Origin of the sequence: Clostridioides sp. GD02404 (assembly GCF_045898275.1) — a bacterium.
GTDB classification, from domain to species: domain Bacteria; phylum Bacillota; class Clostridia; order Peptostreptococcales; family Peptostreptococcaceae; genus Clostridioides; species Clostridioides difficile_A.
On sequence record NZ_JBJOCA010000024.1, the window covers coordinates 1 to 57,154 of the forward strand.

The 57,154-nt window shown below is 28.0% G+C and carries 79 protein-coding genes and 3 CRISPR repeat arrays (1 of these 82 cut by a window edge); of the genes, 7 read left to right on the forward strand and 72 right to left on the reverse strand.

Annotated features, from left to right (window positions below; translation table 11 throughout):
* Positions 1–145: 145 nt before the first annotated feature.
* From Q3287_RS14000 to Q3287_RS14335, 68 genes are all read right to left on the reverse strand, one after another.
* Entirely contained in the window at positions 146–508 is a 363-nt protein-coding gene (locus Q3287_RS14000) for a hypothetical protein (protein WP_407964256.1), read from the reverse strand.
* The gene (locus tag Q3287_RS14005; RefSeq protein WP_407964257.1) at positions 501–1,463 is read right to left on the reverse strand and encodes an XkdQ; all 963 of its coding nucleotides are present in this window, start codon (positions 1,461–1,463) and stop codon (positions 501–503) included. The genes Q3287_RS14000 and Q3287_RS14005 overlap by 8 nt, the downstream gene beginning before the upstream one ends.
* Positions 1,460–2,131, reverse strand: coding sequence for a LysM peptidoglycan-binding domain-containing protein (locus tag Q3287_RS14010; protein ID WP_407964258.1), 672 nt, complete (start codon positions 2,129–2,131; stop codon positions 1,460–1,462). The genes Q3287_RS14005 and Q3287_RS14010 overlap by 4 nt, the downstream gene beginning before the upstream one ends.
* A 295-nt stretch (positions 2,132–2,426) precedes the next feature.
* The gene (locus Q3287_RS14015; protein ID WP_054270855.1) at positions 2,427–2,585 is read right to left on the reverse strand and encodes a type I toxin-antitoxin system toxin; all 159 of its coding nucleotides are present in this window, start codon (positions 2,583–2,585) and stop codon (positions 2,427–2,429) included.
* 202 nt (positions 2,586–2,787) lie between these two features.
* A CRISPR array of direct repeats spans positions 2,788–3,608; the repeat unit is 29 nt; unit sequence ATTTACATTCCATATAGTTAATCTAAAAC.
* A 242-nt stretch (positions 3,609–3,850) separates the two neighbouring features.
* A complete protein-coding gene (locus tag Q3287_RS14020) occupies positions 3,851–4,027 on the reverse strand; it encodes a hypothetical protein (protein ID WP_407964259.1) in 177 nt (58 codons plus the stop codon).
* 63 nt (positions 4,028–4,090) lie between these two features.
* On the reverse strand, positions 4,091–4,975 hold the full coding sequence (locus Q3287_RS14025; protein WP_407964260.1) for a Bro-N domain-containing protein: 885 nt from the start codon (positions 4,973–4,975) through the stop codon (positions 4,091–4,093).
* Positions 4,976–5,096: 121 nt separating this feature from the next.
* Positions 5,097–5,285: a hypothetical protein gene (locus Q3287_RS14030; protein ID WP_227868329.1), complete on the reverse strand. Its 189-nt coding sequence runs from the start codon at positions 5,283–5,285 to the stop codon at positions 5,097–5,099.
* Between the two features lie 168 nt (positions 5,286–5,453).
* Positions 5,454–5,810 (reverse strand): hypothetical protein, encoded by a 357-nt coding sequence (locus Q3287_RS14035; protein ID WP_407964261.1) that lies wholly within the window; start codon positions 5,808–5,810, stop codon positions 5,454–5,456.
* Between the two features lie 127 nt (positions 5,811–5,937).
* Positions 5,938–6,690: direct repeats of the CRISPR family, unit length 29 nt; unit sequence ATTTACATTCCATATAGTTAATCTAAAAC.
* 101 nt (positions 6,691–6,791) lie between these two features.
* The gene (locus tag Q3287_RS14040; RefSeq protein WP_407964262.1) at positions 6,792–6,926 is read right to left on the reverse strand and encodes a hypothetical protein; all 135 of its coding nucleotides are present in this window, start codon (positions 6,924–6,926) and stop codon (positions 6,792–6,794) included.
* A gap of 6 nt (positions 6,927–6,932) precedes the next feature.
* The gene (locus tag Q3287_RS14045) at positions 6,933–7,109 is read right to left on the reverse strand and encodes a hypothetical protein (RefSeq protein ID WP_196424321.1); all 177 of its coding nucleotides are present in this window, start codon (positions 7,107–7,109) and stop codon (positions 6,933–6,935) included.
* Positions 7,110–7,167: 58 nt separating this feature from the next.
* Entirely contained in the window at positions 7,168–7,986 is an 819-nt protein-coding gene (locus tag Q3287_RS14050; protein WP_407964263.1) for a Bro-N domain-containing protein, read from the reverse strand.
* A 120-nt stretch (positions 7,987–8,106) separates the two neighbouring features.
* Positions 8,107–8,289, reverse strand: a complete 183-nt coding sequence (locus Q3287_RS14055; protein ID WP_021374885.1) for a hypothetical protein — start codon at positions 8,287–8,289, stop codon at positions 8,107–8,109.
* 162 nt (positions 8,290–8,451) lie between these two features.
* A CRISPR array of direct repeats spans positions 8,452–10,383; the repeat unit is 29 nt; unit sequence CTTTACATACCACATAGTTAATATAAAAC.
* A gap of 242 nt (positions 10,384–10,625) precedes the next feature.
* Positions 10,626–10,787, reverse strand: a complete 162-nt coding sequence (locus Q3287_RS14060) for a hypothetical protein (protein ID WP_231300619.1) — start codon at positions 10,785–10,787, stop codon at positions 10,626–10,628.
* Positions 10,788–10,846: 59 nt separating this feature from the next.
* Positions 10,847–11,689, reverse strand: a complete 843-nt coding sequence (locus Q3287_RS14065; protein WP_407964264.1) for a BRO family protein — start codon at positions 11,687–11,689, stop codon at positions 10,847–10,849.
* A gap of 126 nt (positions 11,690–11,815) precedes the next feature.
* A complete protein-coding gene (locus Q3287_RS14070) occupies positions 11,816–11,992 on the reverse strand; it encodes a ribbon-helix-helix protein, CopG family (RefSeq protein ID WP_021360954.1) in 177 nt (58 codons plus the stop codon).
* A gap of 649 nt (positions 11,993–12,641) precedes the next feature.
* Entirely contained in the window at positions 12,642–12,800 is a 159-nt protein-coding gene (locus Q3287_RS14075; RefSeq protein ID WP_407964265.1) for a type I toxin-antitoxin system toxin, read from the reverse strand.
* 848 nt (positions 12,801–13,648) lie between these two features.
* Positions 13,649–14,179, reverse strand: a complete 531-nt coding sequence (locus Q3287_RS14080) for an SHOCT domain-containing protein (protein WP_407964266.1) — start codon at positions 14,177–14,179, stop codon at positions 13,649–13,651.
* Positions 14,180–14,242: 63 nt separating this feature from the next.
* Entirely contained in the window at positions 14,243–17,500 is a 3,258-nt protein-coding gene (locus Q3287_RS14085; RefSeq protein ID WP_407964267.1) for a phage tail tape measure protein, read from the reverse strand.
* A 282-nt stretch (positions 17,501–17,782) separates the two neighbouring features.
* Positions 17,783–18,661: a hypothetical protein gene (locus Q3287_RS14090; protein WP_407964268.1), complete on the reverse strand. Its 879-nt coding sequence runs from the start codon at positions 18,659–18,661 to the stop codon at positions 17,783–17,785.
* Between the two features lie 164 nt (positions 18,662–18,825).
* Positions 18,826–19,863 carry a phage tail tape measure protein gene (locus tag Q3287_RS14095; RefSeq protein ID WP_407964269.1) on the reverse strand — a complete coding sequence of 346 codons (1,038 nt, stop codon included), beginning with the start codon at positions 19,861–19,863 and terminating at the stop codon, positions 18,826–18,828.
* Positions 19,864–20,032: 169 nt separating this feature from the next.
* Positions 20,033–20,605 (reverse strand): phage tail assembly chaperone, encoded by a 573-nt coding sequence (locus Q3287_RS14100; RefSeq protein WP_231300614.1) that lies wholly within the window; start codon positions 20,603–20,605, stop codon positions 20,033–20,035.
* A gap of 82 nt (positions 20,606–20,687) precedes the next feature.
* The gene (locus Q3287_RS14105) at positions 20,688–21,107 is read right to left on the reverse strand and encodes a phage tail tube protein (protein ID WP_139619438.1); all 420 of its coding nucleotides are present in this window, start codon (positions 21,105–21,107) and stop codon (positions 20,688–20,690) included.
* Between the two features lie 14 nt (positions 21,108–21,121).
* The gene (locus tag Q3287_RS14110; protein ID WP_407964270.1) at positions 21,122–22,543 is read right to left on the reverse strand and encodes a phage tail sheath subtilisin-like domain-containing protein; all 1,422 of its coding nucleotides are present in this window, start codon (positions 22,541–22,543) and stop codon (positions 21,122–21,124) included.
* 1 nt (position 22,544) lies between these two features.
* A complete protein-coding gene (locus tag Q3287_RS14115) occupies positions 22,545–22,748 on the reverse strand; it encodes a hypothetical protein (protein ID WP_407964271.1) in 204 nt (67 codons plus the stop codon).
* Between the two features lie 12 nt (positions 22,749–22,760).
* Positions 22,761–23,582: a hypothetical protein gene (locus Q3287_RS14120; protein WP_407964272.1), complete on the reverse strand. Its 822-nt coding sequence runs from the start codon at positions 23,580–23,582 to the stop codon at positions 22,761–22,763.
* The gene (locus tag Q3287_RS14125; RefSeq protein WP_227483862.1) at positions 23,583–23,858 is read right to left on the reverse strand and encodes a hypothetical protein; all 276 of its coding nucleotides are present in this window, start codon (positions 23,856–23,858) and stop codon (positions 23,583–23,585) included.
* A 2-nt stretch (positions 23,859–23,860) separates the two neighbouring features.
* Entirely contained in the window at positions 23,861–24,271 is a 411-nt protein-coding gene (locus Q3287_RS14130) for a hypothetical protein (RefSeq protein ID WP_407964273.1), read from the reverse strand.
* Between the two features lie 12 nt (positions 24,272–24,283).
* The gene (locus Q3287_RS14135) at positions 24,284–24,667 is read right to left on the reverse strand and encodes a hypothetical protein (protein WP_223195768.1); all 384 of its coding nucleotides are present in this window, start codon (positions 24,665–24,667) and stop codon (positions 24,284–24,286) included.
* Positions 24,664–24,981, reverse strand: coding sequence for a hypothetical protein (locus tag Q3287_RS14140; protein WP_407812353.1), 318 nt, complete (start codon positions 24,979–24,981; stop codon positions 24,664–24,666). The genes Q3287_RS14135 and Q3287_RS14140 overlap by 4 nt, the downstream gene beginning before the upstream one ends.
* Before the next feature lie 2 nt (positions 24,982–24,983).
* On the reverse strand, positions 24,984–25,184 hold the full coding sequence (locus Q3287_RS14145) for a hypothetical protein (RefSeq protein WP_054270867.1): 201 nt from the start codon (positions 25,182–25,184) through the stop codon (positions 24,984–24,986).
* A gap of 14 nt (positions 25,185–25,198) precedes the next feature.
* Entirely contained in the window at positions 25,199–26,251 is a 1,053-nt protein-coding gene (locus Q3287_RS14150) for a major capsid protein (protein WP_223195771.1), read from the reverse strand.
* Between the two features lie 7 nt (positions 26,252–26,258).
* Entirely contained in the window at positions 26,259–26,612 is a 354-nt protein-coding gene (locus Q3287_RS14155; protein ID WP_223195772.1) for a hypothetical protein, read from the reverse strand.
* 22 nt (positions 26,613–26,634) lie between these two features.
* Entirely contained in the window at positions 26,635–27,282 is a 648-nt protein-coding gene (locus Q3287_RS14160) for a phage scaffolding protein (RefSeq protein WP_407964274.1), read from the reverse strand.
* Between the two features lie 67 nt (positions 27,283–27,349).
* On the reverse strand, positions 27,350–27,502 hold the full coding sequence (locus Q3287_RS14165; protein WP_021370617.1) for a hypothetical protein: 153 nt from the start codon (positions 27,500–27,502) through the stop codon (positions 27,350–27,352).
* 1 nt (position 27,503) lies between these two features.
* Entirely contained in the window at positions 27,504–29,123 is a 1,620-nt protein-coding gene (locus Q3287_RS14170) for a hypothetical protein (RefSeq protein WP_407964275.1), read from the reverse strand.
* A gap of 12 nt (positions 29,124–29,135) precedes the next feature.
* Entirely contained in the window at positions 29,136–30,641 is a 1,506-nt protein-coding gene (locus tag Q3287_RS14175; RefSeq protein WP_407964276.1) for a phage portal protein, read from the reverse strand.
* Entirely contained in the window at positions 30,641–31,993 is a 1,353-nt protein-coding gene (locus Q3287_RS14180) for a PBSX family phage terminase large subunit (protein ID WP_407964277.1), read from the reverse strand. Before Q3287_RS14180 ends, Q3287_RS14175 begins: the two co-directional genes overlap by 1 nt.
* Positions 31,983–32,672: a phage terminase small subunit gene (terS, locus tag Q3287_RS14185; RefSeq protein ID WP_407964278.1), complete on the reverse strand. Its 690-nt coding sequence runs from the start codon at positions 32,670–32,672 to the stop codon at positions 31,983–31,985. The genes Q3287_RS14180 and terS overlap by 11 nt, the downstream gene beginning before the upstream one ends.
* A 45-nt stretch (positions 32,673–32,717) precedes the next feature.
* A complete protein-coding gene (locus tag Q3287_RS14190; RefSeq protein WP_407964279.1) occupies positions 32,718–33,602 on the reverse strand; it encodes a hypothetical protein in 885 nt (294 codons plus the stop codon).
* Positions 33,603–33,788: 186 nt separating this feature from the next.
* Complete coding sequence (locus Q3287_RS14195; protein WP_107587853.1) at positions 33,789–34,007, reverse strand: hypothetical protein; 219 nt, start codon at positions 34,005–34,007, stop codon at positions 33,789–33,791.
* A gap of 38 nt (positions 34,008–34,045) precedes the next feature.
* On the reverse strand, positions 34,046–34,231 hold the full coding sequence (locus Q3287_RS14200; RefSeq protein ID WP_021384869.1) for a DUF4177 domain-containing protein: 186 nt from the start codon (positions 34,229–34,231) through the stop codon (positions 34,046–34,048).
* 70 nt (positions 34,232–34,301) lie between these two features.
* The gene (locus tag Q3287_RS14205; protein ID WP_107587851.1) at positions 34,302–34,541 is read right to left on the reverse strand and encodes a hypothetical protein; all 240 of its coding nucleotides are present in this window, start codon (positions 34,539–34,541) and stop codon (positions 34,302–34,304) included.
* Positions 34,542–34,834: 293 nt separating this feature from the next.
* Positions 34,835–35,053, reverse strand: a complete 219-nt coding sequence (locus Q3287_RS14210; RefSeq protein WP_107578201.1) for a hypothetical protein — start codon at positions 35,051–35,053, stop codon at positions 34,835–34,837.
* Between the two features lie 442 nt (positions 35,054–35,495).
* Positions 35,496–35,627, reverse strand: a complete 132-nt coding sequence (locus tag Q3287_RS14215) for a hypothetical protein (RefSeq protein WP_407964280.1) — start codon at positions 35,625–35,627, stop codon at positions 35,496–35,498.
* 68 nt (positions 35,628–35,695) lie between these two features.
* The gene (locus Q3287_RS14220) at positions 35,696–36,844 is read right to left on the reverse strand and encodes a helix-turn-helix domain-containing protein (RefSeq protein ID WP_407964281.1); all 1,149 of its coding nucleotides are present in this window, start codon (positions 36,842–36,844) and stop codon (positions 35,696–35,698) included.
* 33 nt (positions 36,845–36,877) lie between these two features.
* Complete coding sequence (locus Q3287_RS14225; protein ID WP_407964282.1) at positions 36,878–37,633, reverse strand: DUF5986 family protein; 756 nt, start codon at positions 37,631–37,633, stop codon at positions 36,878–36,880.
* A 320-nt stretch (positions 37,634–37,953) separates the two neighbouring features.
* Entirely contained in the window at positions 37,954–38,442 is a 489-nt protein-coding gene (locus tag Q3287_RS14230; protein WP_407964283.1) for a hypothetical protein, read from the reverse strand.
* 97 nt (positions 38,443–38,539) lie between these two features.
* Complete coding sequence (locus Q3287_RS14235) at positions 38,540–38,836, reverse strand: hypothetical protein (protein ID WP_407964284.1); 297 nt, start codon at positions 38,834–38,836, stop codon at positions 38,540–38,542.
* A gap of 56 nt (positions 38,837–38,892) precedes the next feature.
* Positions 38,893–39,306 (reverse strand): DUF1064 domain-containing protein, encoded by a 414-nt coding sequence (locus Q3287_RS14240; protein ID WP_054270882.1) that lies wholly within the window; start codon positions 39,304–39,306, stop codon positions 38,893–38,895.
* A gap of 12 nt (positions 39,307–39,318) precedes the next feature.
* Positions 39,319–39,534, reverse strand: a complete 216-nt coding sequence (locus tag Q3287_RS14245; protein WP_407964285.1) for a DUF3850 domain-containing protein — start codon at positions 39,532–39,534, stop codon at positions 39,319–39,321.
* Positions 39,535–39,552: 18 nt separating this feature from the next.
* Positions 39,553–39,792, reverse strand: coding sequence for a hypothetical protein (locus tag Q3287_RS14250; RefSeq protein WP_407964286.1), 240 nt, complete (start codon positions 39,790–39,792; stop codon positions 39,553–39,555).
* A gap of 13 nt (positions 39,793–39,805) precedes the next feature.
* Positions 39,806–40,000: a hypothetical protein gene (locus Q3287_RS14255; protein ID WP_407964287.1), complete on the reverse strand. Its 195-nt coding sequence runs from the start codon at positions 39,998–40,000 to the stop codon at positions 39,806–39,808.
* 69 nt (positions 40,001–40,069) lie between these two features.
* Positions 40,070–40,243: a hypothetical protein gene (locus Q3287_RS14260; RefSeq protein WP_219674176.1), complete on the reverse strand. Its 174-nt coding sequence runs from the start codon at positions 40,241–40,243 to the stop codon at positions 40,070–40,072.
* Between the two features lie 4 nt (positions 40,244–40,247).
* A complete protein-coding gene (locus Q3287_RS14265; RefSeq protein ID WP_107578205.1) occupies positions 40,248–40,487 on the reverse strand; it encodes a hypothetical protein in 240 nt (79 codons plus the stop codon).
* Positions 40,488–40,595: 108 nt separating this feature from the next.
* Positions 40,596–40,928, reverse strand: a complete 333-nt coding sequence (locus Q3287_RS14270) for a hypothetical protein (protein ID WP_407964288.1) — start codon at positions 40,926–40,928, stop codon at positions 40,596–40,598.
* Entirely contained in the window at positions 40,912–41,046 is a 135-nt protein-coding gene (locus Q3287_RS14275) for a hypothetical protein (protein WP_407964289.1), read from the reverse strand. Before Q3287_RS14275 ends, Q3287_RS14270 begins: the two co-directional genes overlap by 17 nt.
* On the reverse strand, positions 41,046–41,411 hold the full coding sequence (locus Q3287_RS14280) for a hypothetical protein (protein WP_070441117.1): 366 nt from the start codon (positions 41,409–41,411) through the stop codon (positions 41,046–41,048). The genes Q3287_RS14275 and Q3287_RS14280 overlap by 1 nt, the downstream gene beginning before the upstream one ends.
* 13 nt (positions 41,412–41,424) lie before the next feature.
* Complete coding sequence (locus Q3287_RS14285) at positions 41,425–41,676, reverse strand: hypothetical protein (RefSeq protein WP_407964290.1); 252 nt, start codon at positions 41,674–41,676, stop codon at positions 41,425–41,427.
* A complete protein-coding gene (locus Q3287_RS14290; protein ID WP_021385624.1) occupies positions 41,663–42,076 on the reverse strand; it encodes a YopX family protein in 414 nt (137 codons plus the stop codon). The genes Q3287_RS14285 and Q3287_RS14290 overlap by 14 nt, the downstream gene beginning before the upstream one ends.
* A gap of 69 nt (positions 42,077–42,145) precedes the next feature.
* The gene (locus Q3287_RS14295) at positions 42,146–43,018 is read right to left on the reverse strand and encodes a hypothetical protein (protein ID WP_407964291.1); all 873 of its coding nucleotides are present in this window, start codon (positions 43,016–43,018) and stop codon (positions 42,146–42,148) included.
* Between the two features lie 14 nt (positions 43,019–43,032).
* A complete protein-coding gene (locus tag Q3287_RS14300; protein WP_407964292.1) occupies positions 43,033–43,659 on the reverse strand; it encodes an ERF family protein in 627 nt (208 codons plus the stop codon).
* Complete coding sequence (locus Q3287_RS14305) at positions 43,649–43,924, reverse strand: hypothetical protein (RefSeq protein WP_407964293.1); 276 nt, start codon at positions 43,922–43,924, stop codon at positions 43,649–43,651. The genes Q3287_RS14300 and Q3287_RS14305 overlap by 11 nt, the downstream gene beginning before the upstream one ends.
* Positions 43,925–44,001: 77 nt before the next feature.
* On the reverse strand, positions 44,002–44,247 hold the full coding sequence (locus Q3287_RS14310; RefSeq protein WP_077711462.1) for a hypothetical protein: 246 nt from the start codon (positions 44,245–44,247) through the stop codon (positions 44,002–44,004).
* On the reverse strand, positions 44,237–44,419 hold the full coding sequence (locus Q3287_RS14315; protein ID WP_095904208.1) for a hypothetical protein: 183 nt from the start codon (positions 44,417–44,419) through the stop codon (positions 44,237–44,239). The genes Q3287_RS14310 and Q3287_RS14315 overlap by 11 nt, the downstream gene beginning before the upstream one ends.
* A gap of 132 nt (positions 44,420–44,551) precedes the next feature.
* Entirely contained in the window at positions 44,552–44,995 is a 444-nt protein-coding gene (locus Q3287_RS14320) for a helix-turn-helix domain-containing protein (RefSeq protein WP_167640271.1), read from the reverse strand.
* 27 nt (positions 44,996–45,022) lie between these two features.
* Positions 45,023–45,277 (reverse strand): hypothetical protein, encoded by a 255-nt coding sequence (locus Q3287_RS14325; RefSeq protein ID WP_167640222.1) that lies wholly within the window; start codon positions 45,275–45,277, stop codon positions 45,023–45,025.
* Positions 45,278–45,312: 35 nt separating this feature from the next.
* Complete coding sequence (locus Q3287_RS14330) at positions 45,313–46,098, reverse strand: phage regulatory protein/antirepressor Ant (RefSeq protein ID WP_407964294.1); 786 nt, start codon at positions 46,096–46,098, stop codon at positions 45,313–45,315.
* A gap of 35 nt (positions 46,099–46,133) precedes the next feature.
* Positions 46,134–46,328 (reverse strand): helix-turn-helix transcriptional regulator, encoded by a 195-nt coding sequence (locus Q3287_RS14335; RefSeq protein ID WP_407964295.1) that lies wholly within the window; start codon positions 46,326–46,328, stop codon positions 46,134–46,136.
* Between the two features lie 186 nt (positions 46,329–46,514).
* Between Q3287_RS14335 and Q3287_RS14340 the strand changes: the two genes are divergently transcribed.
* On the forward strand, positions 46,515–46,907 hold the full coding sequence (locus Q3287_RS14340) for a helix-turn-helix domain-containing protein (RefSeq protein ID WP_407964296.1): 393 nt from the start codon (positions 46,515–46,517) through the stop codon (positions 46,905–46,907).
* Between the two features lie 35 nt (positions 46,908–46,942).
* On the opposite strand, the gene Q3287_RS14345 is transcribed toward Q3287_RS14340, so the two are convergent.
* Positions 46,943–47,080, reverse strand: coding sequence for a hypothetical protein (locus tag Q3287_RS14345; RefSeq protein WP_407964297.1), 138 nt, complete (start codon positions 47,078–47,080; stop codon positions 46,943–46,945).
* Between the two features lie 909 nt (positions 47,081–47,989).
* Here Q3287_RS14345 and Q3287_RS14350 point away from each other — a divergent pair.
* From Q3287_RS14350 to Q3287_RS14360, 3 genes are all read left to right on the forward strand, one after another.
* Positions 47,990–48,226 (forward strand): helix-turn-helix transcriptional regulator, encoded by a 237-nt coding sequence (locus Q3287_RS14350; RefSeq protein ID WP_332850899.1) that lies wholly within the window; start codon positions 47,990–47,992, stop codon positions 48,224–48,226.
* A 285-nt stretch (positions 48,227–48,511) separates the two neighbouring features.
* On the forward strand, positions 48,512–49,966 hold the full coding sequence (locus Q3287_RS14355; RefSeq protein WP_407964298.1) for an SAP domain-containing protein: 1,455 nt from the start codon (positions 48,512–48,514) through the stop codon (positions 49,964–49,966).
* A 261-nt stretch (positions 49,967–50,227) separates the two neighbouring features.
* Entirely contained in the window at positions 50,228–51,892 is a 1,665-nt protein-coding gene (locus tag Q3287_RS14360) for a DUF4041 domain-containing protein (RefSeq protein WP_407964299.1), read from the forward strand.
* A gap of 168 nt (positions 51,893–52,060) precedes the next feature.
* Here the strand turns inward: Q3287_RS14360 and Q3287_RS14365 are convergent, their stop codons facing one another.
* A complete protein-coding gene (locus Q3287_RS14365; protein WP_407964300.1) occupies positions 52,061–53,434 on the reverse strand; it encodes a cell wall-binding repeat-containing protein in 1,374 nt (457 codons plus the stop codon).
* A 222-nt stretch (positions 53,435–53,656) separates the two neighbouring features.
* On the opposite strand from Q3287_RS14365, the gene Q3287_RS14370 reads away from it, so the two are divergent.
* The 3 genes from Q3287_RS14370 to Q3287_RS14380 all read left to right on the forward strand — a co-directional run bounded on the left by Q3287_RS14370 (position 53,657) and on the right by Q3287_RS14380 (position 56,183).
* Positions 53,657–54,823, forward strand: a complete 1,167-nt coding sequence (locus Q3287_RS14370) for a tyrosine-type recombinase/integrase (protein WP_407964301.1) — start codon at positions 53,657–53,659, stop codon at positions 54,821–54,823.
* A 33-nt stretch (positions 54,824–54,856) separates the two neighbouring features.
* Positions 54,857–55,318 carry a M20/M25/M40 family metallo-hydrolase gene (locus tag Q3287_RS14375; protein WP_407964302.1) on the forward strand — a complete coding sequence of 154 codons (462 nt, stop codon included), beginning with the start codon at positions 54,857–54,859 and terminating at the stop codon, positions 55,316–55,318.
* 166 nt (positions 55,319–55,484) lie between these two features.
* On the forward strand, positions 55,485–56,183 hold the full coding sequence (locus Q3287_RS14380) for an amino acid racemase (RefSeq protein ID WP_167640667.1): 699 nt from the start codon (positions 55,485–55,487) through the stop codon (positions 56,181–56,183).
* A gap of 191 nt (positions 56,184–56,374) precedes the next feature.
* On the opposite strand, the gene Q3287_RS14385 is transcribed toward Q3287_RS14380, so the two are convergent.
* Positions 56,375–56,992 (reverse strand): DUF4878 domain-containing protein, encoded by a 618-nt coding sequence (locus Q3287_RS14385; RefSeq protein WP_054270481.1) that lies wholly within the window; start codon positions 56,990–56,992, stop codon positions 56,375–56,377.
* A 125-nt stretch (positions 56,993–57,117) separates the two neighbouring features.
* A protein-coding gene (gene argF / locus Q3287_RS14390) for an ornithine carbamoyltransferase (protein WP_231300828.1) crosses the window boundary here: on the reverse strand, positions 57,118–57,154 show its 3' end. Its footprint extends 986 nt past the window's final position; the window shows 37 of its 1,023 coding nt (coding positions 987–1,023); its start codon lies off the right edge, out of view; the stop codon is at positions 57,118–57,120.

A 57,154-nucleotide genomic window follows, 5' to 3' on the forward strand; every position in this document is an offset into this window, starting at 1 on the left:
ATATGCTTGAACTTTATCACATTTTTTTAATGTTCCATCTGCATTTTTGACAAATTCACCTTTTATAAAATCAAATAAAAAAGAACCTTTTAGGTCCAGTTCATTTTCATTATTATTTTTTAATTCTATAGTTTCAAAATTTTCATTAACTGGAAATAGGTTTGGCATTTACAACCCTCCCAATTACTACAAATTCAGCTCCCATAACAGCTACTAATACATTATCTCCTATAGCCAATGGTTTTAATTCTTTTGGAGTTTCTATTTTATGTTTATGTCTATATTCTGCGCCTAACATTTCATCTGAAAGAGTAAAATAATCTTCTTTCAATGTTAAATTCTCTAACACTAAATAGTCCTGTATTTCATCTTTATAGCCACTTACTTTAAGACCATTTGTTGTTATTTCTCCAAGTTCGCAACCCATTCCAAAAGTGCCATTTGCTACACTTTTACTCATATTTTCTTTTAATATTCTAGCAACCACATTAAATCTAGCATCAGTCATTAGTATAAAATTTCCTCCTTATATAATCTAGTGTCCCAACATTTAATTTCATTTTTGGCGTAGAGTCTAATGTATGAGTAACATCTATAACATAGTATTCTTTTCCTTTTAAACTTACCTTATCACCCGCTCTTATTCTATTTATATCTACTGCACAATCTACACTTATTGTTTCCTCTCCACTATTGAACATTGCTTCTGCTGCTTTCTTAGCTTCTTTTGCATTAGTTATCTTTTCATCTTGTTTAATCTTTTGTAGTGTTCCATATTTGTCTGAATCTTTTTTATATGTTCCAATTACAGATGCTTTTGTATTTTCATCCTTACTTTTGCCTAACACTTTTACACTTGTTACTGCATCATTAAAACTACTTGTAAAGTTTGCATCTTCTAATATACTATCTAATTTATATACATTTGCATTGGTACCAAGCTTAAATAATTTCAATTTATTATCCATTCTTACTCTAAATAAATCTCCACCCTTACTAGCTGTTTCTTTTAAGTCTTTTTTAATCATATCTAGTATGTTAGTCTTATGTATTACTTTAGCAAGTTTCTTCCCTGTGTTGGCTAAATTGTAGTAAGGTATATTCCATTGCTTACAGTAGTATCCAATTCTCTGTGTTGCTGTATTTTCTTTAAACGAGTATTGTTCTTCTGATTCTTCCATATATACTGTTCTTTCTCTACAAGACAATGTCAGCTTCTTACTTTTTTCACTTCTTCTAGTTTCCCATATGACTCCATCAAAGATTGTTTCTTCTTTTTTACTCTCATATGCTATATCAATTAGAACTATTTTATCACCTTTTTTAATTCCTATATCTTGCAAAGCTTTAGTTTCTATTAAGGATACATCCATTTTGTATGCAACTCCATCTATAGCTTCACTTAATGTTATTCCTTCATTAAAATTTGCAATGTCATATTTTCCATTTAGTATTATTTTCATTTAGAAGGTATCACCAACTTTTGTCCTTTTTTTATTACATTTGGATTTTTACCAATAACTTTTTTATTTTCGGGTATATTATAAATCTCTTTCCACCTTGAACCTTTACCTAGAAATTTCTTTGCAATACTCCATAAAGTGTCTTTAGATGTAACTGTATATATTTTAGATTTAGTTTGAGTATTAGGTCTATTATCTTTTAAATCTGTTTTAGTATTACTTTTAGTTTCTTTTTTTAATGTCTCTATCTTCAATTCTCTGTAAGTTCTAAATGTTATCTCAATGTCTCTATCTTCTTCTCTTCCTGCTGTTTGAGTATTGCTAAAACTAGATATTGTAACTAATCCATTGTAGCCAAAACCAGTTATAATAAGTCTTAGAGGTTCGGCTTGGTCTACCCATTTTTCAAGCATTGCAACTATTTCAATTGGATTTTTTAACTCACTATATCTACAATAAGAAGCATCATATAAATTTGGTAAGAATGTCTTGAATGATATTTCTCTTATCTTCTCCCCTTCTTTTTTAATGTCAAATTCACCTAAATCCACTATATCAACAGTTTCAAATCTTTTTTCTTTTTTTATAGATAAAGAATCTTGTGGATTAACTGGAAAATGGAAATCTATTTTTTCTTTTTCATTTTTTAGGTATATGTCTATTACCAAGTTATCACTTCCTTTCTAAAATGTTTTTAAATACTACACCGCAGTTTTCTTACCATAAATTCACCTTCTTTGATTTTTTGTATAAAAAAACACCTACATGTTTGTAAGTGCTTACTGTATTTACCGTTTTACAATTAAATTTATTCATTAATTTAGATTCATTATTATTTTGTATAAAAAATTTCATCTTTTTATTGACTATAAAAAATATTATAGGTAATATTTTTTCTAATTTGTGGTATAATAAAAGCAAGAAGAACTACAATCTATTTTGCATTAGAGTGAAGTTCGTAAATTAGTGTTTCTTTTTGAACTTAAACGAAAAGTTAAGCTCAACGTCTAAGTCACTCTCTTGCACAGAGTGGCTTTTTACTTTTTTGATTAATTTACCAATTACGTAAGCTATTAGAGTAGCTGTTAAGCTAGCTAATACGCCAATCAAAAAATTATCCATACATACACACCTCCCTTCTATACGTTGGGAGGATAATCTTTTGTATGAACTCCACTCTATAAATTGTAGATTACATCTTCTTGCTTACAATTATTATAGCACATAATTCTTACATATTTTTCCTATTTATTACTTTTTTCATTATCATCATATCCTTTCAATAAAAAACACCTACCGTAAGTAAGTGTTTTCAGTATTTTTAATTTTAAGTCCATATAGTTAATCTAAAACAAGTAAAGGCTGGATTAAATGAAATGTATATAGCAACATTTACATTCCATATAGTTAATCTAAAACTTTAGAGAAGAAGATTTAACAAAATATATAAAAGTCGAATTTACATTCCATATAGTTAATCTAAAACAAGATGTGAAGAAATAGTTTTTAATGGTAATGAAAATATTTACATTCCATATAGTTAATCTAAAACTCAGAGGTATGACTTCGTTTGGCGCATACATAAACGAATTTACATTCCATATAGTTAATCTAAAACTTAAAATTGATTTATTTCTTTACTACATCCACAAACATTTACATTCCATATAGTTAATCTAAAACAATAACAAGGAATATTAGAAAAAATAGCATTAGAGCCATTTACATTCCATATAGTTAATCTAAAACCGTCCCATTCGGCAACCGCAGTCGCTAAGTCTTCGGCATTTACATTCCATATAGTTAATCTAAAACGAAGAAGCTTTAAAGGTGTTCCTGTTAAGCTTTTCAAATTTACATTCCATATAGTTAATCTAAAACCCCTTTGAGAAATCCATATTAATGTTTAATAATGCATATTTACATTCCATATAGTTAATCTAAAACATGTTTGGAATCCTTCTTCTGACCAAGTTTGGATTCCATTTACATTCCATATAGTTAATCTAAAACTTTTTTCTTTATATCGTGTTAGGCAAATACAAGGATAATTTACATTCCATATAGTTAATCTAAAACTACTGGGCAAAAAGGAAGTTATCCTACACTTGTTTGTATTTACATTCCATATAGTTAATCTAAAACCCCAAAATAAACTAAGTATTTCCAATGCCTACACACATATAACTCTCTTAAATTTGCAGTGAGCAGCTAGTAGTGCAATTGATAACACTTATCAAACCTTCTCAATGCCTTGTATTCCAATTGTTAAGCTATACTTGAGTAGAAAAATCGCTCACTGCAAAACTCTTACCTATATTATACCATTTTTTAATATATAAAGCACTTGAAACAACAGAATATCCAAGTGCTTTATCCATATTATTCTACTTATTTTCTCTCTCTTCTTGTTCTCTAAGAATACCTCTTAATATCTCTGCATATTCTTGAAATTTTTCTTCGCTATTTTGTTTTAGTTCATATAACGCATTAGCAAATTTCACAAAATACTCTATATCTTCATCAGTTTTTAAATTATACTCATTAAGTAAATTCTCATACATTGTATTAATCCCCCTCAAAACTAAAATAAACTAAACTAAATTATTTAATACAATCTTATAAATTTACTCAATTTTATAAACCACATGGAAATTCTTTTTCTCACCTGAAATTTTAACAGGTCTATTATTCTCCTCTATCCAATTTCTTATTTTATCTATTACACTTTGTGAATACTTTGTTGTAGTTCCATTCCAATTATCCTTATTTGCTAATACTATGAGTTTTTCTTCTTCTTTAATATCTAATTTCTTAATAATCTCACAAACTGCCACAAAAGCAGGTTTATTAGTTTTAGAATAAATATTTAACTTAGTTGCAATTTGTTTTGTATCAAAGAAATGTTCCTTTTCTTCTATTTCAAGAGGTAACTCTATTCCTGCCTTTTTGTAAATAGTCTTTGCTGTAAGTAACTTTGCTTTTTCATCTATTCCAGCACCGTTTAGAAAAGGAGTCAAAATTTCTATAGTCTTATTAACTGTATCTAGGCTTTCTATTTCATTTGCCCTGTCTCTTAATGCTTGACGGTCAGCACTATTAGTTATGTATGCACCTGTTTGTCTTATACTTGGTAAAACTTCTCGTCTAAGCCATTTTCTAAACTGTACACCAATTGGTTTATCTGTGTATTGTAAAAATCCATACAAACCATCTTCATAAAAAATAGTTAAGTTTGGAGTATGTTTATTTATTATATTTGAACTGACTAAAGTATTCTTAGTCACTTCATTAACTATATTCTTAAATCTCTTTAAATCTTCCTTAATTAAAACTTCAAATTCTAAACCATTCTCAAAAGCTTCTGCTTCAACACATTGATTTATTGTTACAGTAGCATCTGCATATCCAAATAATTCTACTATTTGTTTTGCTATCCAACATGGTTTGTCATTCCACATAAAAGTATAAATTTTACTTCCATTAAACTCTTTTACTATTAAATTTTCCATAACTATTACACTCCTTAAAATTGATTTTTTTCAAGGAATGACGTATACTATAGTTAGTTGATGTATAGTATACGTCAATAAGGGATGTTCAATCTTTGGTCGGGGAGAACGTCCCTTATTTTTATTCCTCTTTTTCTAATTCTTCATTAATCTTTTCTTCAAGCCAAATAGTTTTAGTCTTATTCTGCTTTTTTAAATGTTCTTCAATTTTTTCTACTTTCTCTCTATCTAATAGAACACTAAAAGTTTTTTTATTCTGTCGTCTTTGCTTGAAGTAATCTGCTCTACTGCTATCAGTAATAACTTTCACCTCTTTTCTGTATCGCGATAATATAATTATACACTGTATCGCGACACTTTTCAAGAGTTTTTACTAATTTTTTCTAATTATTTTACTCAACCGACCAATTTTGAGCAAAACAAAAGCACCTACATGTTTGTAAGTGCTTACTATACTTATTTCAAATTTTCTATATAGCTAATATTTAAATGTACCATTTTTAATTCTATTCAATAAATCTTTAGCAACATTTATAGCTTCTGGATTTTGCTTTGCTACTCTATCTGAATTTACTACTTGTTCTAATGCTTCGATTTCTCTTCCAGCTTTGATAATTTTATGTAAACAATTTACTCTTATTCTTGTTCCCCCTAAACCTTTATCAAATGTATTATTTTTACTATCATAAATTTCTTTAGTAAATTTAACTTTTAATTCCTTATTCTCTAATTCATCTAATCTCAATAAAAATTTCTCCATATACATACCTACAAACCATAAACCCACTGAACGATATGCTCTTTCAAATTGTTCATCATTAATTAATTCTTTCAATGTCTATCCCCCTAAATTATATTTTATAAGATTATTATACTATACCAGTAAAATTTTCACATTATTATCACATCCTTTCAATTAAAAAAACACCTACTATTTAAGTAAGTGTTCTTTGATATTTTTAATTTTAAATCCACATAGTTAATATAAAACAAGTAAAACCAGACGGAACTATTGTAATACCACCAAAATTTACATTCCCTATAGTTAATATAAAACAATCAAAAAATGGTTATGTTCTTGTTGTAGATAACACATTTACATTCCATATAGTTAATCTAAAACCTCCACCTCCTTCCGTTATGGAATTTGGCGTTTAACAATTTACATTCCATATAGTTAATCTAAAACGTGTTAATTTAAAAAGTCTTAAAGATTGCGATAATATATTTACATTCCATATAGTTAATCTAAAACAAACTGTGATTTTATTTGCATTTATTTCTTCAATTGAATTTACATTCCATATAGTTAATCTAAAACCAATCTATATTAACATCTGTATAATCTCCTTCTAATAGATTTACATTCCATATAGTTAATCTAAAACAGGTGGAAAAAAACTTATAATTGGGATAGTGAACGTTATTTACATTCCATATAGTTAATCTAAAACGCCAGTTAATGGTTGGACAAAAACTAATTGGAGCATCATTTACATTCCATATAGTTAATCTAAAACTGTCCAGTAGTTCTGATGCTTTTTCTTGTGTTAAATATTTACATTCCATATAGTTAATCTAAAACTCATATTCATCCATAAAGTAATTAAAATAATACTCAATTTACATTCCATATAGTTAATCTAAAACAAGATAGAGATCTTGCAGAAGTAGATATAAAATCTAATTTACATTCCATATAGTTAATCTAAAACCCCAAAATAAGTTGAGTATTTTCAATACCTACATATATACAACTCTCTTAAATTTGCAGTGAGCCATGAGTAGTGCAATTGATAACGCTTATCACACAACCTCAACACCTTACATTGCAACTGCTAAGACCTACTTTATCACAAAAATCGAACACTGCAAAACTCTTTCCTATATTATACCACTTTTTAACATACAAAGCACTTGAAACAACAGAATATCCAAGTGCTTTATCCATATTATTTTACTTATTTTCTCTCTCTTCTTGTTCTCTAAGAATACCTCTCAATATCTCTGCATATTCTTGAAATTTTTCTTCGCTATTTTGTTTTAGTTCATATAACGCATTGGCAAATTTCACAAAGTATTCTACATCTTCATCAGTTTTTAAATTATACTCATTAAGTAAATTCTCACGCATTGTATTAATCCCCCTCAAAACTAAACTAAAATAAATTATTTAATACAATCTTATAAATTTACTCAATCTTATAAACCACATGATAATTCTTCTTTTCACCCTGTATCTTAGCAGGTCTATTATTATCATCTATCCAACACTTAACCTTATCTATTACACTTTGTGTATACTTATTTACAGTACCAGTCCAACTTCCATTAGTTTCCCAAACTCCTTTGACTTCACTATCTTCTAAATCAATCTTTTTAATAATCTCACAAACAGCCATCTGTGCTGGTTTATTACTCTTAGAATATATTTTCAGTTTAGATGCTATTTGCTTTGTATCAAAATAATGTTCTTCTTCGTCTATCTCAATTGGTAAATCAATTCCTGCTTTCTTGTACAATGTCTTTGCTGTTAGTAACTTAGATTTATTGTCAAAGCCTGCATCATCTAGTAATTCTTTTAACATAGATGTACTGTTATAAGCCAGTTGTAACTTTTCAATCTCACTTGCTTTTTCTCTCAACTTATCTGGATTAGCATTGTTAGTTATGTATGCACCATGTTGTCGAATTTGAGGTAGTACTTCATCACTTATCCAGTCTTGAAACTTTTCTGCTTCTTCTTTCTGAGATTTAAATATTAACTTATATACTCCACTCTCAGTTAAGAACTTTTCGCCTGTATTATGCAACTTTCTAAAGTCCTTATCTAGGACATTAGAATTTTTTAACAAGATAGCTTGAGTATCATTCATTTTAGATAAGTGATTTCTTATTGCACTATCACTTAACTCTAGGCATCTTCCACAGTCATATGGATTAAATAAAATTTGCCCTTCAAATTCGAATACCTCTATTTCTTTTCCTTCAAAATTCATTAATTCATTCATAGTAAAATCCTCCTTAAATTTGATTGTAAGAAGTCCCTTACTATGATAGAATATATTTCATAGAAGGTAACTTCTTTGGGAAACAGTCGCAAGTGCTTTGGTCGGTGCAGCGGCTGTTTTTTATTTGTTTTTGTCAAGCTTCTCTTTCACCAATTCAATTCCTCTAATTACAACATCTGTTTTAGATATTTTAAGATTTTCAGCACACTCATTTAATATATCAGCTTGTTCTTGGTTAAGTCTAACTTCAAATCTTAATTTTTTGGAATTTTCTTTTGGTGGTCTGCCTAATTTATTGGACATCTTATCACCTCTCTTTTTATTGTCCGTACTTAAATTATAATATAGTACGTACAATAAATCAAGAATTTTTTAACATTTTTTTCTAATTATTTTACTCAACCAACCAATTTGAGCAAAACAAAAGCACCTACATGTTTGTAAGTGCTTCCTTTTCTTTATTTAATTTTGAATCCACATAGTTAATATAAAACGTAAGGTATTTCGAACCTTTATAGATAAATTTATAAACTTTACATACCACATTGTTAATATAAAACGAGGTATATGGTGTTTTACCACCCACTTAGAATGCTGACTTACATGCCATTTAGTTAATATAAAACAACAAGAAAGTAATTTCAACCCAAATGATGCTTACTTTACATACCACTTAGTTAATATAAAATTATATATATAGTATAATATTGGTAAAGAATATAATTTCTTTACATACCACATTGTTAATATAAAATTTGGTGGAAACAAATCTTATCATGCTTTTGTTGCGACCTTTACATACCACTTAGTTAATATAAAACTAGTACTTCTCATGTAAGTTCATCATTAAATCCATCCTTTACATACCACTTAGTTAATATAAAACAGTATACCAACTTTTTCTAACTGCTTTTCTATTCATCTTTACATACCACTTAGTTAATATAAAACTAGAATACAACACTTAAATTATGTTATAATAATATATCTTTACATACCACTTAGTTAATATAAAACACCATCTTTAGAGTTTTTTATATCATTTTCAATCCGCTTTACATACCACTTAGTTAATATAAAACTAAGAGGATAATTCATTAAATTAAACTCAAATTTAGGCTTTACATACCACATAGTTAATATAAAACACAAAAAATAAAGATATTAATGTATATTATAGCACACTTTACATACCACATAGTTAATATAAAACCCGCCAAGGCTTCCATAGCATCACCAACAGTTTTACCCTTTACATACCACATAGTTAATATAAAACCCTTATATTCAACCTATTGTTTTTACTTCGTCTTATCTTTACATACCACATAGTTAATATAAAACTGGCTTCCAATTTCTTGTTTTGTTGCCGTCACTTATCTTTACATACCACATAGTTAATATAAAACCCCACATATTATATCTTTTATATTTCTTACATTTATCTTTACATACCACATAGTTAATATAAAACTAAAAAATTTATTATATCTATCGACCATTCACTTGTCTTTACATACCACATAGTTAATATAAAACTAGTCAATCTTCTTACCACATTTACAAATTCGTTTCATCTTTACATACCACATAGTTAATATAAAACCAGTCGATTTGCCTGTTTCGATATTTGACATGTGTGACTTTACATACCACATAGTTAATATAAAACATCTGTATATTCATGTGGTTTCCATTTGAATTTATGACTTTACATACCACATAGTTAATATAAAACTTACCAATAAATTTATCTTTTAAATAGAATTTAAATAGCTTTACATACCACATAGTTAATATAAAATAATGAATTACTCTTTAGAAGCTGAGCAAAACATTTTCTTTACATACCACATAGTTAATATAAAATGTTAATCATTGTATACATCTGTTTTATGTTTTACATCTTTACATACCACATAGTTAATATAAAATCTAAAAATGTAACAGAGAAGAAATCTAGTGATATAGCTCTTTACATACCACATAGTTAATATAAAATTAGTATAAAAATTAGTTTCAGAAACATCTTCTTTATTCTTTACATACCACATAGTTAATATAAAATATGTTGATTCGACTTTTTTTCCACCTAATACGGGAATCTTTACATACCACATAGTTAATATAAAATTGAAATGATATTACCGAGTATTGATAAGTATAGTAAACTTTACATACCACATAGTTAATATAAAATTTGATACTCCTAACATGTTAGCTATTGCAATTAGAGTCTTTACATACCACATAGTTAATATAAAATATGCACTGTTATAAAACCTTTTGTTTCAGTTCTTAACTTTACATACCACATAGTTAATATAAAATAAGAACAGTTTTTTCTATTAAATGTAAGCAGAATGTTCTTTACATACCACATAGTTAATATAAAATCCCAAAATAAACTAAGTATTTTCAATACCTACACATATACAAATCTCTTAAATTTGCAGTGAGCGGCTAGTAGTGCAATTGATAACACTTATCAAACCTTCTCGATGCCTTATATTTCAACTGTTAAAGCATACTTGAGTAGAAAAATCGAACACTGCAAAACTCTTACCTATATTATACCATTTTTTAATATATAAAGCACTTGAAACAACAGAATATCCAAGTGCTTTATCTATATTATTTTACTTATTTTCTCTTTCTTGTTGTTTCTCATAAAGTTCATTTATTGTATCAGCAATTTTGTTATAAAGTTCAACATCAAATGCTTTTATTTCTTCTAATTTTGTCCACATCAAATAGATTTCGATTTCCTTTGGACTAAGTGTTATATTTAAAATTTCCATTGTATTAATCCCCCTCAAAACTAAAATAAACTAAAATAAATTATTTAATACAATAGAATTTACTCAATCTTATAAACCACATGATAATTCTTCTTTTCACCTGCAATCTTAGTAGGTCTATTATTCTCCTCTATCCATTTGCTAATCTTATCTATTACACTTTTTGTATATTTATTTACAGTACCAGTCCAAGAACCATTTGTTTCCCAAACTCCCTTAACTTCATTTTCTTCTAATTTTATCTTTTTAATGATTTCACAAACAGCCATCTGAGCTGGCTTATTACTCTTAGAATATATTTTTAGTTTAGATGCTATTTGCTTTGTGTCAAAATAATATTCTTCTTCATCTATCTCAATTGGTAAATCAATGCCTGCTTTCTTGTACAATGTCTTTGCTGTTAGTAACTTAGATTTATTGTCAAAGCCTGCATCATCTAGTAATTCTTTTAACATAGATGTACTGTTATAAGCTAGTTGTAATTTTTCAATCTCACTTGCTTTTTCTCTTAGTTTTTCGGGGTTAGCATTGTTAGTTATGTATGCACCAGTCTTGAATATAGATTCTACTACATCCCAAACCCAATCCATAAAAGTATCTGCCTTTGGCTGTCTACTAAAACGACATATTTCCATTACTCCTTTTGTATTATAAACTATAGTATCTCTTAATACTTCTCTATTCCCTTCAACTGTAACCAACTTGACTACAGTTGAAAATTTATCAAGTCTATCTTTGTTACGTTCATGTATTTTACTTATAGCTATCCTTGGTTCTGTATACTCTAAAGCCATTCCTATTTGGTCTCTAGTCATTAATATATCTTTAGTATCATTTTCATAAAAATTACATTCGACTTCTCCAAAATTTTCTGATTTGATTAATTCTAAATTAGTTTTCATATAAATTCCTCCTCAAATTAGTTTGAAAGAAGTTTCTCTATATGATAGAATATTTCATATAGAAGTACTAACTTCTTTGTGGGAAATAGAGTGTTCAAACTTGGTCGGGCGAACACTCTATTTTTGTTATTTTTTTAGGTCATCATATATTTTGTCTATACCTTTTCTTATTATTTCAGAACGATTACTATCTAATAAATTTACACATTCATCTAACTTATCAATAGTATCTTTATCAGCTCTTACTCTAATCATAGTATCTTTTACACTTTCTGTTGGACGACCCATCTTTTTTTGTGGCATTTATTTCACCTCACTTTTGTTGCTACAATTATATTATAATTTATGTAGCAACAAAAGTCAATTAAATATCCAATTTTTTCTAATTATTTTACTCAACCGACCAATTTGAGCAAAACAAAAGCACCTACATATTTGTAAGTGCTTCCTTTTCTTTATTTAATTTTGATGCTACATATTTAATATAATACTAGTAATATAGTTTGAGTTTTGACCATGTTCCCAAAATGGGAATGTGCTATCATTTCAAATATTTTATATAAACAATGAAATTTAACTAAAAAAATACCTACTCATTTATAGATATTTTATGAATTAATAGTTCTATAATAAAGTTTTAATCATTGTTTATATAAAATTTCATATTTTTATTGAATATAAAAAATATTTTATATAAGCAACGAAATTCAAGCAAAAAAATACCTACTTATTTCTAGATACCTTGCAAATTAATGGTTTCATAATAAAGCTTTAATCATTTGTTATAAAAACTTCATATTTTTATTGAATATAAACAATATTTTTTTATTAATTGTAGTCAATATTTTATATAAACAACGTTTTATTTATAAAATATTGTGGTATAATAAAAGCAAGAAGAACTACAATCTATTGTTACTAGATTGAAGTTCGCAATTTAAAAAATTAATGATTATTTAAATCTATGGAATTTGATTTTAAAATCAAGTTCCCAACCACTCTTAGCCCCAACTTTGAGTGGTTTTTTACTTTTTTTAAGTAAATTGCTAATTAGACAAACTATCAAACTAGCAGATAGCCTTTCTAGTATCCCTTTAAGAAAATTATCCATACATACTCACCTCCCTTATCAATGTCAGGAGGATAATCTTTTGTATGAACTCCACTCTATAAATTGTAGATTACATCTTCTTGCTTACAATTATTATAGCACATAATTCTTACATATTTTACCTATTTATTACTTTTTGCATTATAATCACCTTCTTTCAACAAAAAACACCTACTATTTAAGTAAGTGTTTTTAGTATTTTTAATTTTAAGTCCATATAGTTAATATAAAATTATTTACTATTACTTTACTGTTTATCTCAAAAGAAGACTTTACATACCACTTAGTTAATATAAAACTCTTAAATTTAGTATATAGACATCCTTTTAAATCAATCTTTACATACCACATAGTTAATATAAAACGGATTCTCTTAAAAAGAAACTTTCTACCAAAATAACCTTTACATACCACATAGTTAATATAAAACAAAAATATTACTTCACAGCACAAGTCAAATGTTGAAACATTTATATACCGCTTAGTTAATATAAAAAAGTTGGAGACATTCAAATATGTAGGCTCTATGGGATTTACATACCACATTGTTAATATAAAACTCTTTCTTTTTTTGCAATTGCTGCTAAAGTACAGTTATTTAAATACCACTTGGTTAATATAAAATCATTTTGCTCTTTTTTTATTCCTTCTGAATTGTTATTCTTTACATACCACTTAGTTAATATAAAATCTAGATACAGATGGTAGCTATGTACTTAGTTTACCTTTACATACCACATTGTTAATCTAACTCTTACCTATATTATAGCATTTTTTAATAAACAAAGCACCTGAAACAACAGAATATTCAAGTGCTCTGTATGTTTATGCTTTTTTATTTTCTCTTGTTATAAATTCAATAATTCTTTTTTCTTCTTATTAAATTCTTCTTCTGTTATTGCTCCCATGTCTAATAACTCTTTTAATCCTTTTACTTGTTGTATTGCATCATCATTATTTTCGACAGTTTTATCTAGCTTTGGATGTTCTTTTGGTATTCTTTTTATTATATTCTCAGTAAATTCTATTCTTTTTTTCTTACCAATCCACGCTTCTTCCAATAAAATATTTTTTATTTCATTATTTTCTACATACTCTATCTTAGTTAAAAATATAAGTTCTGATTTTGCATTCTTATCTACCCATGTTGTTAGAGCTGAAGCTAAATTTGTTTCTGTATATCTACTTATGCTATATAAATCAGAAAATTTAATTCTAAAATCTAAAATATTCTTTTTGGCAGCATCTTGAAATTTTAAACACTCTTCTTTATCATCAATTAATATATATATTGAATTTCCTATGAAATTTCTAATACCTTTAGAATTATGATACATTTCTTTCAAAACTTCATCTTTACTCTTTTTAAATAGTCCCATATAAAAACCCCCTTATATAATTATAACATCTATAAGGAGGCTTTTTTTAACAACAATTCGACATTATCCAATATCTTGTAATGCTTCTCTTATTTCACTCTCTACTTGAGATAATATTTCTTGTATCATTTCTTCTTTGTTATTACTCTCTTGAACGTTTATAGATATTCCACCTAAATTTATAGTGTTGCTAGAAGAATTAACACTATTTAGTGTAGCTTCTTTATACTCTTTATTATCTGTATCTAAAACATTTGTGAAAGGAAATTGTCTAACATTATTTACAACATTGGAATAACTTCCTCCAACTTTTTGAGAAGGAGTTGAGCCTAACCCTAACATTTTACCTGTTTGTTCATACAAGCCTATTGCTCGATTTCTTCTATTGTTAGAAAGAGGAATAACCATTTCAGCTCCATCTTCTCCACATATAGATGGTTTACTTGCAACTCCACCATCTGCAAAATGACCAAATATATTACTTAGTATTCCGCCTCCTTCATTTACTGTCCTTTTGACAGTTGTTTGAGTAGTCTTAACATTAAAAGATGCAGAGATTGGTGTTGAAACTGTTGCTCTTACACTATTCCAGTAACTAATAATTTGACTCGACATAGCACTAACTTGACTTACTACAGAACTGCACATAGCAGAAATGGCACTTATAGCTGAACTACTTAAACTCGTAAAAGATATCCTAGCTCCATTATACATACTACTACACGCTACTCTAACATTTGATGCTAACATATTAAAAGAAGTTGTAGCACCATTATAAAGACTTGAACCTGCTTCTCTGCCTATCTGTGCTAGTTGTGTAAAGCTTTGTTTAGCTCCGTTGTACATATTAGTCGCTCCTTGCTGAACTGTTGCAGTAGCTTGGTTGAATGCTGTGTCTATACCATTTGTAAGATTGCTATTATCAATTTGAGGAGTTGCACTATTTACAGCATCTGTAACACCTTGCTGAGCTACTGCTCCTAATTCATTGCCTTTTTGTTGTACGACTGGCACACCTGCTTGAACTCCGCTAACAACGCCGTTTGTTATATCTACACCAAGCTGTTGTCCTGCTTGTTGTACGGCTGGATTATTTTGAGTTAGAGCATCAACCACTTGTTGGTTTGCTTGTTGTGTAGCTTGAGAAGCTGAACCTTGTATTTGACTTGAAGCTTGAGCAAATATACTTCTTACAGTTTCTAGAGTCTTTGGTCCTTCTATCCCTAAATTATTCAAATTTTCAAGAACTTTACTGGCTTGTGTTTCTATTGGAGTGCTAAAGTCTACATCAGCAAATACTTGACCCATATTTCCATCCATTTTCCCTAGAGCTGCTTGCATCTGTGGTCCTATTTGATTAATGGTACCAAGCATACTGCTTATTGCTCCATTCATACCGTCTTGATTAAAACCAATTTTAAACGAATTAAATGTATCACTCAAACCTTGCTTTAGGTTTGTAGTATCTAGTGCAGTAGAAGCTTGTGAAAAAATAGTTCTTAATGTGTCTATAGCTTGTGTACCTTCTAAACCTAGATTTTTTAAATTTTGCAATACTTTAGTTTTTTGTGTATCTATAGAAGAATTAAAATCTACTCCCTTAAAAATCTCGCTTGCTTTTCCTCCTAAGCTTTTTAATGTTTCTAGAGCCTGTGGTCCTGTTGATTTCAGCGAATTTAGCATTCCTGTTACTCCGTCTTTTAGACCACCTATGTTTGTTCCATCTTTAAATGCATTAAAAGCGTTACTTAGCCCATTTTTAATATTATTAGAGGAACCAGCAGAATACTTATTTATAAAATTCATAGTTTCTTGTATGCTATTTCTATATTCTTCTGCATTTAATTTTCCTGCCTTAAAGGCGTCATCTAAGCTTTTAGTAATCTTTTCAATCTTTTCATTAGGTTTCATATTAGCACTTACACCTGACAAAATTATAGCCATGTTGTCATTCAAACCTCTCATCATAGTAAGAGAACCTTCACCCATACCATCTAAAGAATTTCCTAGAGCCTTTGCAATTTCACCCGACTTTCTCTCAGTTATATTTTTAGATTGTTCAAAAGCTGTTGAAAAGGCTTTGGTAACACCTTGTAATTGTTTTTGGCTAGCAGTTTTCAACATAGCTGTAGCATTTGAAGTTTCTCCTGCTATATCACTCAAAGCTTCTTTTGTATTTGTTTTTATCTCTGACATAGTTTTGCCAAAGAGATTTTTTAATGAAGAAGCTTTCTCTCCCCAACTTTTATTTGATAGTAATATTCCTATGGCTTGACCTATTGAGCTTATAATTATAAGAAGATTTCCTCCTATAAGTTTTATTGTTCCTCCAACTCTTTCCATGAGCCCTGTTACAAAATCACCAAACACACCAAATCTCTCTTGCAAAGACATTATAGCCACTTTATTGTTAGAAATAGCAACAGACATTCCTGCAAAAGCTATAACAATAGCTCCTATTGCTACAGGTAGTAACATAGCTGATATACTTGCAGCATTAAAAAGTAATCTTACCTTTTCTAAGCTATTTATTAACCTTGTAAAACTAGAAACTGTTTTAAGTATCAATATTGCACCAATTACTGCTCCAATTCCAGGTAACAAAATTTGGAATCCTGCCTTTATTTTATCGAAATTATTAACAAACTTAGCAGTTGTACTTACTATAGCTTCTCCAATTTGTGGTATTTTTGCTGTCAAGTCCTCTACGAATTTACGAGTCATAGGACCTAATTCTCTTCCTACACTTTCTTTCACTCCATCTATAGAACTTTTTAGCAAAGTAAATTGTCCCGACAGAGTATCTAACTTCATATCAGCTATTTTCTTTGCCATACCTTCGCTTTCAGCTATGGCTTTTTTTAGTTTATTGTAGTCACTTTCACTTGCATTTATTATTGCAGCCCAACCACTGCTTGCATTAGCCCCTACTATATCACCTAAAGCTCCTACTGCTTTAGTGTTTTCAAGACCACCAAGCTTATTTCTAAGTTCATCTATTGTTGCTGCTAAATCTAAGCTTCCATCTTTTGTAGTTTTCATTTCTATTCCATATTTTTTCATAGCCGCAGAAGCTCGCTTAGGCTCATTTATAAGTCTTAAAAGCCCCATTCTTAAAGAAGTACCTGCTTGGCTTCCTTTTATAGCACTACTCGCCATTAAGCCAGTTGCCAGAGCTACATCCTTCATAGGTACACCTAATGAACCTCCTAGAGAGCCAATGAATTTAAGTGTTTCCCCAAATAACTCAACATTGGTGTTAGAGTTTGTTATAGTTGCAGCCATAATGTCAACGAATTGGCCAGTATCTTTAGCAGTCATTCCTAACGCAGTTAGTCCATCCAGTAGTTATTATCTCTAAGCTTTTTATCTTAGACTCTAGAAGTTTCCCTCATTTTCATCGGCTTGTCTTTTCAAGCCTAGTTTGGCGTACATTTTCACCCTCGTCTAATTCGTTAGGGTGTTCGGCACTCTTGGGAGTATTATATTTATTCAACTCCTACGCTCTACGGTGTATTACAACCTTTCGTAATCTGTAATATTACCTCGGTACTTTCATATTCTTATTAAAAAACTTTAATATAATAAAAAGCATCTTAAAATTTAAGATGCTTGATTCTTGTTATTTTTTATAAATTCTTCAAATTGTTCTTTCTTATTATTTCCAAATCCATATAAATTGTGAAACTTATTATGGCATACCTCGCATAAAGTTACTCCATTATCTACACTAGTCCTTTTCTCTTTGCACCAATTATAACCATCTAAATGATGAGCTTCTAAATTTCCACCTTTATCATCACTACAACATTGGCAAGTATAATTATCCCTTTCATATACAAGTCTTCTCCATGTGTTATACCCATCTATGCATCTTAATTTCACTCTATCTTCTTCACTTAAATCCAATTTGTAAAATGGATTATTTTTCCCTACTAAAATTACTTGTTGATGTTTAGCTTTACAATCTTGTGAACAATAATGATATTTATGAATTTTATATTTATGTCTCTTAACATTTATTTCTTTTCCACAATTATCACAGTTACAATTAATATCTCCACCTTTAAAATTTGGATTGCTTTCTTTTTTTAGAATTTTCTTTTGATGTTCTGCTTTACATATCTGAGAACAATAAAAGTTTTTTTTAGTTGTACCATCAGAATTTTTAATAGTACATTTAAGTATATTAATTTTTTTTCCACAATTACTACACTTAACATCAATATTAGCTTTTTTAAAGTTAGGATTACTTTCTCCTTTTAATGTTAGCTTTTGGTGTTTCGACCTGCATTTAGATGAACAATAATGGTGCTTTGACCTTTCTATCTCATATGGTCTTTTTTCTATTTTTTTGCCACAATAATCACATTTTGTTATTACTTTCGGAAACTTTAATTCATTGGAACATTTTCTTGAACAACACTTCTGATTAACCTTTCCATTAAATTCTTTCCCACAATTTTTACATAGATTTTTCATTTTTAAATACCTCCGCAGTATTTTTCCTACTTAATTTATAAAAGGGAAGAAGTCTCGGAAATACTCCTTTTCAATTAGGCTCGCGACTTCCTAATCTATCCCTATAAATATTATACTATAAATTATCAATTAGAACTTAGAATCTACCGATTTTGCCGAATGTTTTATGCTATAGATTTCTCCATAACCGACCAATGTATTTCAGTCACAATGTCACTCGTTAGTGCTAAATCTGTTCCTCCTGCTGATGCAAGATTTAGTATACTTGGCATACCTTCGATAATTTGGTTAGTTTTCCATCCTGCCATACCCGCGTAGTACATTGCATCCCCTACTTCTTTTGATGTATAAACAGTTGTTTTCCCAAGATTTCTAGCTTTATTTGTTAAACTATCTATTTCTTTTCCAGAAGCTCCAGTTACAGCTTCAACATTTTTCATTGATTGCTCGAAATTTGCAAAGGTCTTTATCGAAGAACCAACTCCTATACCTCCCAACAAAGCTCCTGCGGCAGCCGTCAACTGAGCGAATTTACTAATAGCTCCACTCACAAAAGAATTTATTTTTCCTGTAATTCCTCCAAGTGCCGAACTAGCTTCATCTCGAATTTTGACTGCTGCTTCATATCTCTTACTCACAAATTCTTGCAATTTATTTTTAGTTCGAGAAATAGTATTTATAGCTTCATCAGCTTGAGACTTTATTTTTATAATAGTATCAGCTTTTAAGTTCTGCATCTTAGCCTTTACTTTATCTATTATAGAACTAGATTCGTCTTGTCCTCGAATTATCACAGGAGGTACAGGCTTAGCAACTTCTTTTATCTTGTTATTAACTTTGTTAACAGTAGAACTCGCATTATCTGTAGCTTTTATTCTAGCTGTTACTGTCTTTCTAGCTTTATTAACATTACTATTAACTTTACTAACTGTAGAACTCGCATTATCTTTAGCCTTTATTGTTGCGGTTACTGTTCTTCTAGCTTTATTCATGTTGCCATTTATTTTATTTATAGTGTTAGAAGCTCTATCATTTATTCTAATAGCTGGGTTAGCTTTTATTTTATTAAGCTTTTGCATCCGTTTTTCAGTACGTTCAGCTATTTTTTCAGCAGCACTCAGCTTGTTTTTAGTTTCTGCATCCCCTTTTACACCAATAACGACATCAATATGATACATCTCTTTTTTGGCTATTTCTCTCACCTCACTTTCTATTTAGATTTGTTTGCTTTTTCTTCTAATTCAATTTCATAATTGACAAATCCTAATATTAGTTTTTGTACTAGCTTATCTTTTTTAACAAATTCATCAGGTAGAATCCTAGTTTTTACAAATACATTGAATAGACTGGTTACAACTCTACCATGCTTAATTAGTTTTTTATTTCAATTTCCTCTAATACCTCATCATATCTAGATAATTTTAAGATTTCATCTGCAATAGCTTGTAATTCACCTGCTAAGAAAAGTCTTTTTAGTGCTTCTCTTGCATTAGAATATTTATTTTCCTCCAGAAACCTTTTATTATTAAAATTAGGTTTTGTAATTCCTCTTTCTAATAACATTAGGTTCATTAAATCATCATCTACTTTTTCTTCTGTAAGTCCATTCTTCAATTTTCTTGTTTTAGTACATTTTTTTCTTATGTTTGTTATTTCTTTTTCTGTAAAAGCTTTTATAGTAATTGGTATTTTTACTCTATCGATTTTAAGTATTCTTGTAGGTGGTTCAATTACTTTTGTTAATCTTCTAAAAATTTCATCATCAGCTAAATTAAGCAATATTTCATTTTCTTTAGCTTCATCTGACTCGTCATCATCCTCCTCAAAATCGTCTTCTATTTCTTCATCTATAATATAATCCTCGTTTTCTATTTCTTCAGCAACGACATTATTTTCTTTTATTACTTCCTCGTTTTCTAATTCTCTTTTATCCATATCTAACATATTCTTTCCTCCAATATTTTTTATTTTAATAAAAAAGCTACAAACAAAGTTAATTGTTTATAGCTTCATGTGTAGTATTATTTTAAAGTTCATCTAATAATTCATATCCTCTAAATGAACCTTCTAACTCCTCTTTTACATCTTCACCTGCTTTTGAATTTATAACAGGTATTTTTTTAAGTCTACAGTTTTTTAACCTTATTCTTTCATAACCAAAAGTTTCAGCATTTCTTAATTCGTAAATTATCTCAAAAGTTTTAAAGCCAAGTTTTAATATATTTGAATTAACCTTAAATCTAGTTAAAGAAAAAGAGCCTTTTTTTGTTCCACCTCTTGAAATCTCGTCTTCACACCCTAATAACTTTACACTTTGCTCATCTTGTTCATAGTCTGCTTTTATTTCTTCTGCATACATTTCTTCTTCGCCATCTATAATTATTCTTACATTAGAACCATTCAAAAAATTGACTTCTTCTATATAATCATCATTGTATTTGCTCATCTTTTACACCTCCTTTATCCTAAATAACCAGTACCATATATTTTTTTCATCACATCAACCTTAATAGCATCCCATTTCCAATAGAACTCATCTGCTTTGGCGGTTGCTTGAAGTTCTGTATCTATATCAACATTAAATTCTGATATGATGCCCTGCGACATCAACTCTTCAAAGTATTTCTTTAATGCACATATAACAGTTGTCTGTCCTGTCGCATCATTAAATATTTTCCCTACAAACTCTTTTCTTTTCAATGAAGTATCTTTATTTATAGTGTTAATAAACATAATATTAGAGATATATCCCATAGCTTCATTTTTATCATCTACATACTTTTTAAATGTGTTTACATCATCAACTATAATCACGTCTCCATCATCAAAATCTAAGACCAGTGTACCACTTTTCAAACACTCTTTAACTTCTGATTGGCTTAGTCTTGGTTCTACTTCTTCAAATATAGTCTTAGCATTACATATACTTCCTGTTATACCTTTACTTACTGCCAATGCTCCTATATAAACAGCTACTTCACTAGGTGTATATTTTATTCCCTCATAATAAGCTGAGCTTCCAGTGTTAATTATATTTTCATCATTAAAACCTTTTGATTTATCATTAATTTGTTTTATATTATCCTCTGTTTTTCCACCTAGAAATAACAGTATGTCTTTTCCTAATTCTTTATTTTTAGCTACCCAAGCTTTTGTAGTTTCCTGCAAAGCTTCCTCAGCTACACCATCAAGTGTAAAGCCATCAAAGCTATATCTTTCAAATTCTTCCAATGCTTTTAAATAAGACTCATTTGTTATAGATGTGCAACCATCATTTCCACCCTCAAGTGCTACATTCACTAAGTTTGCTAATGTTGTATCACTATCAGCTACTTTAGTTGCAATTACATACTCATTATCTAAATTTGAGTTTATTTCTAGTACTATTTCATCTATAGTGCCTTTAACACTTGAACTAAATAATTGCTTAGTTCCTTCAAAGAATATAAAGTCCTTTTTATCTGCATCTACTAGATTAGATTTTATTGTTACATTAAAGTTTCTAGCTGTTGGATACTTAGTTTCTAGCTTAATTACATCTTTTGCAGTATTTTCTGTAGTATCTTTAAGTATTAATGTACCATTTTTTTGGTTTCCATCTACGAGCCTATACAACAATAGTTCTTTTACATTCCCTAATAAAGCTAGTTTTCCTAGTTTGAAAGCTGAATAACTCATATCATCACCAAATAGAGTTTTAAGCTGTTTTAAGTCATTTTTTACTGTTATTACCTTCCCTACATCTCCCCAATTAGCCTTAATAGGCATTGCTAATCTACCCTTTAAGCCTGTATTTGTAGATTTTTCTGCTTGTGTTTTAAAGCGATTATAAAAGCCAGGTATTTCTTTTTTCTCTTTTTCATTCCATGTACCAGTTGCCATTTTACTTCACCTCTCTTTCTAAGAAATCTTTTATAAGCTTATCGAACTCTACTTTTGTAAGTTCATCTTTCTTACAATTAAATAAAGCACCTGCAACTACTTCTTTCTTGTAGCCAAGTGCTTCACTATTTTTTAAGAAATCTTCTTTTGAATATTTTTCTTCCTGCTTACTTACATTAGTCTTTTTATTAATTGTTTCAGCCAACCCTTGCACCTCCTATCTTAAGTTTCCATTACTATAAATCTTATTCATAATAGGTCCTTCTCTTTTTATCTTACCTATCATTTTAAATATGACTGTTAATTGCCCTGTGGTAAACATGTCTGATTCTCTATCTTCAACTACACTTACAAGAGTTAAGTACATATTCTTATCTTCTCTAAGTCTTACTCTCTTATCTATTATTAGCTTAGTCTCTAATTCTTCAAGAAGCTTAACTATTTCATCTTTATTTTTACTTACAACATGGCACTTCATAGTTTTAGTAATCTCAATCAGATGATAGTTAATCCTTTTGTTTTCAATATTTGTAGTTCGCCATAATGCACATGGGGCTATAAAATTTTTCTTCCAATTATCCTTGTAACTCTCGATTTCCAATAAATCTTTTGTGTACTTAGATAAAGCTTCAACCCATCTATCACTAGTTATATCCTCTTTATCTTCTAAAGCTATTACACTAAACCTTATACCTCTTGCTATAGCGTCCCATTCCTCAACGACAATATCATTTTCACTTGTACCTTTATAAATGCAAGTAAAAGCTTCGTTTTCAGATTCATCAACTATAGTATTCATATCTAAGATTTCAATAACTTGTTTAGTTAATTTATCTAACTTCTTAAATGTAGTTCTACCTTCATAAATCCATACTTCTATGCTTCTTTCAAAACCTATTGTTTCTCCATTGTCATTGTCTTGCCCTTGCACAACTACCATATAAGGTTTTTTAGTATCCTTGTTTGGTACATTAGGTTCATAACAACCTTTTAATTCTTTTATATTATCTATTAAAGCTTTTCTTATTCCTGCTCTCATTTATTTACACCAACGATTGAACATTTCACTAATTAATTTCTTTTCTGTAGACTTATCAATATCTTTTTTTACTATAAAGTCGCCATTTAATTTTATTTCATCACAAACAAGTTCCACTTTTACTGTTGGTATACTGCAACCTTTAAAGTCTAAATGTACAGAAGTAGCCTTATTAGAAAAGTCTACGCCATCAATAATAAGCTTTCCTATTCTTTTTTCTTCACAATAATCAAGAGTAACATTTGTTAGTTTCATATCATCTAAAGTATCTTTCAATTTTAATCACTCCAATATCTAAAAATTATATTACCTATTTTCCCTATATTTTTATCGATAGTTGGTTTTATAATAGGCATTGCTTTTGTACCAGGATGTTGAACTGATTTTACAGGATGTGAAGCTCCATTCCAAAATAAAGCTTTTGCACTTCTTGGTCTTATAACATGAGGTGCTGAACCTTCTTCTAAAACAGTTCCATAGTCAACTCCATGACCTAGACGGACAATGTATTGATTTCCTCCACCTAGACTAGTTCCTGTTATACCTTGTCTTGCATTCCCTGTCCTATCAGTCCATTTTGCACTACTCTTAGCTTCTCCTTCTAACATAAAAGCTATATTCATACACAAAAGTGGCATTGTAGACTTCTTCCTATCAATTTCATTTATAGCCTTAGTAAACACACTCATAATAAATCACCTCTAATCTAGCTTTTCAAGACCACATATATAACCACAAACCTGTTCCTCAACTACAATAGGATTTACATAGTTTAGTTTCATAGTGCCTTCAATACATTTAAAAGTTATATCACTTTCAGTATTTAATCTTAAACTAGCTTCTCTATCTGCAACCATACCAAAATTTTTATTTTTATAAGCTGTACCAATAGTTTCACTATTTATTACTGTATCATTAGTTTTTTCGGGATATATAACTACTGTTAGTTCTTTTATTTCATTTGTAATCTCAATAGCTCCATCCACTATTTGTTTAATTTCCTGCTCTATAGTTATTGTTTGAGGATTTAAAGCTATCCCTCGATTAATAGTTTTTATTATCTTATCAGCTCTTAATTTTCTCATTGGCCATCAGCTCTTATCATAGATGTCTTATATCCTGTAATAGTTGTTTCATTCTTTGATTTTTCTTCTAAATAGTCAGTTTTATATATATCTGCTAGAGTTAACCAATATGAACTGTTGCTAGACTTAGTTTCGATAGGACCTATTTTTATTTCATCATCTGTAGCACCTTTTAATAAACAACCTCTCCATGAAGCTTTTAGGATATTATTATCATTAGATTCAAGAAGTAACTGTAATTGTTCATCTGTAAAATAAGGATACTCTTCTTCTTGCAAATTGAGTTTTAATTTATCTAAATTGTTAATAGCCATGTCTACTCACCATCTTTGTTGAGAATCTCATTATTATTCTTTTCCTCAGCTTCTCCTATTACTTCTATATATCCTTTTTCTTCCATAGATTCTTGGTCTGCTTTTCTAATCTCAAATACATCACCTATTTTATAGCATTCATTATCATACTTTAGATATACCAAAGCTTTTACTTGCATTAAATTATCTTTCTTTTTAGCCATAATATCCTCCTTTTTTAAGATGCTACTGTAGCAAAGAAGCAATCATCTGCTCTTTCAAAACTTGGTATTCCTACCATAGAAACTTTTGTATCTATTGCAACAGGGTCTTCCTTAACCATAGTTGTAATTGCTATGCCAGTTTTTACAACTTGTGTATCTAACTTACCACTACCATATTGACTGTCAAATTCTTCAGGAGTAGTTCCAAATATGGTTTTTCCTAATGTACCTTTTGGAATCAAAGACACAAGATTGTCTTCATAATAATTCATTGAAATTTCTTCTTCATTCAAGAAAGTTCCATTTAGAATTGCTACTTCTAAATCTAACTTTTTCTTTAAAAATGAAATATAATCTTCATCAGTAATTATAATATCTCCAAAGTTTCTAGTTTTCAAATCTTTTGTTATAGCTTCATTTTGAGTTATATATATAAAGGTCTTTTCAGTTAATAACATTCTTGTTGGTTTTTCTAAGCCTTCATCTACAAATACTTTTTGCCATCTTTTTATGTCTCCCACTATATCAGCTTTAGGGTCGCTCCACATTGCACTTCCTGTTAAAGCTTCTTTATGGTTAGCTGGTATATCATAATCAACAACAACATCTCCATCTTTTGTAATCAACTCTATTTCACCTTTTTGCATCAATTGAGCTCTCATTCTTGTCATTTGAACTCCTGCTCCATCAACTAGATTTGCATAATTTTCAAAAACTGTTTTTGTCAGAAATTCTACTAGATTTTGATTGTTAGCATCTTGATATATAGTTAATTGTCTTCTGTCATTTTCATCAATTCCAACAGCTTCTTTAAAGAATGGCATTTCTTTTTTCTTTATAGATACATCTGCTTTTAATGCTCTTACTTTTGCTGCTGAATTAAATGTACTCATTCTTAATGCAACTGGATTTTTCTTACTACCTTTTGCTATTTCTATCTCTGTAGATAATTGCTTTGTTACTGGAAATAGAGCTTCATCAATAGTTACTCTTGGTGGTAAGTTTTTAATATATAAAGCTATTTCCTTTGAATTTATAAAGTTTTTTAATTCCATTAGTCTTTTCATCCTCCCATTATATAAATAATATTCTTCCTGCTACTGCTTTTTCAGCTTCGACAGTTATTTCTTCATTTGTGTATTCTTTTAATCTAGTTTTATTAAGAAAGCCGTGTACTAACACTGGTAATATTTCTGTTCCTTTTGAATCATTAAAGTCAACCTCATTAAATACTACTCCATAAGTTGTTGCATCATTTACAGGTATTCCACTACTATTTACTAAAGTACCTGCTGGTAATACACCATCAACTAACTTACTTTGTACATCTGTCTTTTTTACCTTAAAATTTAAATTTATATAATGCTCTCCTGCTATATCTCTAATGTCTTTTTTGCCTACAGAAATTGTTTTGGAGCTTTGTCTCATTTTTTTATTCCTCCTTTATAATTTATTTAAAAAAGCTATCTAGTGATTCTGTAGCTTTACTTGCTTCTGCTTTTTCAGCTGCTAATCTCTCGCCTAGACTCTTTTTCTCGCTTCCTTCTTCACTTGATGTAGTAGAACCTAAGTTATCAAGTTGTTTACCATCTATTTTTATCTTTATATCTTCTTTATCTTTAAATAAATAACTATCACTTTCTTGATAAGCTTTTATTTGTTCATCTAAGCCAATAAAATTACCATCAATTAATTTAACATTTTCTTTGTTTATTAGAGCTGCTAAAGCTTTTGGATTTTTAGGATTATAACTTTCAATAGCTCTTTCAAAAGCTGTATTAAATTTTAAAACCTCAATTTCTTTTTCTGCATTTTCTTTAATTTCTTTATTTGCATTTTTAAGACTTTCAATTTCGTCTGATAATTCTTTATTATCTTTAACTTTGCCTTGTAAATCATTTAGTTGCTTATCTCTATCCCCTATTTGCTTTTTATACTCTTTAATCTCTTTATTAGCATTCTCTAGTTCTGTCTTTTCAACGTACTTAGAGTTTTTAATATTATCTAAAAGAAGCTTATTTTCTTTATCTTTAGATAACTTTTCATATATTTTCTGACCTTCCTCATCTCCAAATATCTTTTTAAAATATTCTAACATTCAATTTCCTCCTTAAAATTAGGCATAATAAAAGCACTCATTAATTTTTAATTAATAAGTGCTCACTTTATTTTTGTATCAATTCTTTTAACTTTTCTTTGTACTCAGCATAACTATTGTATTCATCATAGTTAAATCCAGGTGCATTTTTACCATACTTCTCTTTATATAATCGTCTTAACTCTAACAATTTTTTATCTTTTCTCATTTCTTCAAGCAATCTAAATCCCTCCTAACAATTCATTAAATATTTTATCTAAACTATTTAAATACTCTTTAATAAAACTATTTATTTCTTTATTGTTTTGATACTTTAGTGTAAATAAATTAGCAAATATTTCTTTCTCTTTATTTCTGTTTTTACTCCAATACTTTTCACTATGAGTTGCTAATAAATCTTCAAATTCATTATTAGATAATGCTCCTAGTATATCACTAATAAATTCATTATTATACAACTCATTAGAATTAGTATATATACTTTGCAAGTTCTCAATATTCTTCATAACATATATAGAGCTATTTTCAATAGCTTTTTGGAACTTAATATTATTATAGCTCTTAATTTCTTTTATATCAATTCTATGTGCAAACTCATGAAGCAAGGCAGCTTCTTTATTATATGATTTAAATTCTTCAATCTTAGGATTAATACCAATTAAATCAATCTTAGTATAATATATAAAAGGTATTTTTTGACTATTATCAATTAGTATTTTGCTTGGTTGAACATACTTGTTAATATATTTTTGAACTTGTTTAGGTGCTTTCTTTGACTTATTCTTAATTGAATTAGTAATGTTCTTTTTAGTTCTATCATCTTTACTATTTGTAGTTATTTTATTCTTTTTATTTCTTTGTTTTTTAATGATTGGAACACTATTATTTTGATGTGTTATTCCATCATACCAACTATCAAGAGTATCATTATCTCCACCAGTTGCCCAATCATTCATCATTTTAGAAGCTTCACTAATTGGTACAATCACTTGAACTGGATAACAAAGACAATTTGGATGTGGAATAGGATACTTTTCGGGTGGGAAAACTCCCTCACCTAGACCAAAACGATTTTGCTCTGTATACTCGTCACATTCATCCTCACCCCTCCATTTTACTTGTCTAATATAATGTTGAGAACTTAGGTTCCATTGCAGACCAACGCAAAATGGATTATTTATTGCATTTTGAACACTTGTTTCCACAAAAGCATGTGTTATAGAGGTTCTAGCAAGTCTTTGAGCTTGATAAGATATACTTTTATTCATTCCAACTTCTAATGTTTTAGCCTCTGTTTTTCTGACTGGATTAACATAATTATCTAAACTCTTTGCTAAGGTCTTTGCATTAGCACCTCTAGCAACATTAGCTTTTATTAATCTATCAATATCTTTTCTATTTTTATTACTATAACCCCAAATTCTACTATCTAACGACTTTTTATCTTTATAAAAGTTACCTGTAACTAGTTTTTCCACTACACTAGTAGTTGCCTTTATACACATAGCATCACATGCAAGATTTATAGATTTATTTGGAACTATTGATTGATAGTAATACACTTGTAATTCTTTAGATATATTAGAAGCTTCTATTACACTTTTTTCTGTAATAGGTACTACTCTTTGATTTAACTCATTAATGTACTTCTCGATTGATTTATTTAGCTTTTTTAAGTATTTAGTACTTAGATTTAGCTCTTTATTCTTAGCAATGTCATTTAAAATAATTTTGCTAGCATCTTTGTAGACATTTAATATCTCTATTTGTATTTTTTTATCTAATAATAAAAGTTTTTTTCTAGCTTCAAGAACTTTTTTTGTATAAGAGTTGTCTTTCATATTAATACCTTGTTATTCTTCAGTATTCTTATTAGAATTTTTATTATTAGATTCATTATTTAATTCTTCATCAATATTATCAATCTCTATATCTGCGTCTTTTCTGAACTGGTCTTGCTCTACTGATTGTATTTTTTCAATATCTTCTAATATTTCATTAAAAGATGTTTCATAATCATCATCACTGCCAAAGTCTTTTATGTAACTTCTATGACTTCTAACACTATTGTTAACTTCCTCCATTGCTAAACGCTTGTTGTCTTCCTCGTCTTCGGGTATTGGGAATTTCTTTTCTAAAACTATTAAATAGTCTAGTTTAGTCCAAATTTTATCATAGTTATCATAACAATTAAGTTTGTCACATGCTTCGATTATTAAATCAATTAATAGTTTAATCCCTGGCTCCCAGTCGTTCCATTTCTCATAGCATCTAGCTATTAAATCATAATAGATATACTTCAAAGCTTTTGCGCTAGGGATATTAAGAAGCTGTTCGGGTTTTGGAATACTCAGCTTATCTGACATACTATCTTCAAGTCTCTTTAAAAACATATTGATTGGCTCAGCACTAGAGAACGAACTTTCAACCCTTTTTGCTTGTGCCTGTTTGCCATTTTCACTTGCATCATTGCTTTTTAATGGCATCAGTGCATTAGGAGCTATTTTTGTTTTATTTACAGTTTCCTCAGTAGCATCTATAATAGCTGTTTGACCAAACATTTGAAATCTTAGAGCATCTGAGAAATCAGAAACCCTTCTATTAAGTTGATTTTGAAGCTCTTTTAACTGTGTTATGTCACTTTGACCTCTTGTATTTATTAGGTCGCTTTCATTTAAAAATAATATACATGGTATTTTTGTAAATATTGTATCATATGTTTGAACACTTATAGGATTACTTAAATCTTTTTCTTTGAACTGCTCTATTTTAAACTTACATACCTCATTTTCTAAGTAATAAGTATATCTATTGTATAAATTATCATCATCTATTTTACTTATAAATCTAACAACTACAACTTTGGTCAAGTTACCTTTTATATCAACTTCATAGTTAAAATCACTTGAATCGTGATAATATAAACTAATTGGTTCACTTTTGTTAGCTTCAATTCTTAATAATACTCTTTTAGTCACTGTTGCAATCCTAAAAGCTTTTAGTGTTTCACTCCAAAATTTATTATCATCTAGTATATCATCAATGAAAATTCTTAAATTCTCACAAGCTTCTTTATCTTTTTTATCTCTAGCTTTAAACAGCAAATTAGGTTCTTTTCCTAAGAAAAATCTTGCTTGTTTTTTAATTAGTGGCTCAATTTTATTGTCTATTAATTGCGTTGGAATATAGTCCAAATCATCATTTACAACCCAACTTTGACCTAATAAAGTTTTATCCAGTTTATCCTTATCTTCTTCACTAACTGCACCTTTATAAAAAAAATAATCTTCTTTTATCTTTCTCATTTCTTTCTTTTGTTCAGATGTTAAACCAAGCAAAGTATTTTTTACACTATCCACTAGAATATGACTCCTCCTTTCTTATTATATTGATTTTGTATATTATTTTTCTTCAGTCCTAATCCTTTGTTATAAATATCATTACTATATTTTAGCTCTTTAATGTCTGATACCTCATAACCATCAAGTGCATACCATATAGCACTAAATGTGTGAGGGTCTATATTAAATTCATCATATATTAGGTTGCTATTTTTATCTGTAGCATATGTTAGGTTCTTTAATTCTTTTATTGTATGTTTACACTCACTTGAACAATAAATCTTTTTAAATCTCTTAACCTTCTTAGTATTTTGTAGTCTACTTCCAGCATATTTCTTAGCCCCAAATATATTAAAACCTTGTTGTCTAAAATATTTTATAGTTTTAGGTTCAGCGGCATCAGCTTTTATTAATTCTTGAGTATCTTTAAATTCTTTAATATCTTTAACAGTCACATCATCTGTAGTTTGATTCTTATAGTACTCCCAGTAAACATATAAATATTTATTTTCATGGTCTATAGCTAATCTTAAAAGTGCATTGTATGATTTTTCAAATCCAAAATCGAATCCAACTTTATAATACCTTTGTGGTATATTAGATATTTTATTTATAACTTCTTGATGTTCCATAACTTCAAATTGTGGTAATACTTTAGTTCCATTTATACCAAATCTTCCTTTTCTTGCTATTCTGTATAAGTCATAGTCATATTCTTTCATTTCATCAAGCTGTTCAATATAGCTTTTTGGCAGAAAAAAATTATCATCTGCAACTGAATGATGATAATATGTATTATTTTTTATTACTATTCTATTTTTATATAACACAGTATCATCTAATACAAACCTGTCTTTTTCTTCATCTCTAAAGAAATGTTTATAGGTCCAGTTATCTTCGCCAATTGGATTAGTTGAACAAATTATATGATTAGATAGACTAGGATGTCTCAAACGTCCTAAGAGTTCTTTAAAGCCAGTGTATTTGACTTCTGAACATTCTTCCAACCATATTATAGATACACCATTTATTGATTTTAATTTGGCTGGATTATCCATGCCTTTAAAAATTATCTTACTCCCATTTGGAAATATAACTCTCATAGGACTTGTTTTAAATGATAATATATCTCCTAAACCCATACTTTCTGCAACTTCTTCTAATAGAGAAAAACAACTATCTCTCATTGTGTCATATACTTCTCTTACTACTAAAGCTTTTCTTTTTTCTTCAAGAAGCTTAATAATTAATTTAGTTGCTACATGGTAACTCTTTGAACTCCCATATCCCCCAACAAGAAAATAAAATTTGTAATCCCAATTGAATATAAAATCATAAAAGTGGTCATTTGATATAAATTTACTTTCCATTTTCTCCACTCGCTTTCATAACTCTTACAGTTATCTCTTTATCTGTATCATCTTTATTCAGGTTATCAACCTCACATTTTAACTTTTCAACTCTATTTTTCTGCTCCTCTGTAGCCAAATTCCAATCCTTATGAATCATTTCATCATACTGTTTAATTAAACTCCTTAACTCACTCATAGCCCTACTCTGTGCATTAAGAAAAGATGCTTGCCTATCCCATGCAAATTGAAATTCATATTCTATCTTCTCGCCATTTTCTGTACTTTCATGTTTCTTAAGTTCCTTAATCATTTCTTCTTTATCTTTAACATACATTATCTTTTGTGCTCTTATTATTGCTGCATATTGAATGGTTATCTGTTCCCAAAGAATATCAAATTTATCTTTATTCTTTATCTCATTAATTAGGTCTTGAGTTTCTTCGGGTAAGTATTTTGAGAAGAAACCAAACTTTTCAGCGTTCTTATTTCCAGGTGGACCAGTAGCATTTTTATTACCTATGGGTGCACCTCTCTTTTTGGTTGCAACTTTTTTTGGTTGGTTGCAACCTTTTTGTTTCCAGTATCTAGATGCCCATGATTTTACAGTCGATAAACTTACATTATATTTTTCAGCTATTTCCTTGTACTTAAGCCCTTTTAAGTAATCTTCATGGGCTAAATCTACCTTTTCATTCATACCACCACCTCGTTTGTTTGTCGTTTTGGGAATAAAAAAAGAACTCTAATTATTGAGCTCTTTATCAAAAAAAGTTGCTTTTAAAGTAATAGCAGCTTCTTTCATCTTATTGAACCTAATTTTGAAATTATTTAAAAAAATATCTTTTCCACTTATTTGTGTAATGGTAACTATGGTTAAAAAACTATTATTAAATATACTGTAGACTTTTCCCATAATACCATCAATATATAGATATCCATAAAGATTCATCATCACAAATATAATAACATAGATTAGTGTCACTATATTTGTAAATAAGTGATATGAGTATTTCCCTTTCTCTATACTATCATCAAAAATCTTATTAATTATTTTTCCTCCAAAATAACCAATTGGCAAATATAATATTAGTTCAAAGGTTGTAATCCCATATATAATGCCATAAGCATATTTATCAAAACTATGAAAGTAATTTGGTGAAATTTCTAAAATCGCTGAAAATATTGGAATAGCTATCATAGAATAAAACATAAAAGTCATAAAGGTAATGTATATTTCCCAAAATTCATACATAATCATACAACTCAATGTTAAAACAAGGAAAAATGGGAAAAATACTTTCATTCTATCATTCAATAAACACAATATTATTAAAAGTATAATCAAGATTATCTGTATACATTTATTTGTTAAATTTAAATTTATAGCGATTAAGCTAAGACCAAAAAAGAACATGCCTGAGAGAAATAAAAATTTGTTATTCTCATTCAATAGAAAAATCTTTTTATCAAATAATATATGTGAAAAAATAACTAGAGAAAAACCAAGTAATAAAATAATTATATGCTGTTTCTTACTCATGTCACGAATCCAACTCTGCTTTTTACCAAAACTAATTATTTTATTATAAATATCTATAAATATTTTTTTCGCTTTATTTTCTCTCATCTTCATCCCCTCCAAAGTATAAAATTCAACTTCAAAGGTCAATATCCTTCAAAAACCATTTGACAGTTACAAAATAATTCTAAATAATACTTTTGCCTCATTCCTATACATCATACACAAATATATTTCATTTTTAATTCATTGTATAAAAAAAGACCATCTATTAAGATGACCTTTTAATTTAATCTATTTTTTATCTTTACACCAATTCCTGTCAGTCTCACCCTTTATATAAGTTCTAACTATTTCACCACAATCTAAGCATAAGTCAGAATATGTTTTAGATACCTTAGTAGAAAACCTTGTATTGTATTCTAAACCAGTTCTATATATAACGAATCCTGATTCACTAACTGTAGAAACACCTTTCTCTATATTTTCGCTACCGCAATTAGGACATTTCATAGTTATCCCCCTTATGTTGTATTTTATTACACACTAATTTATTCTTTGATTTTTCTTTTAAATACAGCAATACCTTCAATCCAATTTATCTGAAATAAATCCCAGCCATCTTTTCCTAGATTATTAAATTCCTCTTCTAAAATAGGTATCCGTACATCATTTATAGTTTTACCTTTATTAAAAAGTGGTGTAGCTGGTAACTGAAAAAATTTATACTCATACATACCCATACCTCCTAGTAATTATTTTCTTTTATATTACCATAATATAAAAAAGACAACCTTTTGACTTAATCTATTTTTTATCTTTACACCACTTCTTATTGGTATCATCTTTTATGTAAGTTCTCACTATTTCACCACAGTCTAAACATAGGTCTGAATAGATAGTGGATTGTACAGGCAGAGTCTTATTTATAACTTTATCTAACTTTCCATCTCCTATATACTTCAACCCAATAGTTTCAGCATATATACCTCCTGTTGTTAAAATACCTTGTTCTATATTTTCACTATCACAATTAGGACATTTCATATTTATACCCCCTAGTAATTACTTTCTTTTATATTATCATAATATACAAAAAAGAAGCACCTCAAATTGATTTCAAGAATCATAAATGAGATACTCCATTTTAAATATAATCTACTAGAATTATTAGTTGAGTATGTTAGATGTAACTCATATGAATGTGGTATGAATTACATCTAACATGTGGTGATATTGTTCAGGGATTTTTTATTTCTCACCTGAAATAACTATAACATGTTAATGTTAATCTTATGTTTACCATACAAAAATACCCTATATAAACATAATCTTTTAATTTATTTTTTTATGTTCTTTATTCTTTTTATCTGCCAATCCTCATCAGTATTTTCCATTATGTATGTTCTAACTATTTCACCACAATCTAAACATAAATCTGAATATACGGTTGCTACTCCTAGTAAACTATATCTTAGTCCAATATTACCAGTATTTCCTTTTCCTCCCCATTTAATATTTTTTTGAATTTTCTCACTACCACAGTTAGGACATTTCATGTTTATACCTCCTAGAATTATCATATATTTTATGTACAAGTATATATATTTGAATTAATTTAATGTCTACACAATCTTTTATTTACTTATATATTACCAAAAGTTTGTGTACTGAATATGAACTTTATTAGAATAATTTTAGAATTTAAAAAGGCTAAGTAGGGGTAACTTAGCCTTTTTTAGGGAATGTATATTGTTGGTAGCAAGTTCTAGGAATCGAACCTAGATTAAACACCACTACTTGCATGGTGAGTGAGGTTACCAAGCCCCACTCTTTTTAGACCTCTGAATTAAGATACAAAATTGTATGAGATTTTAATCTCAATTCAAATACTTAATATAGTGTATCAATAGATTTTGAACATAGTTAGAATTGAACTAACAACATCCTCATGCCCTGCCTAGTCTGTTCATAGTAATAAAAAAAGACCATATACTGGTCTTAATTAAATTCATATTTTTTCTTGTACTCTTTAATAGCATCATTCCATGCCTCTTGCTCTGTTATTTTCTTTTCTATAGCAATTCTTTTTGCTATATCTCTTATCTTTGTTGCACCTTCTAATATTCCCATTTCATATTTCCCCCTATTCCATATAATTTAAGCGAGGTCATAAGTCCTCGCTCTATTTAAAATATAAGTTAAACATCTTTTTTAAGTTGTAAATCAGGAAATGGTATAACTTTAGCAGAAGTTAGAGTATTTTTAGGTAAATTTAATAGATATTCTACTTCTTCTGGCTCCATACTAAAGTTATAGGAAAATGAAAGTTCATCCATAAATTCTTTAGGAGTAAAAACTTTTTCATTTATCAACATCAAAACTGCTGTTTTTAACAATGCTGGTAGAGAAGTTAATAATTCATCATCTAGTGGCTCTGATTTTCTTAGTCCTCTACGTTGTAAAGTACGAATCATAGACTGATATTCATCCATACTGATAATTCCTAAAGAATATGAACGACGAATCATTGCTTGTATAGAAACTTTCCATTTACGTTTCAGTTCTGTATAATTTGGAATACGTAAAGGAGTTCTCTTAGCATCAATTTTAAAAGTCTCTTCTGGTAATAAGAATGTAGATGCAAATCTATTAGCTTCTGATTCTCTGTCTTTAAATTCTTGTTTTTCTAAAGCTTCTACATCCTCGCTCCACTCATGCAAGCATATATGCCCTAATTCATGAGCTATATCAAAATGTATTCTAGAGGCAGAAGTCTTATTACTAGAATATCCAATCAGATAAACAGTTTCTCCCGAAATATCTACCATTTGGCTAAATGCATCTATATCATCTGTAGAAGTCGAAAAACTTGTTACAAGTATTCCATGCTGTTCTACTTCATATATGATATTATCAATAGGTTTTAACCCTAATCCCCAAGCTTCTCTTAAAAGTAAAGCAGCTTCTTCTGGTGTTTTCCCAGAACAATCTGGTAAATTTAATATTGGGAATTCAATATAATCTTGTAAGAAGAAATATATTTCTGCTAGAAATTCCATTTTTTGAATTTGCTCTGCTCTATATTTTTTATTTGTAGTCAATAATGCCCTGAAATATGTTGAACCTATTGCAATATTATTTCCTGTTTCTAAAAAGAACTTAACTGGAAAATCTAATTCTTTTGCTATTCGTTTCACTACATTATTATCATTTGGTTTCGATTTATTATTCTCATACATCGAAACAGTCTGTCTTTGACAGTCAATTCTCTCAGCTAATTCAGCTACTGTCATTCCTCTGTATATACGAGCTTTCTTTAAACGCTCTCCATTAAAATTAATTTCCATAATTATTTCCTCCATCTATTCACTAAAAAGTGACTACTTGGCATCTTCCTCCTTTTTCGCCTTTTTTAAAGGATGTGTTTTCTTTCTTGCATCTGCTTTTGCAGTTAACTTCAATCCAAGAGTAGGATTATTTGCAACAGGATTAGTCTTATCAACTTTTTCTACAACTGTACTTTCTTCTATAGATATATAAGAACTCAAATTTTGTTCTGATACAATATTTAAATTTGTGTCAACCATCACAGCACGAATAGATGTCAATTCATATTCAGCTGTTTGATTAAATAACAATAATACATGGTGTTCAATGATAGCACCATCTTTATTTATACTATCAATTAATTTCTGTAAATATATTTCAATTTTATCTTCATTATCAAATTCTAATGAAAAAAATGATAGTTGTTCAATAGGAGCTTTTAAATCTCCATTAAATGCTTTAGTTAAAATATCTACATAATGCATTTTTTCTCTTTTATTAATATTGTTATGAAGTTCTTTATATCTTTGCTCCCTCATTAATACATAAAGATACTTGCTATTTTTATCATATATAAAAATCATTCTCCAACGTCCACGTTTAGATTTATATGCTTTAAAAGCAAAACTATTAAATGCATTATCAATTGCATCATTTAAAAAATCCCAAAACTGATAAGGTAAGCCATTTTCAGTTATAAGTTTTTGTTTTCCCATATATTCTCTAATTTCTTCTCTTGCCTTATTAAAACATTGAACAATGATAGAACTTATTTCATTAGGAACTTCTAATTCTATTTTATTTGACACTCAGGCATACACCTCCTGCATATTTTTATATATTTATTGTAGGCTTTTTGTGCTAAAGTGTCAATATTAAAAGTCAAATATGTGCAGTTTTTATATTTAAAAGGTCATTTAAAATTTTTTAATTGTTTATATAATATCCTTAATTATAAAAATTATTCACTTTGGCTAGAGCAAAAACAACCCCTTAATTCTAGCCAAATATTAAGTTTTGAGAGGGAAATCTTCATTTCCACAATACTATTATCTCATGCTTTTTTAATCAAAAAGGGGAGAAAGTAGGGAATAAAGTGGGAATTTTTGGGGAAAAACTGGGGAATTTTCTAATTTTTAAATAATGGTAGCTCATTTTCCTTAATTCTTGGATAAAGCATATCCATAACTTTATATACTAACCTTTCCCTTACACATCTACACGTTTTCCTATCTGAGTTCATTTCTAAAGATATATAAACCATGCTATTTTTCATTCTGCTATCATAAAACAGTTTAAAAAAATGTTCTTCTCTTATATCTAAACATGTAAGTGCATTTTCTATCTTCCTCTTTTCTATTTCTTTATCTTTTTTTAATTTCTTTAATCTAGCAATATCTCTTTCTTTTTTAATAACTTCATCTTCCACACTTGAATTAAAAGCATATGTCGGACTTACTTTCTCACCATAACCAATAGCTTTGCACCCAAATATTTCATTTTCTCTACTTTCTATATCCAATTCAAGATTTTTAATCTCTGCATTTAAAAATTTATAATGATGTAATCTACCTTCTACTTTTTTAAATAGTTCTTTTTTATTGATATTATTATCCATACTTTCACACTCCTGTTTATGTTATAATAATCTTGGATAAAAGCTTTATATTTTTGACAAGTGGAGTGTGAAAGCACTCCTTTTTTCTTTTTAAATACTATTTATTATTCAATCCTATTTTCTTGAAAAAACTTTCAACTTTGCTCTCATCTTTTTCCGCTTCTTTAATCTGCTGTTCATTTTCCGCTTTTTTAATAAGGAGTATTTCTCTAGTACACTTACATACATTCATAGTTTCTTTATGTATTTCTTCATCCATTATTCTCATATAACTGTCAATACCACTTTTCCCAATACCCTCGTCAGCTAATTCATATATTGTTTTTTCCATGCTATCTTTTAATTCTTTAACATTTTTACTATGTTCAATAAGTTTTTTAATATATTCTTCCATACTAATACCTCTCTTTAGCAATTATTTATTCAAGATTTTCTACAATCTTGTATCATTTACTTCTTATTCTTTTTTGCGTCTCTTTTTTTCTTATTCAATTCCTTATACTCTATCCAACCATCTACACCATATTTCTTACTCCTAGAAACCCATGTCAATTTTTCAGGAAAGTTATAATCAAATATCTTTCTTTTTATCTCTCCTTGCTGAGTTCCAAACCCTTTTACATCTATATATTCAACTTCTCCATTCCATTTGTATATTGCAAAATCAACAGTATAAGTAATAGCTCTTTCAGAAACTCCAAACTTTTTAAATTTTGGTTGCAACTCAAATTTCTGTTGTAGCCCAAAATCTTTAATTTCTCCTTTTGCTTTCTTATCTTTAAGATATAAATAGTATTCTGCTTCATCTTTACTATCAAATTTAATTCCATCTATTATAGTTTTCTTATTATTGTATTTGCTCAATTGTTTTCTCCTCTATTTTATTCCTAACTCAACATAACCATTTCCAAGCTTAACAAAATACTCAACCTCTTTGTTTACTTCAATTCCTGTAAATTTTTTATCTTTAAATGACTGTAATATAACTGTATCTCCTGCTTTAAAATCTACTGTATGCTCTACTTCAATTTGTTTTTTATTCTTAATTACATCTTTAAAAGTGCTAGAAGATATTTGCAATTCATGTATCATAAGCTCACATCCCTTAATTTACTCATTTACTCTCATATTCACTTTTCCATTTTTAAAAAGTTTTATTTGATATTTTTTTCCACAATGAGGACAAGTAACTATCATTTTTTTAAACTTAACTAATGTGTAGAAATTCCTACCACATCCACCAAAACATTTACCTCCATTGAATATTTCAAATTCTCCATAGTCTCTATCCAACTCATTTGCTTCATCTCTATGTTCATTAACTATATATTTATATATCAAAGTATTCATTAAAAACACCTGCCTAATCTATTTCGATTTCGACTATAGCTCTGCTTAAAAGCTTCACATTATAATTTTCTTTTATATTTTCCTCATCTTTTTTAAAAGCTCTTGCTTCTTCTAAATCAATAAATATAGAGCTGTATATGTTCCCTTTTTCCCATTCTCTAGTTGTCTGCCAAGTCACTTTGAACTCTGTAATAACTATATTGACCACTCCTTTTTATAAGTCAAAGTAAGTCTATAACATTCTAGTTTCATTCACAAACTTACCTTGACTTTATTTTTATAAATATCTTTCTACTTCCTTCTCTAACCAATTCTCATATGCTATATCACAATCTTTACTTTCACAATCTATCTTAGTGTTTTTGCAACTACCACAAATCTCTTTACTAAATCGCTGATAACTTTCTTTCTCTGTGATATTCTTTGACTCACACATTTCTTTATTAGTCATAAAATCACTCCTTGCACTCTCTAAATGATTCAACTACCATTTCAGTCTCTCCACTAGTATCTTCTGTAAAATCTATTTGTTTACCATTATAATCATTTACATAAGCTGCTATATCATATATTCTTTGACAATCTTGCTCTATATGATTACAAATATCATTTATACTAGTATCACTTGGAATTTCAATTATAACTTCATGTCTCAAAATCACTTTTTCTTCAAATTCAATTTTATATTTTTTCATTTTAAATCCTCCTTTATTTCGTTTTTGAGAGTCGCAAAACACTTCAACAATAATTTATATTAAGATACATTTTGCAACTCTCTAAACTGTTTTTGTTAGATATTTCTTCTATTCAAATATAAGTTCTTCGCTATCAAGCCACTTTTTAATACCATCCTCACAATCATATTCAATATTATTAATCTTGCAGTCATAAATACAACATTCACACACCTGTTTATTATGTAAAAAATCTATCAATCTATTAATAAATAGTGACTCCTTTTCTTGTAATTTCTCTTTAATAATTTTATTTTCTTCTCTTAATTTACTAATTTCATTAAAGACATCTAAAAGCAACTTTGAGTCTGTCTCATTATCTTCATTTGAAATTCTGTATTCATAAATCCTACCAACCATAAAACTAGTTACTATTAATGTAATACTAGTTAAAATATTCATTTTTCAACATCTCCTCATATTCTTCTCTAGCCTTATCTATAGCAATAAATATATCCTCTCCATTGTCATACAACTCTTTTGCTCTTTTAATCGTGTATTCAGTTCTTGAAACTTCCATTATTCCTCCTCAATGTATTCAACTTTCCACCCACTTCTGCTTGGGGTCTTTCTTTTCAATATGTGACTTACTGCTGGTTGTTTTAATCCTAAAAAACAAGCAGCACTATCAATAGATTCAACTTCTTTTACTTCTCCTGTTTTAACATTTCTCATTCTTACAGGCTTATTATTATGAGGTCTTTTACACCTACTTTTTACACCAAATTCAGATAACATACTATCAATTCTTGGCATCACTTTTTTACCTTTTCTTTCAATTCCAACTAAGCAACAATATAATGCTAAGTAATTTCTACATGTAGGGTCATCATCTATGATATTTGTTCCTAAAGAACCACTAAAATATTTTTCGACCTTAAACATTTCAGCAACCTCCTTATTTAATTGGCATTTCAAACACTTTCTCTTGATTATGTCTAACTCTGCAAGAATCTATATAATCCATTTTCACTCCATCTTCAATAAACTTCTGTATTTCATTTAACACTTGTATAGCTCTTTCTTTATTCTCATATACAGCTATTTTTCTATTTTCATTTTCAAGTATTGCATACATTTGATTAAAACCTATTTCAACCCTATCGGCTCTCATTAAACCTAATCTATCTTGACTTCTAATTATTATCATTCCTAATACCCCCATCATCACATTTTCTTATATCATTTAACTTACTTAAATCTTCATATATATTCCCATCAACTTTAATTATTTCAAGTTCAGATAATCTAAAGCAATCTCCTGACATTTCATTCACTGCAATAAAACAACCATCTTTAAATTTTACCTCCCCTGCAAATTCTGTAAAAAATATACTTCTACATAAAACAATATCGCCTTCATAGATTTCTTTTCCATCACAATCATTCATGTTTGTATATATCATTAATTCAACCTCATCATAGTTGCAAAAATAATAACCTGCAGAATCTCTTAAATGCGTTTTTTCACTTTTCATTACTACTATTTTGAAGTCTCCAGTAATAAACTTGTTTAATAACTTCGACCAACATCTAAATTTTAAATCCATTTTTCATACCTCCAATATTTTTAACTTCTAGGAAGTAATATTGTATAACTACTACCTAGATTGTTTAACTTAACCGAATTTACTTTTTTCAAGCTGACCTCTCTTAGACATCTCACATAATTCTTTATCTGTGTATTTGTCAAAAGTCTGATTAAAATTATGAAACTTATTCTTATTATGCTTACTTGGTATAAGTTCAAAATCTCTCTCTAAAGCTGTTATAAGATAACCTGTGATACTTTTTACATTATCTGTATTTTTAACTAGCTCCAGTTTTTCTATTAGATAATCAATGTCTCTACCTGTATGTATAAATACATCAATGATTTTTTTAATGTCTTTAGATTCTAAATCAAAATATTTTTTTATTTTATCCACAACCACCGAATCGTCTTTATTGTTGTTGTTATTCTTATTGTTATTCTTATTGTTATTCTTATTGTTATTCTTATTGTCCCCGTATCGTGGTACGATTCGTTCACGTATCGTCGACGTATCGTAGGAATCGCTATTTTTAGCCATTTCATAATAATCCTCAAATATTTTTCTTATATCTGTTTTTTCTATTGATGGGATTACATATTTTATTAACTCAATATCTTTAACCTCTTTGAGTTCTTTATTGAGTAAATCCACAATTGGTTTGCCACCTTTAGTTAGGTTATATTTGCCCCAGTTTTTTATGGCAATTTCTCTAGTATCGGGATTATATTTAATACACTTATGGTGATTTATAAATCTATCCATTAATGCTCTTATACTTTCTTCTGAGTATCCCATCCAAAACGCTAATTGCTTCTTAGTCACTTGATAAACTCCTATTTGAGTTGTCTGAGGATTACTAAGAAGAAGTATGAAGAAGAATTTATCTTCTGGTGTCCATTCCTCTTGTACTTTTGGGTCAGTCCAAAAGCTTGTATATATCTGTCTAAAAACTGCCACTCTATCACCTCCTGTTATGCTCCTTTAAAACCTTGTTTCTCATATGCTGCACAAACAGCATCATATTCACTTTTATTTAAATCTTTTATATCTTTTCCTAGTTGCTTGAAAACCTGTTCTTTTAATAATACTTTATTAACTCCAGCACTATTAGCTATTGCATATAGTCTGCTTAGTTGTTTGTCAGTCAATATTCTATCTACTGTACTTTTACTTTGCTGAGTCTTATTGTTAGAATTACTCTTAGATTCATCTTTTCCACTTACTGCATCAAAACTATCATTCTCGGTTATGTTGAGTAACTGAATATATAAATATCTAGTTTGGTAAGTTTCAATTCCTCCTAATGCTTGTAACTCATTAGAACCTTTAAGTTGTAAGTCTCGCATTGGAGAAGTGAATGTAATCTGCTCTAATGGATTTTCTCCATTTATCAATGTTAATGTTGCATAGTCATTTGTAAAGGTCACTATAGGGCATAATTTAGCTTTTTCTAATAGCTCTGTCGCTTGTGGCAAGAAGTCTGCTAACTCAAAATACTTGAAGTTAGCGAACTTATTTTCTCCACTTTTCTTTAGATTTAACTTACTAAACTTGACTCTTACATCCATCAATTTAATGTAAATATTATTAGTTTCCAATTCCACCACGCTCCATATCTCTTACATTTCTTCTTAAAACTGACATAAAGCCATTTACATAATCTCCATATTCATTTTTCTTTTCATTATCTTTTAAATGCTCTTTAAACTGTTCTAAAGTCCAACCTTTTTTATGTTTTTCTATACAAGATTTTAAGGCTGATATTTCTCCAAACCTTTCATCCAAATCAATTTCATCAACTATAGTAAACTGTGAAAAAAATAATCTATCTTCTAAATCCTTAATTATCTCATTTCTTTTCATTTCTTCCCCCTTGTGCTATAATTAGCATATATGAATTTTCGTTTTTTTTTGATTAGAGCCATTGCAGTGGCTCTTTTCTACATTATTTGAACTGCTATGGGTCTATCTGTTTCAAATTCTTCTCTCATTAGCAGTTCTTCTGCTTCTTCGGTATCTTTTTCTATTCTCTTGTACTCTGCATATGCTTCATGCTTAATTCTGTCTTGTTCATCTGTCGTAAGACTTCTATCTGCCCATGCTCTTTGTACTATATCTAAATATATTAAATATTGTGCTTTTCTGTATTTTTCTATATCTTTGATTAATTCTTGTCTACTTTTCATTTTCCAACCCCCCTATTGATTCAATTTCTGAATTTAGCATAAGCAAAATATCCTCATATGCTCCTAATTCTTTTTCATCTGCTCTACACTTATATCCAATTGACTTTTTAAATTCTATCCTCTCATTTAGAGCCTGTATCTTATATTCTAAAAATCTTTTAGTTACTTCCATCTTCAATCCCCCTTAAAGTTCAAGTCCTCTTTGTTTACATTCTTCCATATAAGCTACACACTCTGCATAAAATCGTAGTGTAGGTACTTTCTTGTGTTTTTTGCAAAATCTTAGAAACCATCTTAGAGTCATTTAAATCACCCCCTCTCTAATTTCTTTCATTTCTCTAAGCATTTCTTTGATGTTTTTTCCTTGATTTCTAGTTATAAAATCATCTAATTCATAACTAGAAACTTTAGTCGCTCCTACATCAACAGATTTTAAAAGTCCCATTTTTATTAACTCATATCCAAACCCTTTATCTATCTTTAATCTCTTACTTGCTTCTTCAACAGACATTAAATAATCTGGATAACCTTTGCTTACTATAATTGTTAATTCTTTTGGTTCTAATAATTCTATTTTCGAAGTTTCATTTAAGTACTTTGAGATTTTATTTTTATAGTTGTTTAAATTCATTTCTACAACTTTACGAATACTTTCTGAAAAACAAGTTGATATGTTATCTAATTCATTAAAGCTTTTATCTTCTTGTTTATCTAAATTAAAGTTAGATATATTACCCAATTTCTCCACCACCATTTCAAGAATATTCTGTATTTATTACTTATCAAGAAAGTTATAAAATAGTGCATCAAGCATGTATAATAAGTGATTATCTTTGTCTATTGTCAATACTTCTTCATCTTCTATGTAAAACTTAATTAAATCTTCATCTAAACAATGAGTAATAAAAGAGTTATCATCACCACTTATTAACATTCCAACTTCTTTTAACACTCCTTGTTTATTTTTAATTTGAACCTCTGCTATTTCATCAAGAGTATTTTTTATACCATAAAATATATCTTCATTCATTGTTTCTACCTCCATAATTTTTAATTTTCAAAGTTCTAATTTAATATTGATAATTGTTTGCTACTTTTAAATTTATTAATGAAATAAACTTGACCTTTTCCAGTAATCTTTGGTGTTTTAGTTACACTTACATATCCATTTGGGTGAACTCTTGTACCTTCTTTAGTTTCTATAACGCCCAAATTCACGCTTTTTTGAGTTGGTGTATTGTAATCCTCACCTTTACGTTTTATTAAGTAGCCATTATCTCTTAACCATGTAAACAATCTTTTCTCTCCTGTATCAATTCCATTTTGTTTAAGTAATTTTGCTAGTTCTCCAACCAATATAGAGTCATTAGAAGATGCTACTGAATCAGCAAATAATACTTTAGGTTGTTGTAATTGTATTATGTTGTCTTTTTTCTTAATTAAAGATTGGCTTTCTTCTTGTTCTTTTATCCAACACTTAGCGCGTTCAATTGGGTCATCTATCATATAGCTACACTTTAGTTGTTCTTTTAATTCTTGCTCCATTTCTTCAAACTTAGTTACATAAATTGCTGTAAATATAATTCCTTTTTCACCTGTCATTTTATTAGCTACCATATCGCAACCTTTTTTAGTTAATAAATAGCAAGGTTGAATTTTATTTTGAGTATTTATATAAGTGCTTTCTATAAAGAAATCTTGACTCTTCAAATTTGATGAGTCCTCTAAAATCTTCTTATATCCTCTTATATCTCTTAACAAATTATCATGCTTCTTTTCTATCAACTCTGCGACTTCTCTACTCTCAACTAAAAATTGATTATTTTGATTAATTATTCTTAAATTATTCATGTTTATCTACCTCCTTTTTATTCACAATTTGCGAATTATTTATTTAAAAAAATATCTCTTACATCTGTATTAAAAAAATCTGATATTTTTATTGCTTCACTTATTGTGAATCTCCTAACGCCATTTTCTTTGCTTGAGTAAGTATTCGGATTCATCCCTAGTAGTTTTGCCAAATCTCTTTGTCTCAGTCCTTGTCTTATTCTAAGAGATTTTAAAATATAGTTTTTCAATATATATCACTCCTTTTATTCTCAATTTGAAGTTTCTATATTTATATAGTACACTTCGTTTTGTGAATTGTCAATCTATTTTTTGTTTTTTTATTCCTTTTTGCGAATTAAAATCACAAATTGCGTATTTTGTAGTAGAATAAGAGTAACTACATTCGTTATAGTTTTAAGAGGGGGACAATTACAATGTGTAAAGATGAAAGTAATATATTTTCTAGAAGATTAAGAGAAGAGAGAGAAGAACTTGGTTTAATGCAAAAAGAGATGGCTAATAAATTAAGTTTACCAGCAAATACTTATAACGGATATGAAACTGGAAAAAGAAGTCCAGCACTTGATGTTGTAAGACATATAGCTGATACTTTAGATATATCAACTGACTATTTATTAGGTAGAACTAATATTAAAATTAATATTTCTAATATCACAGAAAAAGAACTTATTGAAAAGTTAAATCCCTCTGATGATATGAAAGAGATACTTAATATTTTTAGCAAACTTGATGATGATTCTAAAAATAGAGCTCTAAAGATAGCAAAACTTTTTTTAGAAGAACAAAATACTAAAAACAAAGAATAAACATAAAAATTATATAATATATAAAAAAAGAGGATTCAATCCTCTTTTTTTATATACTTAAATTCTGACTTTATTTCTTCTTTACAATTATAAAATTTAGCTTCATCAATAGTTTCTAATTTCTTCATGATTTCATAAAATGTTATTATTTTTGAACAATCTGAGTCTCCCACTCACGTCACCCTCTTTTTATAATATTATAATTCATACACCTTATTAGAACTTACGTTCGTAAAGATAGGTGTAAAATCTCCAAAATTTTAGTTAGATTTATATATGATTTTTTATATAAATCTGTTTTATACTTCGATAGATTAATAATAATACCTCATCAATAAAAAAACAATAATTTCATGTGTTTTTGTAAAAAAAGTTGGAATTTCAGCGTTTTTAGTGATTTTATCTTGAAAATAAATTATTTTTATGGTTGTCAAATAATCTTTTTTTTAACATTTTTAAATTTCATATTTTTCAAAAAAAGTCAATTTTTTTTTGCATTTTAATGATTAAAATTATATTTTCCAAATATATGTTATATTTTTATTCAAAAATTTTACATTAAAATTTAAATAAATAAAAAATATATATTATCTTTTGATTTATATATACTTTTCTAGTATATAAAATTAATATTAAAAGTTTTTTAAGAAAATTTGTTATTTTTTTTTCATTGTTTTTACTCATATATTTTTTGCAACCTTCTAAAAATTCCCTTGTAAATATATTATACAGTTTAATATTTTCTTGCAACTTACTTAATATAAAAATTTTAATTTAAAAATATATTTTTCTCTTTTTTATTTCATATATTATCCAGTGTTTTATATTGTCTGTATTGTTACTAATTTTATTTTTGATTTTTTATTAAAATTTATTATATTTTTCATAACTCCCTAAAAATTTGTAAAATAAATTCTTTTATTCTTTAATTTTCTCTAGCTGGATAGAGTTATTTCTTACTTATATTTTAGCACAAATTTCCAACAAAAAAATCGACTAATAGGAAACTTTTCCCCACAAAAATGCACATAATATAATTATCTGAATTTACTAAAAAATATATTAAAAGGTGATTTAAATTTATGTTAAGACAACTGAGAAAAATGAGACATTTAACACAATTAGAGCTAGCAGAGAAAATTAATTATAACAAAAGCTATATTTCCAAATTAGAAAAAGGTAATTATAAAAATGTGACCATTACTACAATAGTTGATTTAGCAATCGGGTTAGAAGTTAACTATTTAATAGTAGCAGCAATATTTATACTAGAAGAATTGAAAAGAAGAAAAGAAAAAAATAGACTAGTTAAATACTAGTCTAGCTCTATATTATTTAAAAATTATTACTGTAATTTTGTAATTTTACTATTTGACCATGTACATTCAAAATACAAGTCTAGAAATTAGCTTTATTTACAAGGTAAATAAAATCAATACTATTATCTTCTGTATGTAGACTAATTAAATCGTTCTTTTTTAAATACTTAATTACATATTTTTCCTATATACATAGCATTTGTAAAGAAAGTTTTATATACTTAAATTATTATTATCAAGTAGAATACATTAGAAATTAATTAAATCCAAGAGGAGGAATCTTTTATGAGTATTTTTAATCTATTCAGAAAAAATAAAAATAAAAATAAAAACAATATTGATTGCAATGAAAAATCTAACAAATCAAAACAAACCTATAATGATGGCACTACACTTTCACTAGAATGCGATTCTACTTCACCCCATAATATAGAAGTAAAAAATGAAATTAATAAAGTATTGAATGCAAGTTATAATGATACAACAAGTTTATATGAATTAGAAAAACAAGCAAGAGAAAAATCCGATGCTTTATATGATATACATACTAATAGTGTTAATGAGTTTAATCCACAAAACAATATATTAAAAACAGATACTAAACCACTTACATCAATAGAAAAATCTTTCTTAAAATACATAATTGGAGAAAATATATGTGAACCTTATATAGCAGCCTATTGGACATATGAATATAATATTAACTATTCATATTTAATTTCTAAGTTTTTCAATATGGATTATCTTAAGATTTCAAATTACATTGAAGACCTTACTAAATTAACAGTTTCTGAATTGAAAGAAATATTAAAATCTAATAATATTAAATCAACTGGTAAAAAGGCTGATTTAATAGAAAGAATAGAAAAAGAAATCTCACAAGAGGATTTATCTAATTTTTTTAATAGCTCAAACAAATATTATGCTTTAACAAAAAAAGGAAAAGAAATGTTGAAAGATGTACATAAATCTGCTACTAAAAATATTGACCTAGAAAACCAATGTTTAGAATTAATTTATACTAATAAATATGAGGAAGCATATGACTTAATTTGCAAATATGAATCATCTAAAAATATCCAAAGAGGAATTAATATAAACTGGGAAAATCATAAAATTACACCTACACAAATTAAATCTTATGAAACCATAAAGGAATTAGATATAAACTTAAAAGACATACTCTTAGATAACATAATTAAATCATCCTATATACTTTGTGATATGTTAGGAAATAATACCAAAACTTCTATATTAGTAAAGCGTTTGGTAGGAGAAAAAATTGATAATATAGAAATTAATAATGCTATAAATAGTATAAATGATGTAATATACAATCACTCTACCATAATATATAACGAGACTGATAGTAGTAATAGTAAAAATCTACATTATATAGATATTGTTAAAAATAACAAATCAATACCATTCGAAGTTAATGATAAAAATTACAACTTCAAAATTAATGAAAATGAAATCTACTTCTTTAATATACTTAAAATTAAAATGTATGAAAATGAATTAAAAAATAATTTTGTGTTTGATAGAATGTCAGATGGAGCTTTCAACATATTTGATGCTTCAGGTAACTTCATTGGTAAAGTTAAATTACAAGGTAGAAAAAAATGGATAATGTACATGAAAAATGAATTTGGTTCAGAACATATTTATGGAGAATTAATTCACTTAATTGATGGTATTGATGCTTGGATTAAATATTCAAAAGAATATCTAAAATAATAAAGAGCCACTTAAAATGAGTTTTAATAATTTTAAGTGGCTTTTCTTTATACTCAAAATACTGGTACATAATTATAAAAATATTCTATTATTTTTCTAATTTCTGTTATCTTTATAATCTAATTAAATTCTTTTAAATAATTACCATTTTGTTTTATTTTTACGTTTTTCTTCAAATATATGGAAATTATGCATAAAATTTTATATACTTAAATTGTTATTATCATAAAGTAGAACAAAAAATAAAAAAGGAGTTTTAATATGAACAATGAAAATGAACAATTAAAAAGTGATTTGCTCATCAACGATGAAAAAATCAAAAATCTTAATTTCAGGATACCTTGGTACTACTCTTTATGGACTATATCCATACTAATTCTTTCTACATTTTCAACATACTCTATATCATTTATAGTTGCAATAATATTTTTATTCAAAAGAAATAAGATAATGAAAAAACATAAAAATAGTATTAGTATGTTATTATCTGATATCGAAAAAATCAATAATAAATATATTTCATTAAATGATGAAATTAAAATGAAAGAAAAACACTTTAAAGATTTATGTGAATCAAATGAAAAAACTTTAAAGGAATTATCCAATCTATTAGATAAAAAGAAAACTGAAATTGATAAATTTGATTCAGAAAACCAAGATAAATTTAAACTTATTGAAGAATTAAAAATAGAAAAACAAAGACTTGATAATCTTATAAACGATAAAAATATACTTAAGGGTAATATTAATACTTTAAACTCTCATTTGGAAGAATTAAAAGATGAGAGGGAAGAGCTTAGAGATATAAATGAAACTTTAAAAAATAAAAAAGAAGAGTTAAAAAGGCTATCAGAGGAATTAATACAGACTGAAGATGAAGTTCTACTTCAATCATTCGGATTATATAATCCAAAATATGATTTTGAGAATTCTGACGAGTATATGGAAAAATTAAAAGAAATAAGAGAAATGCAAAAACTATTAATAAGAAATAAAACAGGTGTAAAATATTCCGATTCTTGGACTGTTGATGGAAGTATTCAAAAAGGTAGAACTATGACTAATCAAAATATTAAAACAGCTCTTAAGCTCTTCAATAGTGAGTGTGACATCGCTATGTCAAAAGTTAGTTTTAAAAATATTGATTCTATAGAAAAAAGAATACGAAAAGCATTTACTGATACAAATAAATTAAATACCTCAAATAAAGTTTCTATAAAAGAAAACTATCTTAATTTGAAAATAGATGAGCTTTATTTATATTATGAATATCTTCAAATGAAAGAAGAAGAAAAAGAAGAACAAAGAGCTTTGAGAGAACAAATGAAAGAAGAAGCTCTTGTTCAAAAAGAAATAGAGAATCAAAAAAGAAAACTGAAAAAGGAAGAATTACAATTCAAAAATGAATTGCTTAGACTAAAATCAACTATACCAGAAGATGAAAACGACAAATTAGAATGGGAACAAAAAATCAATTCTATAGAAGAAAAACTAGCCTTACTATCAAAAGATTTAGATGATGTATTAAATAGAGAACAAAATACAAGAGCTGGACATGTATACATAATCTCCAATATCGGTAGTTTTGGAGAAAATATATATAAAATAGGTGTAACTAGAAGATTAGACCCAACTGAGAGAATAAACGAATTAAGTAGTGCATCAGTGCCTTTTAAATATGATATACATGCGACTATATTTAGTGAAGATGCACCCAAATTAGAGTCAGCTTTACATAAAGCATTTGATAATAAAAGAGTTAATAAGGTAAATAATAGAAAAGAATTCTTCGAAGTTACTCTTGATGAAATAAGGTCAGAAGTCGAGAAAAATTTCGATAAGACAGTAGAATATACAAAATTAGCAGAAGCACAAGAATATAGACAAACGTTGAAAATACAAGAATTAAATAATAAATTAGCTTAAATATATTCAAACAAAAAGAGTGTTTGCACAAATTCTTTTTGTTTGAATTTTTAAATTAAATTGTCACAAGTTAATTTGTTTCATCTATGCCATTATCAAAAAACCTCTTCTATGATGGAACAAATAATACTAAAATCCTCAATGCCTATCAATTAGCATACCACTTAGTTATTTATATTCAAAATAATTTTCTCCATCTGGGCTATAAAATAATATTCTACTTGCCAATCCTTGTTCATATTTATAGTTTTCTTTATCACCTGAATAAGAAAATGTCAGCGACATACTTCTTGATGGGTCTAATGAAATTATATCTAAATAAATAGTACATTTTTCTCCTGGTTTTAATACACTAAAACTATTAAAATCCATCTTTATTTTAGCATATTGTCCCATATACAATGTTGAATTAGCTTCTCCATAAACTTTTAATTTTGTTATATCTAAATTTTGTGTACTTGTATTTTCTATATTTACAGGAACAGTTGGGTCTTTATATTCTTCAGTATAATATTCAAGGTTCTCATCGTAACATTCAAGGTAGCTTCCTTTATCTTTCCAAATTATGTGATTCGAATCAAAATCAATCTTTAATCCACATATTATATTCTTATTTGAAGCTGGAAGACTAATGTTATTAATTGTATTTTCACACTCTAATATAACTTTATCACTAAGATTTCCTATCCTTGTTACTTTTGTAGCATTTTTAAGCATATCTTTATTACTTCCAGCATCAACTAGCGCAATTGGAGTATTTTTAGCAATAGTAGAACCAACAAGTGCATATACTAAATCTGTTCCACTTGCTATGTAAAATTCTTTTGCTCCATTATAGAATTTATTTACTATCTTCTTATTAGTATCATATCTATCTACTCCACCCAATCTAGTTGAATTAGTATCATTTACTAAGTTATCACTCATTGATGAAGTTCCACCTATTGCATAACTTTCTATTCCAGTAGTATTAAATGGTACACTTTTTCCATCAGTCAATACTATAGGTGCTTTGTCTCTAACAGCCACAGAGGCAACACTCATAGCATCTGGTTCACCTTTAAAACCATTAGTTAATATAACTTTGTTTACTTTATCAATAGAATTTATCTCTTTTGCTACATTGTAACTTGTCTTAATTCTATCACTGCCTTGAAGCCTTTTAGTTTCTATTCCTTTATCTTTTAGAAAAGTTTCTGTTGCTTTATCAATAGAACTTTCTCCACCAATTATGTACACTTTATTAGCTTTCTCTACTCTTTTAATAGTTTCATTTGGTATGTTATTCTTCTTAGTCAAAAGAATTGGAGCATTTGTAGCTCCTGCAAGTCCACTCGCACTTAGCCCATCAGCCATAGTACTATCTGCATTTACAAGTATTGCAGTGGTATAACTTTGTTTATCTGCAATAATCCCAGCAGTTTCATATTTATCTGCTCCTTGAATTTTATCAATTTTATCAAGTGCATTTGCAGATACAGGACAAGCAACAATAAACATTGACATAGCTAATCCTAGTGATAATAATTTCTTTGATTTCACAATATCTCCCCCTTTTTCATATCACTCAATTAAATTGTATAACAAAAATATATTATATGTTGTCGAAAGCACAAACTATTTCCACTCAATTAACGACATTAAATAACATTAGAATAAATTATTTTCTTATAATTTTATTCTTTATAATATATATAATTGTTATAATATAATTGAAGCATTTTACTTTAAACACATTATTTAATCTTGAGAGGGGAAATTTTCATGAAGGGCGGAGTAAGAAAAAGAGGTAAGAAGTGGTATTACTATTTTGATGCAGGTATAGTAGATGGTAAGAGAAAAAAAGTAGAAAAAGTTGGTGGAGAAACTAAAAAAGAAGCTGAAAAAGCTTTAAGAGATGCAATAAATGAATATGAAAATGCTGGTATAATATTTGATGAAACTAATATGAGTTTATCTAATTATTTAGACTTTTGGTATAAAGAATATGTACTTCTTAATTGTAAATATAACACTCAAATAAATTATAGAAACTTAATTAAAAACCATATAGAACCTAAACTTGGCAAATATAAATTAAAATCTATAAATCCAGCTATTATACAAGAATTCTTAAATAATAAAACAAAAGAAACATACACTCAAAATGGAGAAGAGATGCACTATACAAAAGGCAATTTGAAAGCTATCTATGGTGTATTAAACTCTGCTTTAAAATCTGCTGTTTATCCTTACAAACTTATTAAAGAGAATCCTACTCAATACACTAATATACCAAAAAATATTGTGGATACAAAAAAAGATTCAGATAACAAAACTATAACATTAGATGAATTCAATAAAATTTTAGAGATATACCCTAAAAATACAAACATCCATATTCCTTTGATAATAGGATTTTATACAGGAATGAGAAAAGGAGAGATATTAGGTCTTTGTTGGGACAATGTTGATTTAGATAACGACATAATCAAAGTTAGGAAAAATTTAATAAAAAGAAAAGTTTCAGAATTTGAATTAACTTCACCTAAAACAAAAACATCCATAAGAGATATTAAAATAGGTAATACTTTATCTAAAATATTAAAAGAAGAAAAATTAAATCAAAAAAAGCAGAAAATTAAACTTGGAAAATGGTATATAGAAACTGAGCATGATTGGGTTTGTAGAAAAAAAGATGGTTCATTTATAAATCATAACAATATTGATGCTTGTGTAAGAACAATTAACAAAAAGTTAAATCTTGACTTCAATTTTCATTGTCTAAGACATACACATGCTACCCTACTATTAGAAAATGGAGCTAATGTAAAATATATCCAGCAAAGATTGGGACATAGCCAATTATCAACTACCATGGATACATATTCACATGTTACAAATAAAATGGAAAGTGAAACAATAGATATTTTAGAGAATCTTGTAAAATAATTTGCCACCGAAAAAGATTATGGTGGCAAATCGGTGGCAAAAGCAATAATAAATTCTATTTTTTTACTTAAATTCAGCTATTTAGCCATTTTATATAAAAAAATCGAATTTACCCTTGATGTACGTTCTTGTTCTCAAGAAGTTCTTGATAGTTCAGTAGAAAAGATATTCAACGAAATATCTCATATATGTGAGGATAGAAAGCTTAATTATACAAGTGAACTTTCTTTTGAAAATGTTCCTGTACCATGTTCTGATAAAATAACTAAAACTATAGAAAAAAGTTTTATAGACTTAAACCTTAATCCTTTTTATATTTACAGTGGAGCTGGTCATGATGCTCAAGAAATGGACAATATAACTGATATTGGCATGGTATTTATAAGATGCGCTGGAGGAATAAGTCATAATCCTGACGAAAGTGTTTCTGTAGATGATTTAGACATTGCTGTAAAAATATTTTTAAAAATATTAGATAATCTCGATTTAAAATAATTTTATACCAGAAAAAATACACAATTAAAGCATATTATCATTACTTACCTTATGCTATGTAATTGTATTATATTATCTATTATAAAAGCAGACTTTTATACTATTATATAATCAGTTTTGATATTTTATACCTAAGATAAATTTGTACATTAAGGAGATAATTTTTATGGATGAAAAATTAATTGGAATTTTAGCTGGAATGGGCCCAAGGTCAACTGCACCATTTGTGGATTTAGTTATTGATGAATGTCAATCACAATATGGAGCAAAATATGATGATGAGTTCCCAAAGATGATGATATATTCCTTACCTACTCCATTTTACATTGACCGTTCAATAAACCATGAACTTATGAAACAAACTATTATTGATGGTTTGCAAAAACTTGAATCAATTGGAGTAAATTTTATTGCTATGCCATGTAATTCAGCACATATATACTTTAAAGAATTAAAAGAATCAATTAATATACCACTGTTAAACATTGTAGAAGAAACCATTAAGAAACTTCCTACTGTCTCACAAAAAGTAACCCTTTTTTCAACTAAATCAACATTTGAATCTACAATTTATCAAGAGGGCATACTACATAATGGGCATGAGTTTATATTTAAAGATGAATGGCAGAAAAAATTAAATACTCTTATTCAAAATATAAAAACAGATAAAGGAAACCCATATAATATTGATATTTGGAATGAACTTATTGAAGATGTGAAAAAAGAATCTATTAAAAATATAATAATTGCTTGTACTGATTTAAATGTAGTTTTAGAAAAATCTCATTCTTCAATTAATATTATCGATTCATCAAAATGTTTAGCTGAAGCAGTTATCAACAAATATCTAAAACTAGCTAAATAAATTTTTAGATACTATATTTTAGAAAAGATACAAGTTGTTTGTTTAGTAAAAAAAATATAAACCTATAGTTTTATATTTTAGTTCTTTGATGATATAAAATTTAGCTATATATTATAGTATTTTAATAGAAAAGGATACCAAGATTGGTATCCTTTTTAAATATTTTTCTATTTATTACACTTAAGATTATACTATTGAATAGTACCCATAGAATTAGATAACTCTTGTCCTGCTGTAACAAGATTAGATAATAATACATCAGCTACTGCATCATTAACTGAACTTATTATCCATTTGTTATCTTTTTTAGAACACTCAAACTCTACAGTTTTTGTTACATAAGTCTCTTTAACACTTTTTTGTTTTTCTTTCATAATTGATACTAGCATTTCAGTTGTTTTTTCATCAGTTAAGTCTTGTCCTGAAAAACTCATACCAAGCATCTTTGTAAATGCTTCAGCTACTATCTCTTTAAGTAATGGTGTTGAATCTACAAACTTACACTCTACTTTTACTGTCGCCTTATTATCTTTAATCTCACTATCTTTTATTGTATATGTGATTTTAGATGCATTCTGTTTTAGATAATCTAAAGCATACTGTGCATTTGGGTCTTTTGTATCTAGTTCTTTTAATACATCTTTATATTTTTCGTCATTATTCTCCATTACCTTATTCATGCCTTCAAAGTCAAACTTCTTTGCACTGTTAAAAAAACTATCGATTGTATCCTCTGGTTTTGCACTTGAACATGCTGTTAAAGATATTGCTAATAAAAAAGTTGTTAAAACTAATATGATTTTTTTCATATCTCAAATCCTCCCTCTTAATTTGTTGATACATAAGTTATTTTAACATATAATAAGAGTTTTTGAATAATATATTTAGAATATTTATGCATTTTCCTTAAAATAAGGCTTAGGATAAAGGATGTCTATACTAAACTGTTATTCATGTCTACATCAGTCATA

Bases quoted from the DNA above. Each gene is read 5' to 3' on its own strand.
- Q3287_RS14000 (WP_407964256.1), bottom strand. From the start codon at position 508: ATGACTGATGCTAGATTTAATGTGGTTGCTAGAATATTAAAAGAAAAT.
- Q3287_RS14005 (WP_407964257.1), bottom strand. From the start codon at position 1,463: ATGAAAATAATACTAAATGGAAAATATGACATTGCAAATTTTAATGAA.
- Q3287_RS14015 (WP_054270855.1), bottom strand. From the start codon at position 2,585: ATGGATAATTTTTTGATTGGCGTATTAGCTAGCTTAACAGCTACTCTA.
- Q3287_RS14020 (WP_407964259.1), bottom strand. From the start codon at position 4,027: ATGTATGAGAATTTACTTAATGAGTATAATTTAAAAACTGATGAAGAT.
- Q3287_RS14025 (WP_407964260.1), bottom strand. From the start codon at position 4,975: ATGGAAAATTTAATAGTAAAAGAGTTTAATGGAAGTAAAATTTATACT.
- Q3287_RS14040 (WP_407964262.1), bottom strand. From the start codon at position 6,926: ATGGATAAAGCACTTGGATATTCTGTTGTTTCAAGTGCTTTGTATGTT.
- Q3287_RS14045 (WP_196424321.1), bottom strand. From the start codon at position 7,109: ATGCGTGAGAATTTACTTAATGAGTATAATTTAAAAACTGATGAAGAT.
- Q3287_RS14050 (WP_407964263.1), bottom strand. From the start codon at position 7,986: ATGAATGAATTAATGAATTTTGAAGGAAAAGAAATAGAGGTATTCGAA.
- Q3287_RS14055 (WP_021374885.1), bottom strand. From the start codon at position 8,289: ATGTCCAATAAATTAGGCAGACCACCAAAAGAAAATTCCAAAAAATTA.
- Q3287_RS14060 (WP_231300619.1), bottom strand. From the start codon at position 10,787: ATGGAAATTTTAAATATAACACTTAGTCCAAAGGAAATCGAAATCTAT.
- Q3287_RS14065 (WP_407964264.1), bottom strand. From the start codon at position 11,689: ATGAAAACTAATTTAGAATTAATCAAATCAGAAAATTTTGGAGAAGTC.
- Q3287_RS14070 (WP_021360954.1), bottom strand. From the start codon at position 11,992: ATGCCACAAAAAAAGATGGGTCGTCCAACAGAAAGTGTAAAAGATACT.
- Q3287_RS14075 (WP_407964265.1), bottom strand. From the start codon at position 12,800: ATGGATAATTTTCTTAAAGGGATACTAGAAAGGCTATCTGCTAGTTTG.
- Q3287_RS14080 (WP_407964266.1), bottom strand. From the start codon at position 14,179: ATGGGACTATTTAAAAAGAGTAAAGATGAAGTTTTGAAAGAAATGTAT.
- Q3287_RS14085 (WP_407964267.1), bottom strand. From the start codon at position 17,500: ATGACTGCTAAAGATACTGGCCAATTCGTTGACATTATGGCTGCAACT.
- Q3287_RS14090 (WP_407964268.1), bottom strand. From the start codon at position 18,661: ATGAAAAATCTATGTAAAAATTGTGGGAAAGAATTTAATGGAAAGGTT.
- Q3287_RS14100 (WP_231300614.1), bottom strand. From the start codon at position 20,605: ATGTTAGATATGGATAAAAGAGAATTAGAAAACGAGGAAGTAATAAAA.
- Q3287_RS14105 (WP_139619438.1), bottom strand. From the start codon at position 21,107: ATGAGCAAATACAATGATGATTATATAGAAGAAGTCAATTTTTTGAAT.
- Q3287_RS14110 (WP_407964270.1), bottom strand. From the start codon at position 22,543: ATGGCAACTGGTACATGGAATGAAAAAGAGAAAAAAGAAATACCTGGC.
- Q3287_RS14120 (WP_407964272.1), bottom strand. From the start codon at position 23,582: ATGAGAGCAGGAATAAGAAAAGCTTTAATAGATAATATAAAAGAATTA.
- Q3287_RS14130 (WP_407964273.1), bottom strand. From the start codon at position 24,271: ATGAGTGTGTTTACTAAGGCTATAAATGAAATTGATAGGAAGAAGTCT.
- Q3287_RS14135 (WP_223195768.1), bottom strand. From the start codon at position 24,667: ATGAGAAAATTAAGAGCTGATAAGATAATAAAAACTATTAATCGAGGG.
- Q3287_RS14140 (WP_407812353.1), bottom strand. From the start codon at position 24,981: ATGGCTATTAACAATTTAGATAAATTAAAACTCAATTTGCAAGAAGAA.
- Q3287_RS14145 (WP_054270867.1), bottom strand. From the start codon at position 25,184: ATGGCTAAAAAGAAAGATAATTTAATGCAAGTAAAAGCTTTGGTATAT.
- Q3287_RS14150 (WP_223195771.1), bottom strand. From the start codon at position 26,251: ATGAAAAGACTAATGGAATTAAAAAACTTTATAAATTCAAAGGAAATA.
- Q3287_RS14155 (WP_223195772.1), bottom strand. From the start codon at position 26,612: ATGAGACAAAGCTCCAAAACAATTTCTGTAGGCAAAAAAGACATTAGA.
- Q3287_RS14160 (WP_407964274.1), bottom strand. From the start codon at position 27,282: ATGTTAGAATATTTTAAAAAGATATTTGGAGATGAGGAAGGTCAGAAA.
- Q3287_RS14170 (WP_407964275.1), bottom strand. From the start codon at position 29,123: ATGAAAGACAACTCTTATACAAAAAAAGTTCTTGAAGCTAGAAAAAAA.
- Q3287_RS14180 (WP_407964277.1), bottom strand. From the start codon at position 31,993: ATGGAAAGTAAATTTATATCAAATGACCACTTTTATGATTTTATATTC.
- terS (WP_407964278.1), bottom strand. From the start codon at position 32,672: ATGAATGAAAAGGTAGATTTAGCCCATGAAGATTACTTAAAAGGGCTT.
- Q3287_RS14190 (WP_407964279.1), bottom strand. From the start codon at position 33,602: ATGAGAGAAAATAAAGCGAAAAAAATATTTATAGATATTTATAATAAA.
- Q3287_RS14195 (WP_107587853.1), bottom strand. From the start codon at position 34,007: ATGAAATGTCCTAATTGCGGTAGCGAAAATATAGAGAAAGGTGTTTCT.
- Q3287_RS14200 (WP_021384869.1), bottom strand. From the start codon at position 34,231: ATGTATGAGTATAAATTTTTTCAGTTACCAGCTACACCACTTTTTAAT.
- Q3287_RS14205 (WP_107587851.1), bottom strand. From the start codon at position 34,541: ATGAAATGTCCTAATTGTGATAGTGAAAATATAGAACAAGGTATTTTA.
- Q3287_RS14210 (WP_107578201.1), bottom strand. From the start codon at position 35,053: ATGAAATGTCCTAACTGTGGTAGTGAGAAAATTCAAAAAAATATTAAA.
- Q3287_RS14215 (WP_407964280.1), bottom strand. From the start codon at position 35,627: ATGGGAATATTAGAAGGTGCAACAAAGATAAGAGATATAGCAAAAAGA.
- Q3287_RS14220 (WP_407964281.1), bottom strand. From the start codon at position 36,844: ATGGAAATTAATTTTAATGGAGAGCGTTTAAAGAAAGCTCGTATATAC.
- Q3287_RS14230 (WP_407964283.1), bottom strand. From the start codon at position 38,442: ATGGATAATAATATCAATAAAAAAGAACTATTTAAAAAAGTAGAAGGT.
- Q3287_RS14235 (WP_407964284.1), bottom strand. From the start codon at position 38,836: ATGGAAGAATATATTAAAAAACTTATTGAACATAGTAAAAATGTTAAA.
- Q3287_RS14245 (WP_407964285.1), bottom strand. From the start codon at position 39,534: ATGATACATGAATTGCAAATATCTTCTAGCACTTTTAAAGATGTAATT.
- Q3287_RS14250 (WP_407964286.1), bottom strand. From the start codon at position 39,792: ATGAATACTTTGATATATAAATATATAGTTAATGAACATAGAGATGAA.
- Q3287_RS14260 (WP_219674176.1), bottom strand. From the start codon at position 40,243: ATGACTAATAAAGAAATGTGTGAGTCAAAGAATATCACAGAGAAAGAA.
- Q3287_RS14265 (WP_107578205.1), bottom strand. From the start codon at position 40,487: ATGAAAAAATATAAAATTGAATTTGAAGAAAAAGTGATTTTGAGACAT.
- Q3287_RS14270 (WP_407964288.1), bottom strand. From the start codon at position 40,928: ATGAATATTTTAACTAGTATTACATTAATAGTAACTAGTTTTATGGTT.
- Q3287_RS14275 (WP_407964289.1), bottom strand. From the start codon at position 41,046: ATGGAAGTTTCAAGAACTGAATACACGATTAAAAGAGCAAAAGAGTTG.
- Q3287_RS14280 (WP_070441117.1), bottom strand. From the start codon at position 41,411: ATGTTTAAGGTCGAAAAATATTTTAGTGGTTCTTTAGGAACAAATATC.
- Q3287_RS14285 (WP_407964290.1), bottom strand. From the start codon at position 41,676: ATGATAATAATTAGAAGTCAAGATAGATTAGGTTTAATGAGAGCCGAT.
- Q3287_RS14290 (WP_021385624.1), bottom strand. From the start codon at position 42,076: ATGGATTTAAAATTTAGATGTTGGTCGAAGTTATTAAACAAGTTTATT.
- Q3287_RS14305 (WP_407964293.1), bottom strand. From the start codon at position 43,924: ATGAAAAGAAATGAGATAATTAAGGATTTAGAAGATAGATTATTTTTT.
- Q3287_RS14310 (WP_077711462.1), bottom strand. From the start codon at position 44,247: ATGAAAAGTAGACAAGAATTAATCAAAGATATAGAAAAATACAGAAAA.
- Q3287_RS14315 (WP_095904208.1), bottom strand. From the start codon at position 44,419: ATGGAAGTAACTAAAAGATTTTTAGAATATAAGATACAGGCTCTAAAT.
- Q3287_RS14325 (WP_167640222.1), bottom strand. From the start codon at position 45,277: ATGAATGAAGATATATTTTATGGTATAAAAAATACTCTTGATGAAATA.
- Q3287_RS14330 (WP_407964294.1), bottom strand. From the start codon at position 46,098: ATGAATAATTTAAGAATAATTAATCAAAATAATCAATTTTTAGTTGAG.
- Q3287_RS14340 (WP_407964296.1), top strand. From the start codon at position 46,515: ATGTGTAAAGATGAAAGTAATATATTTTCTAGAAGATTAAGAGAAGAG.
- Q3287_RS14350 (WP_332850899.1), top strand. From the start codon at position 47,990: ATGTTAAGACAACTGAGAAAAATGAGACATTTAACACAATTAGAGCTA.
- Q3287_RS14355 (WP_407964298.1), top strand. From the start codon at position 48,512: ATGAGTATTTTTAATCTATTCAGAAAAAATAAAAATAAAAATAAAAAC.
- Q3287_RS14360 (WP_407964299.1), top strand. From the start codon at position 50,228: ATGAACAATGAAAATGAACAATTAAAAAGTGATTTGCTCATCAACGAT.
- Q3287_RS14370 (WP_407964301.1), top strand. From the start codon at position 53,657: ATGAAGGGCGGAGTAAGAAAAAGAGGTAAGAAGTGGTATTACTATTTT.
- Q3287_RS14380 (WP_167640667.1), top strand. From the start codon at position 55,485: ATGGATGAAAAATTAATTGGAATTTTAGCTGGAATGGGCCCAAGGTCA.
- Q3287_RS14385 (WP_054270481.1), bottom strand. From the start codon at position 56,992: ATGAAAAAAATCATATTAGTTTTAACAACTTTTTTATTAGCAATATCT.